At 67.4% G+C, this 55,313-nt stretch carries 53 protein-coding genes and 2 tRNA genes (2 of these 55 only partly in view); 39 read left to right on the forward strand and 16 right to left on the reverse strand.

The genetic code is table 11. The annotated features are described in order from the left end of the window. From tatB to ACN6O8_RS12890, 3 genes are all read left to right on the forward strand, one after another. On the forward strand, window positions 1-306 hold the 3' portion of the coding sequence (tatB, locus tag ACN6O8_RS12880) for a Sec-independent protein translocase protein TatB (RefSeq protein WP_427991424.1). It extends 243 nt beyond the left edge of the window; the window shows 306 of its 549 coding nt (coding positions 244-549); its start codon lies beyond the left edge, outside the window; the stop codon is at window positions 304-306. Continuing rightward, complete coding sequence (gene tatC / locus ACN6O8_RS12885; protein ID WP_427991425.1) at window positions 303-1,094, forward strand: twin-arginine translocase subunit TatC; 792 nt, start codon at window positions 303-305, stop codon at window positions 1,092-1,094. The genes tatB and tatC overlap by 4 nt, the downstream gene beginning before the upstream one ends. A 106-nt stretch (window positions 1,095-1,200) precedes the next feature. Then, window positions 1,201-1,599 (forward strand): helix-turn-helix domain-containing protein, encoded by a 399-nt coding sequence (locus ACN6O8_RS12890; RefSeq protein ID WP_427991426.1) that lies wholly within the window; start codon window positions 1,201-1,203, stop codon window positions 1,597-1,599. Between the two features lie 67 nt (window positions 1,600-1,666). On the opposite strand, the gene ACN6O8_RS12895 is transcribed toward ACN6O8_RS12890, so the two are convergent. Then, entirely contained in the window at window positions 1,667-2,824 is a 1,158-nt protein-coding gene (locus tag ACN6O8_RS12895; RefSeq protein WP_427991427.1) for a trypsin-like peptidase domain-containing protein, read from the reverse strand. Window positions 2,825-2,843: 19 nt separating this feature from the next. On the opposite strand from ACN6O8_RS12895, the gene ACN6O8_RS12900 reads away from it, so the two are divergent. Then, window positions 2,844-3,620: a Nif3-like dinuclear metal center hexameric protein gene (locus tag ACN6O8_RS12900; protein WP_427991428.1), complete on the forward strand. Its 777-nt coding sequence runs from the start codon at window positions 2,844-2,846 to the stop codon at window positions 3,618-3,620. A 123-nt stretch (window positions 3,621-3,743) separates the two neighbouring features. Here ACN6O8_RS12900 and mscL read toward each other — a convergent pair whose 3' ends face one another. Continuing rightward, window positions 3,744-4,199, reverse strand: a complete 456-nt coding sequence (mscL, locus tag ACN6O8_RS12905; protein WP_427991429.1) for a large conductance mechanosensitive channel protein MscL — start codon at window positions 4,197-4,199, stop codon at window positions 3,744-3,746. 140 nt (window positions 4,200-4,339) lie between these two features. On the opposite strand from mscL, the gene petA reads away from it, so the two are divergent. From petA to ACN6O8_RS12940, 7 genes are all read left to right on the forward strand, one after another. Beyond that, entirely contained in the window at window positions 4,340-4,981 is a 642-nt protein-coding gene (gene petA / locus ACN6O8_RS12910; RefSeq protein WP_427991430.1) for a ubiquinol-cytochrome c reductase iron-sulfur subunit, read from the forward strand. A gap of 73 nt (window positions 4,982-5,054) precedes the next feature. Further along, a complete protein-coding gene (locus ACN6O8_RS12915) occupies window positions 5,055-6,443 on the forward strand; it encodes a cytochrome b (protein ID WP_427991431.1) in 1,389 nt (462 codons plus the stop codon). 24 nt (window positions 6,444-6,467) lie between these two features. Continuing rightward, window positions 6,468-7,319 carry a cytochrome c1 gene (locus ACN6O8_RS12920; RefSeq protein WP_427991432.1) on the forward strand — a complete coding sequence of 284 codons (852 nt, stop codon included), beginning with the start codon at window positions 6,468-6,470 and terminating at the stop codon, window positions 7,317-7,319. Window positions 7,320-7,472: 153 nt separating this feature from the next. Next, window positions 7,473-8,084 (forward strand): glutathione S-transferase N-terminal domain-containing protein, encoded by a 612-nt coding sequence (locus tag ACN6O8_RS12925; RefSeq protein ID WP_006388039.1) that lies wholly within the window; start codon window positions 7,473-7,475, stop codon window positions 8,082-8,084. 13 nt (window positions 8,085-8,097) lie between these two features. Continuing rightward, window positions 8,098-8,541, forward strand: coding sequence for a ClpXP protease specificity-enhancing factor (locus tag ACN6O8_RS12930; protein WP_427991433.1), 444 nt, complete (start codon window positions 8,098-8,100; stop codon window positions 8,539-8,541). A gap of 282 nt (window positions 8,542-8,823) precedes the next feature. Continuing rightward, window positions 8,824-9,468, forward strand: a complete 645-nt coding sequence (locus ACN6O8_RS12935; protein WP_427991434.1) for an imm11 family protein — start codon at window positions 8,824-8,826, stop codon at window positions 9,466-9,468. A gap of 97 nt (window positions 9,469-9,565) precedes the next feature. After that, window positions 9,566-9,641: transfer RNA gene (locus tag ACN6O8_RS12940), tRNA-Thr, on the forward strand. A 75-nt stretch (window positions 9,642-9,716) separates the two neighbouring features. Here the strand turns inward: ACN6O8_RS12940 and ACN6O8_RS12945 are convergent. After that, window positions 9,717-11,105: a GntP family permease gene (locus tag ACN6O8_RS12945; RefSeq protein WP_427991435.1), complete on the reverse strand. Its 1,389-nt coding sequence runs from the start codon at window positions 11,103-11,105 to the stop codon at window positions 9,717-9,719. A gap of 154 nt (window positions 11,106-11,259) precedes the next feature. On the opposite strand from ACN6O8_RS12945, the gene ACN6O8_RS12950 reads away from it, so the two are divergent. From ACN6O8_RS12950 to ACN6O8_RS12970, 5 genes are all read left to right on the forward strand, one after another. Next, a tRNA-Asn gene (locus ACN6O8_RS12950) sits at window positions 11,260-11,335 on the forward strand. A 187-nt stretch (window positions 11,336-11,522) separates the two neighbouring features. Then, on the forward strand, window positions 11,523-11,915 hold the full coding sequence (locus ACN6O8_RS12955) for a hypothetical protein (RefSeq protein ID WP_427991436.1): 393 nt from the start codon (window positions 11,523-11,525) through the stop codon (window positions 11,913-11,915). A gap of 72 nt (window positions 11,916-11,987) precedes the next feature. After that, window positions 11,988-12,887, forward strand: a complete 900-nt coding sequence (gcvA, locus tag ACN6O8_RS12960; RefSeq protein WP_427991437.1) for a transcriptional regulator GcvA — start codon at window positions 11,988-11,990, stop codon at window positions 12,885-12,887. Window positions 12,888-12,995: 108 nt separating this feature from the next. Next, the gene (locus tag ACN6O8_RS12965) at window positions 12,996-13,469 is read left to right on the forward strand and encodes a RidA family protein (RefSeq protein WP_427991438.1); all 474 of its coding nucleotides are present in this window, start codon (window positions 12,996-12,998) and stop codon (window positions 13,467-13,469) included. Between the two features lie 48 nt (window positions 13,470-13,517). Next, entirely contained in the window at window positions 13,518-14,726 is a 1,209-nt protein-coding gene (locus tag ACN6O8_RS12970) for an aminotransferase class V-fold PLP-dependent enzyme (RefSeq protein WP_427991439.1), read from the forward strand. Window positions 14,727-14,729: 3 nt separating this feature from the next. Here ACN6O8_RS12970 and ACN6O8_RS12975 read toward each other — a convergent pair whose 3' ends face one another. Continuing rightward, entirely contained in the window at window positions 14,730-15,623 is an 894-nt protein-coding gene (locus ACN6O8_RS12975; protein ID WP_427991440.1) for a DMT family transporter, read from the reverse strand. A 169-nt stretch (window positions 15,624-15,792) separates the two neighbouring features. Here ACN6O8_RS12975 and ACN6O8_RS12980 point away from each other — a divergent pair, with 169 nt between their 5' ends. The 7 genes from ACN6O8_RS12980 (at window position 15,793) to ACN6O8_RS13010 (ending at window position 25,240) form a co-directional block, all read left to right on the forward strand. After that, a complete protein-coding gene (locus ACN6O8_RS12980; RefSeq protein WP_427991441.1) occupies window positions 15,793-16,680 on the forward strand; it encodes a helix-turn-helix domain-containing protein in 888 nt (295 codons plus the stop codon). 66 nt (window positions 16,681-16,746) lie between these two features. Beyond that, window positions 16,747-18,177 carry a DUF2868 domain-containing protein gene (locus ACN6O8_RS12985; RefSeq protein WP_427991442.1) on the forward strand — a complete coding sequence of 477 codons (1,431 nt, stop codon included), beginning with the start codon at window positions 16,747-16,749 and terminating at the stop codon, window positions 18,175-18,177. Beyond that, complete coding sequence (locus tag ACN6O8_RS12990; protein WP_427991443.1) at window positions 18,170-19,558, forward strand: GTPase/DUF3482 domain-containing protein; 1,389 nt, start codon at window positions 18,170-18,172, stop codon at window positions 19,556-19,558. The genes ACN6O8_RS12985 and ACN6O8_RS12990 overlap by 8 nt, the downstream gene beginning before the upstream one ends. A 272-nt stretch (window positions 19,559-19,830) precedes the next feature. Then, window positions 19,831-21,438: an ABC transporter substrate-binding protein gene (locus tag ACN6O8_RS12995; RefSeq protein WP_313658525.1), complete on the forward strand. Its 1,608-nt coding sequence runs from the start codon at window positions 19,831-19,833 to the stop codon at window positions 21,436-21,438. A 156-nt stretch (window positions 21,439-21,594) separates the two neighbouring features. Beyond that, a complete protein-coding gene (locus tag ACN6O8_RS13000) occupies window positions 21,595-22,566 on the forward strand; it encodes an ABC transporter permease (RefSeq protein WP_427991444.1) in 972 nt (323 codons plus the stop codon). 12 nt (window positions 22,567-22,578) lie between these two features. After that, window positions 22,579-23,505 (forward strand): ABC transporter permease, encoded by a 927-nt coding sequence (locus ACN6O8_RS13005; protein ID WP_427991445.1) that lies wholly within the window; start codon window positions 22,579-22,581, stop codon window positions 23,503-23,505. 7 nt (window positions 23,506-23,512) lie between these two features. Then, a complete protein-coding gene (locus ACN6O8_RS13010) occupies window positions 23,513-25,240 on the forward strand; it encodes a dipeptide ABC transporter ATP-binding protein (protein ID WP_427991446.1) in 1,728 nt (575 codons plus the stop codon). A gap of 229 nt (window positions 25,241-25,469) precedes the next feature. On the opposite strand, the gene ACN6O8_RS13015 is transcribed toward ACN6O8_RS13010, so the two are convergent. Continuing rightward, on the reverse strand, window positions 25,470-26,942 hold the full coding sequence (locus ACN6O8_RS13015; protein WP_427991447.1) for a YdgA family protein: 1,473 nt from the start codon (window positions 26,940-26,942) through the stop codon (window positions 25,470-25,472). A gap of 304 nt (window positions 26,943-27,246) precedes the next feature. Between ACN6O8_RS13015 and ACN6O8_RS13020 the strand changes: the two genes are divergently transcribed. From ACN6O8_RS13020 to ACN6O8_RS13035, 4 genes are all read left to right on the forward strand, one after another. Beyond that, window positions 27,247-28,761 (forward strand): DEAD/DEAH box helicase, encoded by a 1,515-nt coding sequence (locus ACN6O8_RS13020; RefSeq protein ID WP_427991448.1) that lies wholly within the window; start codon window positions 27,247-27,249, stop codon window positions 28,759-28,761. A gap of 45 nt (window positions 28,762-28,806) precedes the next feature. Then, window positions 28,807-29,436, forward strand: a complete 630-nt coding sequence (locus tag ACN6O8_RS13025) for a LysE family translocator (protein WP_049070507.1) — start codon at window positions 28,807-28,809, stop codon at window positions 29,434-29,436. A 111-nt stretch (window positions 29,437-29,547) separates the two neighbouring features. Beyond that, a complete protein-coding gene (locus tag ACN6O8_RS13030) occupies window positions 29,548-31,155 on the forward strand; it encodes a peptide chain release factor 3 (RefSeq protein WP_427991449.1) in 1,608 nt (535 codons plus the stop codon). A gap of 37 nt (window positions 31,156-31,192) precedes the next feature. Further along, window positions 31,193-31,879: a hypothetical protein gene (locus ACN6O8_RS13035; protein WP_427991450.1), complete on the forward strand. Its 687-nt coding sequence runs from the start codon at window positions 31,193-31,195 to the stop codon at window positions 31,877-31,879. Between the two features lie 85 nt (window positions 31,880-31,964). Here ACN6O8_RS13035 and bfr read toward each other — a convergent pair whose 3' ends face one another. Beyond that, on the reverse strand, window positions 31,965-32,441 hold the full coding sequence (bfr, locus tag ACN6O8_RS13040) for a bacterioferritin (protein ID WP_175134246.1): 477 nt from the start codon (window positions 32,439-32,441) through the stop codon (window positions 31,965-31,967). A gap of 360 nt (window positions 32,442-32,801) precedes the next feature. Then, window positions 32,802-33,716, reverse strand: coding sequence for a DMT family transporter (locus ACN6O8_RS13045; protein WP_427991451.1), 915 nt, complete (start codon window positions 33,714-33,716; stop codon window positions 32,802-32,804). Between the two features lie 110 nt (window positions 33,717-33,826). Between ACN6O8_RS13045 and ACN6O8_RS13050 the strand changes: the two genes are divergently transcribed. Then, on the forward strand, window positions 33,827-34,747 hold the full coding sequence (locus ACN6O8_RS13050) for a LysR substrate-binding domain-containing protein (RefSeq protein ID WP_427991452.1): 921 nt from the start codon (window positions 33,827-33,829) through the stop codon (window positions 34,745-34,747). Here the strand turns inward: ACN6O8_RS13050 and ACN6O8_RS13055 are convergent. Together ACN6O8_RS13055 and rpoN are read right to left on the reverse strand one after the other, a co-directional pair. Continuing rightward, the gene (locus tag ACN6O8_RS13055; RefSeq protein WP_427991453.1) at window positions 34,717-34,998 is read right to left on the reverse strand and encodes a (2Fe-2S)-binding protein; all 282 of its coding nucleotides are present in this window, start codon (window positions 34,996-34,998) and stop codon (window positions 34,717-34,719) included. The two genes, ACN6O8_RS13050 and ACN6O8_RS13055, sit on opposite strands and share 31 nt — an antisense overlap. Window positions 34,999-35,118: 120 nt before the next feature. Then, window positions 35,119-36,564 carry an RNA polymerase factor sigma-54 gene (rpoN, locus tag ACN6O8_RS13060; RefSeq protein ID WP_427991454.1) on the reverse strand — a complete coding sequence of 482 codons (1,446 nt, stop codon included), beginning with the start codon at window positions 36,562-36,564 and terminating at the stop codon, window positions 35,119-35,121. Here rpoN and ACN6O8_RS13065 point away from each other — a divergent pair. The 3 genes from ACN6O8_RS13065 (at window position 36,563) to leuA (ending at window position 40,460) form a co-directional block, all read left to right on the forward strand. Beyond that, window positions 36,563-37,186 carry a hypothetical protein gene (locus tag ACN6O8_RS13065; protein WP_427991455.1) on the forward strand — a complete coding sequence of 208 codons (624 nt, stop codon included), beginning with the start codon at window positions 36,563-36,565 and terminating at the stop codon, window positions 37,184-37,186. The two genes, rpoN and ACN6O8_RS13065, sit on opposite strands and share 2 nt — an antisense overlap. 193 nt (window positions 37,187-37,379) lie before the next feature. Beyond that, window positions 37,380-38,357, forward strand: a complete 978-nt coding sequence (locus ACN6O8_RS13070; protein ID WP_427991456.1) for a tripartite tricarboxylate transporter substrate binding protein — start codon at window positions 37,380-37,382, stop codon at window positions 38,355-38,357. 393 nt (window positions 38,358-38,750) lie between these two features. Then, complete coding sequence (gene leuA, locus ACN6O8_RS13075) at window positions 38,751-40,460, forward strand: 2-isopropylmalate synthase (protein ID WP_427991457.1); 1,710 nt, start codon at window positions 38,751-38,753, stop codon at window positions 40,458-40,460. A gap of 166 nt (window positions 40,461-40,626) precedes the next feature. Here the strand turns inward: leuA and ACN6O8_RS13080 are convergent, their stop codons facing one another. Then, the gene (locus tag ACN6O8_RS13080; protein WP_427991458.1) at window positions 40,627-41,955 is read right to left on the reverse strand and encodes an amidase; all 1,329 of its coding nucleotides are present in this window, start codon (window positions 41,953-41,955) and stop codon (window positions 40,627-40,629) included. 316 nt (window positions 41,956-42,271) lie between these two features. Here ACN6O8_RS13080 and ACN6O8_RS13085 point away from each other — a divergent pair, with 316 nt between their 5' ends. From ACN6O8_RS13085 to ACN6O8_RS13110, 6 genes are all read left to right on the forward strand, one after another. Next, the gene (locus tag ACN6O8_RS13085; protein WP_427991459.1) at window positions 42,272-43,285 is read left to right on the forward strand and encodes a LacI family DNA-binding transcriptional regulator; all 1,014 of its coding nucleotides are present in this window, start codon (window positions 42,272-42,274) and stop codon (window positions 43,283-43,285) included. Window positions 43,286-43,320: 35 nt separating this feature from the next. Beyond that, on the forward strand, window positions 43,321-44,118 hold the full coding sequence (locus ACN6O8_RS13090) for a phosphodiesterase (RefSeq protein WP_427991460.1): 798 nt from the start codon (window positions 43,321-43,323) through the stop codon (window positions 44,116-44,118). Window positions 44,119-44,241: 123 nt separating this feature from the next. Next, entirely contained in the window at window positions 44,242-45,297 is a 1,056-nt protein-coding gene (locus ACN6O8_RS13095) for an ABC transporter ATP-binding protein (protein WP_427991461.1), read from the forward strand. A gap of 33 nt (window positions 45,298-45,330) precedes the next feature. Next, complete coding sequence (locus ACN6O8_RS13100; protein WP_427991462.1) at window positions 45,331-46,626, forward strand: ABC transporter substrate-binding protein; 1,296 nt, start codon at window positions 45,331-45,333, stop codon at window positions 46,624-46,626. Window positions 46,627-46,639: 13 nt separating this feature from the next. Beyond that, window positions 46,640-47,515: a carbohydrate ABC transporter permease gene (locus tag ACN6O8_RS13105; RefSeq protein ID WP_006386978.1), complete on the forward strand. Its 876-nt coding sequence runs from the start codon at window positions 46,640-46,642 to the stop codon at window positions 47,513-47,515. Beyond that, window positions 47,512-48,312, forward strand: a complete 801-nt coding sequence (locus ACN6O8_RS13110; RefSeq protein WP_427991463.1) for a carbohydrate ABC transporter permease — start codon at window positions 47,512-47,514, stop codon at window positions 48,310-48,312. Before ACN6O8_RS13105 ends, ACN6O8_RS13110 begins: the two co-directional genes overlap by 4 nt. Before the next feature lie 12 nt (window positions 48,313-48,324). Here the strand turns inward: ACN6O8_RS13110 and ACN6O8_RS13115 are convergent, their stop codons facing one another. The 6 genes from ACN6O8_RS13115 to ACN6O8_RS13140 all read right to left on the reverse strand — a co-directional run bounded on the left by ACN6O8_RS13115 (window position 48,325) and on the right by ACN6O8_RS13140 (window position 53,045). After that, entirely contained in the window at window positions 48,325-50,724 is a 2,400-nt protein-coding gene (locus tag ACN6O8_RS13115) for a hypothetical protein (RefSeq protein WP_427991464.1), read from the reverse strand. A gap of 14 nt (window positions 50,725-50,738) precedes the next feature. Then, complete coding sequence (locus ACN6O8_RS13120; protein ID WP_427991465.1) at window positions 50,739-51,167, reverse strand: type III secretion system chaperone; 429 nt, start codon at window positions 51,165-51,167, stop codon at window positions 50,739-50,741. Window positions 51,168-51,193: 26 nt separating this feature from the next. Continuing rightward, entirely contained in the window at window positions 51,194-51,616 is a 423-nt protein-coding gene (locus tag ACN6O8_RS13125; RefSeq protein WP_427991466.1) for a type III secretion system chaperone, read from the reverse strand. Window positions 51,617-51,644: 28 nt separating this feature from the next. Beyond that, window positions 51,645-52,103 (reverse strand): type III secretion system chaperone, encoded by a 459-nt coding sequence (locus tag ACN6O8_RS13130; protein WP_427991467.1) that lies wholly within the window; start codon window positions 52,101-52,103, stop codon window positions 51,645-51,647. A gap of 198 nt (window positions 52,104-52,301) precedes the next feature. Further along, on the reverse strand, window positions 52,302-52,619 hold the full coding sequence (locus ACN6O8_RS13135) for a hypothetical protein (RefSeq protein WP_427991468.1): 318 nt from the start codon (window positions 52,617-52,619) through the stop codon (window positions 52,302-52,304). A gap of 81 nt (window positions 52,620-52,700) precedes the next feature. Further along, on the reverse strand, window positions 52,701-53,045 hold the full coding sequence (locus ACN6O8_RS13140) for a DUF1840 domain-containing protein (protein ID WP_427991469.1): 345 nt from the start codon (window positions 53,043-53,045) through the stop codon (window positions 52,701-52,703). A 319-nt stretch (window positions 53,046-53,364) separates the two neighbouring features. On the opposite strand from ACN6O8_RS13140, the gene argS reads away from it, so the two are divergent. After that, entirely contained in the window at window positions 53,365-55,065 is a 1,701-nt protein-coding gene (gene argS, locus ACN6O8_RS13145) for an arginine--tRNA ligase (RefSeq protein WP_427991470.1), read from the forward strand. A 9-nt stretch (window positions 55,066-55,074) separates the two neighbouring features. After that, window positions 55,075-55,313: the start of an SPOR domain-containing protein gene (locus ACN6O8_RS13150; RefSeq protein WP_427991471.1), read on the forward strand. It continues 478 nt past the right edge of the window; 239 of the gene's 717 nt are visible here — the first part of the coding sequence; its start codon is at window positions 55,075-55,077; its stop codon lies off the right edge, out of view.

The raw sequence follows: 55,313 nt of genomic DNA on the forward strand, positions 1-55,313 counted from the left end.
AACGCGCTGCAGGAACCAGTGCAGCAATTCCGCGCCGAACTCGATGAAGTGGCCCGCGAAGCCAGTGGCAAGCCCGCCGTGGCGGCCGAGCCGCTGATGACGCCGCAGACCGGCCAGCCGGCCGAAGCGCCGCGCAGCATCGCGCCGCCCAACCCGAACCTGAGCCTGGATCTGGATCCGCCCGCCGCCGCGCCGGCTGCCCAGCCTGCTCCCGCCCCGCAACCGGCGCCGGCGCCCGGCGCCCCGGCCGCCAGCGAGACCGCGCCGGCCAGCAAGCCCGCCACGCCCTCCGGAACGACAACGTGACCCAGGACGCCTCCCAAGAAGACGGCCAGCAGGAAAGCTTCATCTCCCACCTGGTCGAACTGCGCACCCGCCTGCTGCGCGCCGTCGGCGCGGTGGTGGCGGTGTTCGTCATCCTGTTCATCTATCCCGGCGCCTCCGCCATCTACGACGTGCTGGCCCAGCCCATGCTGGCCTCGCTGCCGCAAGGCACCCGCATGATCGCCACCGGCGTCATCACGCCCTTCATGGTGCCGGTCAAGGTCACCATGATGGCGGCCTTCATCGTGGCGCTGCCGGTGGTGCTGTACCAAGCCTGGGCGTTCGTCGCGCCCGGCCTGTACAAGCACGAGAAGCGGCTGGCGCTGCCGCTCATCATCTCCAGCACGCTGCTATTCATCGCGGGCATGGCGTTCTGCTATTTCGTGGTGTTCCGCACCGTTTTCCACTTCATCGCCACCTTCGCGCCGCAGTCGATCACGCCGGCGCCGGACATCGAGGCCTACCTGAGCTTCGTCATGACCATGTTCATGGCGTTCGGCATCACCTTCGAGGTGCCGGTGGCCGTGGTGCTGCTGGTGCGCATGGGCGTGGTGGAGCTGTCCAAGCTCAAGAGCGCGCGCGGCTACGTGGTGGTCGGCGCCTTCATCATCGCCGCGGTGGTGACGCCCCCCGACGTGGTCAGCCAGTTCATGCTGGCGGTGCCGCTGTGCCTGCTGTACGAACTGGGCCTGATCTGCGCGCGCTTGGTCACGCCCAAACCCGGCGCCAGCGAAGACGTCAACGACGGCTCGCTGACCGAGCGCCACTGAGTCCACGGCACGCGGACATGACGGGGCCCCGCTGCGGGCCCCGTTGTCATTCATAAACGGACGGTTTCCGCTTGTCGGGCACCGGCTGCAAACTTACATTGCAGTCATGTCGCTCGCCCTACGCCTGCGCACCCTGATGCGGTGGCGCGGCATCAAAAGCCAGAACCAGCTCGCCCGCATCTCCGGCGTGCCGCAGTCCTGCATCCACCGCATCCTGACCCGCGAGGAACGCTACGCCCCCACCCGTGCCACGCTGCAACGGCTGGCGCAGGCGCTGGACACCCAGGTGCCCTGGCTGGCCGACGGCATGGTGGCGCAGGCCGCCACGCCGCACCCTCGTGAAGAAGAACAATCCGACGCCTACTGCGCCGAAATCTGCGCGTTGCTGCGGCAACAGCCCGAGGCCACCCGCAAGCGCGTGCTGCAGGTCGTGCGCCTGGTGCTCGACACGCCGTGCCGGCCCCGCCGCCCGCCGGCGCCGCGGCGGTCCCTGCCACGGCCATAGCCCTGCGGCGCCGCTCCCCGGCCCCGAAGGCCCGCCGCCCGGCGTTGCTGGCGTTGCTGGCGTTGCACTAGCGCGGCAACCCCGGCCGCGTTCCCACCACCACCGTCACGTCGGCCACCTTGCCGCCGCGCAGCACCCCCAGCGTCGCGTGCTGGCCCGGCGTCAACTGCGCGATCGCAGCCAGCAGCCCGGAGGTGTCCGTCATCGGCTTGCCGTTCACCGTCTGCACGATATCGCCGACCCGCAGGCCGCCCTTGGCCGCCGGGCCATCGCGCAGCACCCCGGCGATGATCACGCCGCGGACATCGCGCTCCAGCTGGAAGGCGCGCGCCAGCTCGGGCGTCAGGTCCTGTGGCTCCACCCCCAGCCAGCCGCGCTTGACGCCGCCGGTCTTGACGATTTCGTCCATCACCTTGCGCGCGATGTCGATCGGCGTGGCGAAACCGATGCCCATCGATCCGCCCGACTCGGAATAGATGGCCGTATTGATGCCCACCAGGTTGCCCTGCGCGTCCACCAGCGCACCGCCCGAATTGCCTGGATTGATCGCGGCGTCGGTCTGGATGAAGTTCTCGTAGGTGTTCAAGCCCAGCCCGTTGCGGCCCAGTGCCGACACGATCCCTTGCGTGGTCGTCTGCCCCACGCCGAACGGATTGCCGATTGCCAGCACCACGTCACCGACCCGCAGGCCGCGGTCCGGCGCCAGCGTGGCGGCCGGCAGGTTGCGCAGGGTCTCCAGCTTCAGCACCGCCAAGTCGGTATCCGGATCCGCGCCCACCACCTTGGCCGAGTCCTTGCGCCCATCGGCCAGCGCCACCTCGATGGCGTCGGCCGCCTGCACCACGTGATAATTGGTCAGCACGTAGCCATCCCGGTTGACCACCACGCCCGACCCCAGACTGGTGCTGGCCTGGCGCCGGCTCATGCCGGGCACCTGCCCGAAAAGCTGTCGCAGGATGGGGTCGTCCGGCAACGGCACGAGCGGCACGTCCACGTGCTTGGTGGTGTAGACGTTGACCACCGACGGCGCGGCCCGCGCCACCCCGTCGGCGTACGACACCGGGCCCGTGGCCGCTCGCGCGCCTGTCACCGCCTGCGGCGTCGCCGCTGGCGCCGCCTCGGGCCCGACCAGCCGCAGCAGATCCGGCCGCAAGGTGGTGACGACGAATAGAATACCCAGGCAGACCGTGACGGCCTGAGCGAAGATCAGCCAATATCGGCGCATGTTTCTGATAGGACTAGCAATGAGTAAAGTGGACTCCCACGTCCTGGCCGCCTGGCTGGACGACACCCTGCAAGCCGCGCGTTTCAAGGACTACTGCCCCAACGGGCTGCAGGTGGAAGGCCGATCCGAAGTCGGACACATTATCACCGGTGTCACCGCCAGCGAAGCCCTGTTGCGCATCGCCGTCGAACGCGGCGCCGACGCGGTGCTGGTGCACCACGGCTGGATGTGGCGCAACGAGGATCGCCGCGTCATCGGCACGCGCCGCACCCGCATGGCGCTGGCCCTGAAGAACGACCTCAACCTGTACGCCTACCACCTGCCGCTGGACGCCCATCCCACCCTCGGCAACAACGCCCAACTGGCGCGCGTCCTCGGCCTCGAACCCGAACGCCGCGACGACGGCGCGCCGCGCACCTGTGGCCCCGACAACCTGGTCTGGCTCGGCGCCGCCCCCGACCTGACCACCCTCGGCCAGCTCGCCGCCCGCATCCAGCAACGCCTGGGCCGCCAGCCCCTGGTCGTCGGCAACCCCGACCAGCCCATCGCCCGCATCGCCTGGTGCACCGGCGGCGCCCAAGGCATGCTGGCCGACGCCATCGACGCCGGCGCCACCGCCTACATCACCGGCGAAGCCTCCGAATCCACCTTCCACCTGGCCCAGGAAACCGGCGTCGCCTTCCTCGGCGCCGGCCACCACGCCACCGAACGCTACGGCATCCAGGCCCTGGGCCAGGCCGTGGCGGAACGCTTCGGCATCACGGTCGAATTCGTGGACCTGGACAACCCGGTGTAACAGCAACGAAAGGGCACGGCCGCACCGGGCAGCCTACGAAGCACTACAGCCTCCGCAAGCCCCCCAAAACCAGCCAGCCAATAAAAAAAGCGCCCCGCAGGACGCTTCTTTTCTCTTCCGCTTTCAAGGCTTTTTCAACAAATCCCGAATCTCACGCAACAACGCCACATCCTCAGGCGTCGCAGCCGGAGCCGCTGGCGCCGGCGCTTCCTCGGCCTTGGTGCGCGCCTTGTAGATCGCCTTCACCATCCAGAAGATCACAAAGGCCAGCAACACGAAGTTGATGATGATCGTGACGAAATTCCCCCAGGCGAAAACATTGGCGCCCGCCTTGGTCAGATCCGCATACGTCATCGGCCCGGAGTAATTGGCCGGCATCGACAGCACCAGGAACTTGTTCGAGAAATCGACCGACCCGCCAAGCACGAAATTGACCAGCGGCATGACGATATCCTTGACCAGCGAGTCGACGATCCTGCCAAACGCCGCCCCGATGATCACACCAACCGCCAAATCGACCGCGTTGCCTTTTACAGCGAAATCTCGGAATTCTTTGACGAAACCTGTCGCTTTGCTCATAAAAGCACTCCCTTCGTGATACGCCCACCAGTAGGCTGGCGCTATAATACGCGGTTGCTATGTTGTTACATATTCCCGCGAAGCCGATGCCGCAGAAGTGATGCTACTCGTAGAGCGGGCGCATCAACAAGGATAGGAAGATGAGTCAGGATACGCTGGTGCATGATGATGACGGTGCGGTTGATCCAAATCTGCCGCCCGATCCTTCGCGACGTTTCTGGGTAACCACCGCCTGTGCCGTGGGTGGCGTAGCAGGTGTCGCAACGGCAATACCGCTTGTGAGCACGTTTTCCCCTTCTGAAAAAGCCCGCGCGGCTGGCGCCCCCGTCGAAGTCGAGATCGGTGATATTCCGGTCGGCACCATGAAAACCGTGGAATGGCGTGGCAAGCCGGTCTGGATCATCCACCGGTCTCCCGAACAAATCGCCGGCCTCAAGACCCAGGACGCGCTCCTGGCGGATCCCCAATCCAAGCGCCCCGGCTTCACTCCCAAATACGCAGAAAACGAAGGCCGCTCGCGCAAGCCCGAGATCTTCGTCTGTGTTGGCATCTGTACCCACTTGGGCTGCTCGCCCACCTCGCACTTCGAAACAGGCGGCGGTGGCGGCATGGGCGCCTCCTGGCAAGGCGGATTCCTCTGTCCGTGCCATGGCTCCACGTTCGACCTGGCTGGCCGGGTCTACAAGAACAAGCCCGCTCCCGATAATCTCGAAGTCCCGCCGTACCAGTATCTCACCGATACCCGCATCATCGTGGGCGTCGATGAAGACAACAAGGCCTGACGCTCGCGTCGCGCTTTTTTCCCGAATTACGTAAGTAAAACAATACGCCACGTATAAGAGAAGGAGCCGTTACATGGCTGGCGAGAAAACCGTCGAGACGACAGGCCTGTTGGGCTGGCTGGACCGGCGCTTTCCGGTGACCTCCACCTGGAAAGCCCATCTGTCCGAGTATTACGCACCCAAGAATTTCAACTTCTGGTATTTCTTTGGCTCGCTGGCGCTTCTGGTGCTGGTGCTGCAGATCGTGACCGGCATCTTCCTGGTCATGCACTACAAGCCGGACGCCGAGCGCGCGTTCCAATCCGTCGAATACATCATGCGCGAAGTCCCGTGGGGCTGGCTGGTGCGCTACATGCACTCGACCGGCGCCTCGATGTTCTTCGTCGTCGTGTACCTGCACATGCTGCGCGGCCTGCTCTACGGTTCCTACCGCAAGCCCCGCGAACTGGTGTGGATCTTCGGCGTCGCGATCTTCCTCTGTCTGATGGCCGAAGCGTTCTTCGGCTACCTGCTGCCCTGGGGCCAGATGTCGTACTGGGGCGCCCAGGTGATCGTGAACCTGTTCGCGGCCATCCCGTTCATCGGCCCTGAACTGTCGATCTGGATCCGCGGCGACTACGTCGTGTCCGACGCCACGCTGAACCGCTTCTTCGCCTTCCACGTCATCGCCATTCCGCTGGTGCTGGTGGGTCTGGTGGCCGCGCACCTGGTGGCGCTGCACGAAGTCGGCTCGAACAACCCGGACGGCATCGAGATCAAGCAGGGCCCGAAGGACAAATACGGTCGCCCCAAGGATGGCATTCCGTTCCATCCGTTCTACACGGTGCACGACCTGGTCGGCGTCGCGGGCTTCCTGCTGGTGTTCGCCTTCATCGTGTTCTTCGCGCCGGAAATGGGCGGCTACTTCCTGGAGTTCAACAACTTCATCCCGGCCGACTCGCTCAAGACGCCGCCGCACATCGCCCCGGTGTGGTACTTCACGCCGTTCTACTCGATGCTGCGCGCCACCACCGACGAGTTCACGTGGGTGCTGGCCGGCGCCTCGGTGCTGGGCGCCATCGCGCTGCTGGTCAAGAGCAACCTGAAAGGCTTCATGCGCATCGCCGTGCCTGGCATCCTGATCGTCGTGGCCGTGCTGCTGCGCGTGATCGACGCCAAGTTCTGGGGCGTGGTCGCCATGGGCGGCACCGTGGTCATCCTGTTCTTCCTGCCGTGGCTGGACCACTCCCCGGTCAAGTCGATCCGCTATCGCCCCACCTGGCACAAGTGGATCTACGGCATCTTCATGGTCAACTTCCTGGTGCTCGGCTACATCGGTACGCAGCCGCCCAGTCCGCCGTTGAACCTGACGTCGCAGATCGGCACGCTGCTGTACCTGGCCTTCTTCTTCCTGATGCCGGTATGGAGCCGCCTGGGCACCTTCAAGCAAGTGCCCGACCGCGTCACGTTCCACGCCCACTGAGCCAACGAGAATAACGGACTAACCATGATCAAGAAGCTGATTGGTGCCGTGGCCTTGATGCTCACGTGTACCGCTACCTTTGCCGCCGGAGGCGGCTATCCGCTGGACAAGGCGCCTTACCGCGTCAACGACATGGCGTCGCTGCAAAACGGCGCCAAGCTGTTCGTCAACTACTGTCTGAACTGTCACAGCGCATCGTCGATGCGCTACAACAAGCTCAAGGACATTGGCCTGACCGACCAGCAAATCAAGGAAAGCCTGCTGTTCACCGGCGAGAAGGTCGGCGACATGATGACTGTCGCCATGACGCCCAAGGACGCCAAGAAGTGGTTTGGCACCACGCCCCCGGACCTGTCCGTGATCGCCCGCGCCAAATCCGTCAACGCCGGGCCCTCCGGTTCCGACTATCTCTACACCTACCTGCGCACGTTCTACCGTGACACCTCGCGCGCCACGGGCTGGAACAACCTGGTGTTCCCGGCCGTGGGCATGCCGCACGCGCTGTGGGAACGCCAGGGGCCGCGCGAGCTGACCACGGTGGCGATGCACGAGGTCGAAGGCAAGGACGGCGCGCCCAAGACCTGGGAACGGGTCACGACGGTGTACGATGCGCAAGGTTTTTCCACGGTCAAGGCCGAACCGGTAGCCAACTACCAAGGCCATGCCACCTTCGAGGCCAAATTCAAGGCCGCCAACCCGGCCCAAACCGCAACATACGACAACGACGTCGCCGACCTGACCGCGTTCATGTCCTGGATGGCCGAACCCGTCCAGACTTTCCGCGTCCAGCTGGGCGTCGGTGTCATGTTGTTCCTGCTCTTGTTCTTCCTGGTGATGTGGCGCCTGAACGCCTCTTACTGGAAACACGTGCGCTAACCGCAACGCCCCGCCAGGCTTATCCGCCCCCATTTTCTCCAGGGTGGATAATGGCGGGTTAGGGCTGTATGCCTACCCCCCGCCTGGCAATCGGGGCCAGCGCCTGCTAGATTAGGGCGCTGGCCTTTCGTTTTTCATAAAGGATTTTTCGCCATGATGGTGCTCTATTCCGGAACCACGTGTCCGTTTTCGCAACGCTGCCGCTTCGTGTTGTTCGAAAAGGGCATGGATTTCGAGATCCGCGACATCGACCTGTACAACAAGCCCGAAGACATCTCGGTGATGAATCCGTACGGTCAAGTGCCCATTCTGGTCGAACGCGACCTGGTCCTGTACGAGTCGAACATCATCAACGAGTACATCGACGAGCGCTTCCCGCACCCGCAGCTCATGCCCGCCGACCCGGTCATGCGCGCCCGCACGCGTCTGTTCCTCTACAACTTCGAGAAGGAACTCTTCGTTCACGTCTCGACGCTGGAAGACCGCAGCGCCAAGCCCGACGAAAAGAAGCTCGCCAACGCTCGCCAGAACATCCGCGACCGCCTGGCCCAGCTGGCCCCGATGCTGCTCAAGAACAAGTACATGCTGGGCGAGGAATTCTCCATGCTCGACGTGGCCGTCGCACCGCTGCTCTGGCGCCTGGACCACTACGGCATCGAACTGCCCAAGAATGCGGCTCCGCTGCAAAAGTACGCCGAACGCATCTTCTCGCGCCCGGCCTACATCGAAGCGCTGACGCCTTCGGAAAAAGTGATGCGTCGCTAAGGCTGGTTGTGTAATGGGTGAAACTTCGACCAAACCGTATCTGATCCGCGCACTGCACGAATGGTGCACCGATAACGGCTACACGCCGTACATCACCGTGCAGGTCGACGAGCACACCATGGTGCCCGTCGCCCACGTGCGCGACGGCCAGATCACCCTGAACGTCGGCACGCTGGCCACCAACCGCCTGGTGCTGGGCAACGAATTCATCGAATTCCAGGCCCGCTTCAGCGGCGTGACCGAAAACGTCTATGTGCCGGTGGGCGCCGTCAGCGCCATCTACGCGCGCGAGACCGGCGCCGGCATGGGCTTCGAAGTGCAGCCCTACGAACCGCCGGCCCCCGGCACACCCGGCGCGCCCGAGTCCACCACCGCCGAAGCCGCCGCGGACACCGCCCCAGGCGATGATGGCGGCGACGACGAGCCCAAGCGTCCGCACCTGACGATCGTCAAGTGACGCGGCGCGCTGGCACCGGGTTCACTGGCATCAACGAACCGGCGCCTTGCACCGGCCGGCCGCGCCGGTAACGCCCGCTTGATCTGAAACGCCCCTGCCCAGGGGCGTTTCCTTGCCTGCCACCGCCCGCCGGCGCTGCCACTTTCCGAAACTCGGAACGATAGCGCGTATCATTTGCAAATCTCGCCGGAATCCCGTCTCATACGGCTGAACCGGGCCTGATGTCGTCCGCCACGCGTCGTGCAGCGCGCCGCCCGGCCCCCCAAGGAGCCGCCACAAACCATGCCGTATCTGATCGGAATGCCACCCGCTGGCGGCCCGTCGACGCAATTCGTACCGCAGATCGACCGCCAATTGCTGGCCAAGCTGTGCCTGTTCGATGGCCTGTCCGACGCAGATATCGCGCAGGTGCCGCGACAGATCCGCCTGACCCTGCGTGGCACCGGCCGCGTGCCGGCGATCCTGGGTTGGGAAGGCGGCCCGTTCGTGGTCAGCGCGCGGGTGCGCGACCTCATGGAAACGCTGGAGCCCGATACGCATCGCTTCCTGCCCATCGACGTCGAGACCATGACGCTGGGCCGCAGGCGCCGCCCCTTCCGCACCTACCACCTGTTGTTGTGCCCGCCGCGGGTCGATGCCGTAATCATCGAGAAGACCGAGTTCTCCAAAGGCATGGGCCGGGCCGGCTACGAAATCAGCAGTGGCTTCTCGTTCCTCAAGGGCACCGCGCTGGTACTGGACCAGGCCGCCATCGCGAACCGCTGCTTCTGGCGATTACCGCGCCAATTCGGTGTCAGACCGGCCTATCCGCACAGCGGCATCAGCGGCTATTTCTGCTCCGACGAATTGTGGCGCGCCCTGCGCGCCGAGCGGTTGCATGGCTGGGAAGCAAGGCGGCGCTGCGCCACGGCCATCCGGCCGGCATGAGGAACCCGCGCCCCGTCCTGCAACGGCGCCAGGCGCCGGAAAGAATCTCCTTTTTTCATTACAATGCAGTCCCTGCGCGTGCCCCCAGGCACGCCGCGCCGGTGTAGCTCAGTTGGTAGAGCAGCTCACTTGTAATGAGAAGGTCGAGGGTTCGATTCCTTTCACCGGCACCATCGATGTCCCGCGACATCCAACAAAAAGCCCAGCCGAATGGCCGGGCTTTTTGCATGGCGCGATGGTCCGCGCCTTCACCCCAGGGCCGGCAGCATGTTGAACAGCAGCACCATGACCAGGCCGACCACCGCCACGATGGATTGCACCACCGAGATCGTCTTGGTGGCCTCGCCCATGGTCATGCCGAACGATTCCTTCACCATCCAGAACCCGGCGTGATTGGCGTAGTTGAAGAACAGCGAGCCGCAGCCGATCGACAGCGCCAGCAGCGGCAGGTTGAGCGTGGGATCGGCGCCGGCCAGCGGCGCCAGCAGGCCGGCGGCGCCAACGATGCCGACCGTGGCCGAGCCGGTGGACACCGACAGCAGCATGGCGATCAGCCAGCCCAGCACCAGCGGCGGGAACGCGAACTGGTGGGTCAGGTGGACAATGGCGTCGCCGACCTTGGCGCTGGTCAGCACCTGTTGGAAGGCGCCGCCGCCAGCAATGATCAGCATGATGCCGGCGACGGGCTTGAGGCTCTTGCCGAGCGCCTCGCGCAGCTTATCGGCGTCGCCGCCTCGCGCCAGCACCAGCGTCACCGCCGCGAACAGCACGCCCAGCAGCATGGCCACCAGCGGGTTGCCCAGGAAGACCGCCACGTGCATCAAAGGCGAGGTCTTGGGCAGCAGCATCTCGGCCACCGCATGCAGCAGCATCAACAGCGCCGGTAACAGCGCCGCCAGCACGCCCAGGCCGACCCCCGGCGCGGCGCGGCCGGCCTGGTCCTGCCGAACCGCGGTGAATTGCTCGAGCAGCGCTTCGTCCGGGCGCGTCGTCATGCGCGGCGCGATGAAGGCGCCATACAGCGGGCCGCCCAGGATCAGGGCCGGCAGCGCCGCCAGGAAGCCGTAGATCATGGTCGGGCCGACCGTGGTCTTGAGGCTGGCGATCGCCGTCAGCGGGCCCGGATGCGGCGGCACCATGCCGTGCATGGCGGCCAGGGCCGAGATCACCGGCACGCCTACATACACGTAGGCCGAGCCCTTGAAGCGTTCCTGGCCCTCCAGCTTGCGCGCGACGCTGAAGATCAGCGGCAGCATCACCACCAGGCCCACCTCGAAGAACATCGGGATGCCGATGATGAAGGCCACCAGCGTCATGGTCCAGGGAATCATGCGCGGCGAGGTGCGGCTCAGGATGGCATTGGCCAGGCGCTCGGTGGTGCCCGAATCCGCCAGGATCTTGCCGAGCATGGCACCCAGCGCGATCACCACGCCCACCGCGCCAAGAGTCTTGCCGGCGCCATCGGTCAGGTTCTTGACGATGGCGGTCGGATCCATGCCGGTGACGAATCCGACGCCGATGGACACGATCAGCAGCGCCAGCAGCGGATGCATGCGGATGCGCGAGACAATGAGTGCGACCAGCAGCAGGACGCTCACCAGGGCGGTGAGCAACAATTGAATGTCGAACGAAGACATGGATGCAATCCAGAAAAAACGTGAGAGGCCGCGAACCTTCTGGTGGCGATGATACGGGATCGCCCCTGACGCCCAACCGTCATGCGGCGGCCCGTCCGCCACGCCGTTTTGCATTCCCCGCGAAATTTGTGCATAATTCGCCCCCTCTACCTGTTCCCCGATAGCTCAGTCGGTAGAGCGACGGACTGTTAATCCGCAGGTCGCTGGTTCGAGCCCAGCTCGGGGAGCCAAAGAATGCAGTACTGAAAGGCCCGCAACCTGGTTGCGGGCCTTTTGCATGGGAGCGGCGCCACCGGGGCCAGAACTCGGACGCGATCACCCCGCAAGCGCGACGCAAAGCCCCAGGTGCGCGACGGAAAGGTTTTACGATTGAGGTTGAATCAATGGTAAAGGTCTGACCCCGGCCTGGATACGTGCATGCCTCAACCCACGAAGAACGTCGATTCAACAACCGCCTTTGAACTCGTATTCGGCCTGTTGCAGGCAATCTCCTGGCTGGTGCGCGACGCCGCGAAGGCGCCCCCGGACATCGCGGTCATGAGGGCGTGCCAGGCCGAGGCGGTGAACGCGATTCTCTGGATCTGCGAAACCGGCGACCTGACTGGCTGGCCGACGCAGACCCCGCGCGACACGCAAGCCACGGCGTCCTACCTGCTGATGGATCTCACCTTCCAACTGCTCGATCCGGCGTCGCCGATGGCAGCCCGCGCCTGGGAAGTCCCCGCCGACCAGCCGCCCCATGTCCAGGCGCTGCAGATCGTGCGGCACGAAATCCTGCGCAGCAAACCCATCGCCGCCCGGCCGCGCTAAGCTGTTTCCACGCCCGCGCCTGATTTGCGAGAATGGGGTTCCGCCGGTTTCAGGCCCGCCCGCACCCGCCTCATGCGTTCCCATCGATCCCTGCCCGCCCTGGTCTCGCTGCGCGCCTTCGAGGCGGCCGCCCGGCGCCTGAGCTTCAGCCTGGCGGGCGAGGAACTGTTCGTCACCCAAAGCGCCATCAGCCACCACATCCAGCGGCTCGAAGCGGAGCTGGGCGTGCCGCTGTTCGAACGCCGTACCCGCGCGGTGGCGCTGACGCCTGCCGGGCAGGCCTATTACGAGCAGGTCCACGCCGCCTTCGAGCTGCTACGCCAGGGCACGGCGGCGATCCGGGCACCGGCCGGCGCCCGGCGCACGCTGCGGGTCGGCCTGCTGGCCTCGTTCGCCACCCGCTGGCTGGCGCCGCGGCTGCCCGACTTCGCCGCCACGCACCCGGATATCGACCTGCAACTGCTGCCGGCCATCGGGCTGGCCGACGTGGCGGCGGGCGAAGTGGACGTGGCCATACGCTATGGCCGCGGCACCTGGCCGGGCCTGCGGGCGCGACGCCTGATGCCGGAGCGGCTGTCGGTGGTGTGCGCCCCCGCGCTGATGGCGGGCCGGCGGCGGCCGCGCGTGCCGGCCGACCTGTTGCGCTACCCCTTGCTGGTGTCGCACTCGCAGTTGCCGTTCGAATGGGATGCCTGGGCCCGCCAGCAGGGCCTGGATCTGAGCCGCGCCCAGACCGTGCACCTGCATGACTACAACATCGTGGTCGAGGCGGCCTTGGCGGGCCAGGGTCTGGCCATGGGCCGCCATCACCTGATCGCCGCCCAACTGGCCAGCGGCGCCCTGGTCGAAGCCTTGCCGGGCACCGCGCTGGACGATCCGCGCATCGGCTGGTGGTTCGTCAGCCCGCGTGGCAAGGCCGACGCCACCGCGCAGGCTTTCCAGGCATGGCTGGCCCGCGCCGCGACGGCTTGACGCATTACTTTTGCTCATACGTAGTGCGCAACAATTGATTGGTCAGGCGCCGTGCGTGCCGATAGGATGGGGACTGCCTTTTTCCATGTCCATTACACAGGTGACCCCATGACCCGTACGATCTCCGGCCGCGTTGCCGAACTCGGCCTGGCGCTGGAACCCGCGGCCGCGCCCGCCGCCAATTACGTTCCCTTCGTCCAGGACGGCAACCTGCTCTACATCTCCGGCCAGATCTCGCGCTCGGGCGGCAAGGCGACGTTCCTGGGCCAGTTGGGCAACCAGATCTCGGAGGCCGACGGCATCGCCGCCGCACGCCTGTCGGCGCTTGGCATCCTGGCGCAGATCGCCGCCGCCACCGGCGACCGGCTCGACCGCGTGGCGCGGGTGGTGCGCCTGGGGGTGTTCGTCGCCAGCACCCCGGACTTCCATCGCCAGAGCGCGGTCGCCAACGGCGCCTCGGACCTGATGGTGGAAGTATTCGGCGATGCCGGCCGCCACGCGCGCAGCGCGGTCGGCGTGGCCTCGCTGCCGCAGGGCGTGGCTGTGGAAGTGGAAGCGGTCGTCGCCCTCACGCCCGCCTGATGTCGCGGCGCCGGGCCCGCGCCCGGCGCGTTTTTTTCTGGAATCCCCATGACCGCCGCCGTCCTGACTCCCGCCGTCCTCGACACGCTGCGCGCCGCCACGCCTGGCACGCGCACCACCGTCCACTTCAACCATGCCGGCGCGTCGCTGCCATCCACGGCCACGCTCGACGCCGTCCAGGCGCACCTGCGGCGCGAGGCCGAGCAGGGGCCGATGGAGGCGGGCGTCGCGGCACGCGCGCAGACCGACCAGGCGCGCGCGCTGGCCGCGCGCCTGCTCAATGCGCGGCCCGACGAAATCGCCCTGACCGGCGGTAACTCGCCCGGCTGGGGCGCGGCGTTCGCGGCGCTGGGCCCGTGGCGGGCCGGCGACCGCATCCTGGTCGGCCGCCACGAGTGGGGCGGCAACCTCGCCGCGATGCGGCTGGCGGCGCAACGCGCCGGCGCCACCATCGAGACGATTCCATCGGATGACAGCGGCTGCGTCGATCCGGCCGCGCTCCAGGCCATGCTGGACGAGCGGGTGCGGCTGGTCGCCTTGACCTGGCTGCCGGCCAATGGCGGCCTGATCAATCCGGCCGCCGCCATCGGCCGCGTCACCCGCGCCGCCGGCGTGCCGTACTTCATCGACGCGGCGCAGGCGGTGGGGCAACTGCCGGTGGACGTGGCCGAGGTCGGCTGCGACGTGCTCAGCGGTGCCGGCCGCAAGGCCCTGCGTGGCCCCCGCGGCACCGGCCTGCTGTTTGTGCGGCGCGATTTCCTGCCGCGCCTGACGCCCGCGTTCGTCGACACCTATTCGGCGCCGCTGGGCGCCGATGGCCAGCCGCAACTGCGGGGCGACGCGGCGCGCTTCGAATCGGCGGAGGCCTCGCTGGCGCTACGCGCCGGCCTGGCCAACGCGCTGCGCGAAGCGCTCGATATCGGGCTGGACGCCATCCGTGCCCGCATCGATGCGGTCGCCCGGGCGCTGCGCGCCGAACTGGCCGCGATTGACGGCGTCGCGGTGCTGGACCAGGGCCGCGCGCGCTCCGGCCTGGTGTCGTTCAATCTCGCCGGACACGAAGCCGCCGCGGTGCAGCGCGCCCTGGCCGCGCAAGGCATCGTCATCGGCAGCAACGGCGTGCCGTACACCCCGCTAGACATGAACGCGCGCGGCCTGACGCAGATCGCGCGCGCTTCGGTCAGCTACCTGACCCGCGACGACGAGATCGACCGCCTGCTCGATGCGCTGCGCACCCTGGCGCGGCAGGGACGTTGACCCCTACGTCGCCAGCCGCCGCGAGAACGGCGACCACCGGGTGAAGACCAGCAGGTTGCCGAACATCACCAGCGCCAGGCCCAGCAGCGCGGTGGGCGTCCACTGGTAGCCCTCGGCAAAGGTGGACACGCTCAGCGCAACCACCGGGAACAGCACCGTGCAATAGGCCGCGCGCGCCGGCCCCATGCGTCCGACCAGCGTCAGATAGGCGGTGAAGCCGATCACCGAACCCGGGATCGCCAGATAGAGCAGGGCGCCGACGTAGGCCGGGGAGGGGTCGAAACGGAACGGCACGCCCGCGACCACACAACCGGCCAGCAACATCGTGGCGCCGTACAGCATGCTGTAGGCGTTGCCCGTCAGCGGCCGCAGGCCGGCGCGCTGCTGCAGCGACGACAGCATGTTGCCGGTGGAGAAACAGAACGTGCCCAGCAGCGCGAAACCCAGTCCGAGCAGCGTCTCATGGCTGGCCTCCTGGCCCGCCAGCTCGGGCCAGAACAGCAGCACCAGGCCGGTAAAGCCGATCACTCCCGCCACCATCACGCGCGGCGCGATTCGCGTGCCGAACCACAATCGCGCGTTCAACGCGTTCCACAGCGTCGCGGCCGAGAACACCACCGACACCAGGCCGCTCGGAATCCATTGCGTCGCCGTGTAGAAGCACAGGAAGTTCAGGCAGAACAGGCACAGCCCCTGGCCCAGGCACAACGCATGTCCGCGACGGTCAAGTCGTTGCAGTTTGCGGGTCAGCAGCAGCGCGGCGAACAGCACCAGCCCGGCCAGCGCGAAGCGATAGAAGATCGACACGGGAATCGCCACCGCCCCCAGCTGCAGCTTGATGGCGATCCAGGTGGTACCCCAGATGACGACTGTCAGGAAATACAGGAAGAGATTCACTTTGGGACACTCGGCCGGGCCAAAAAGGACAGGAAATTCAGCACCGCGAAAATGGCGGGCTGCGACGCCCAGTGTGCTCGCGCCAAGGCCGGAAAAATTGCCGTTTCTTGCGGTTTTTCCGGGCCCGCGCGTGCCGCGCGCACCAGGATCGCAGTAGCATTTCGGTTCCATGGGCACCACCGCTTCGGCTCCGTCCGACTTCTCCGTTTTCCGCACCCTGTCCGCGTCCAGCGCGACACTGGCACGCGCCGCCTCGCTGGGCGAGGGCATCGCCATTTCGCAGTGGGGCCGCAGCGCCCACGAGACGCTGGGCTACGACTCGCCGGGGCATCACACGCTGTCGCTCTATCTGCATGGCGGCGAGAAATCGTTCCGGGTCGGCCACGCCTTGCACGGCGGCGCCGGCAAGTTCTGCGTGCTGCCCGCCGAGCACCATTCACGCTGGTGCATGAATGACACGGTGCATTTCCTGCATCTGTACATCGCCCCCGAACGCCTGGCGCGCGAAGCCGTGCTGCGGCTCGATTGCGAACCGCGCGCGCTGGAACTGCGCGACCGCACCTACATCCACGACGCGTCGCTGACCGACGTGTGCCGCGCCCTGCTGGACACGGACTGGAACGCGCCCGCCGAGCGCCTGGCCGCCAGCAGCGCGGCCGAGACCGTACTGCATCATCTGCTGAACCAGGGTGTGGCGCGCAAGGCTGCGCCGCCGGCACGCGGCGGCCTTGCGCCAGCGGTGCGGCGGCGGATCATGGACTATATCGACGCGCATCTCGCCGACGCCCTGACGCTGGATCAACTGGCCGGGGTGGCCGCGCTGTCCACCTACCATTTCGCCCGCATGTTCCACGCCTCGTTCGGCGAGCCGCCGCACGCCTGGGTACGCGCCCGCCGCCTGGCTCACGCGCGCGCTCTGCTGGCGGCGGGCAAGGGCGACCTCGCCGGCATCGCGCAGGCGGCCGGCTTCGGCAATGCCAGCCACCTGTCGCGCGTGTTCCGCGACAACGTCGGGGTCACGCCGGGCCAGTACCGCGCCGCCCACCGCAGGCACTGAAAGCGCGGGCCGCGCGGTCTACAATGGCGCACCGCCCTTCGCGGCCTGATCGCCTGCCCGCCCGCGATGCCATCGCCGACTTCCCGCGACGTTTCCGCCTTTCCCGATGCCGCCCGCCCCGCGCCGCTGCGCGCCCATTGGCTGGCCGAGCTGATCCGCTTGCGTGAAGCGCACTGGGGCCCCCTGGAAGACAGCAGCGTGGTGCGCCAGGTGCGGCAACTGGACATTCCCCTGCCGCAGCGCATCCTGGCGCGCGCTCAACTGCTGGCGCAGCGCGAACACCTGGCGCCGCTGGTCGATGGCTGGCGCCGCAGCGCCATGGCCGTGCTGGTGGCGCTGGTGCTGCTGGCCCTGCTGTCAGGCGCGGGCGTGGCCGCCGGCGCCCTGGGCGATGGCGGCCGTCCGGTCAACGTGCTGTGGGCGCTGGGCGCGCTGCTCGGCCTGCACGCCATCACCTTCCTGCTATGGCTGGCCAGCTTCCTGCTGCGGCCGGCGGCGATGACGTCCTTGGGACGGCTCTGGCTGTGGGCCACGCGCAAGCTGGCGCGCGGCCCCGACGGCGCCCTGGTGCCACAAGCCTTTCTCAACCTGCTGGCCCGGGCCGGCGCGCTGCGCTGGCTGTTAGGATCGGTCAGCCACGGGCTCTGGCTCGCCGGGCTGGGCGCCGCGCTGGCCACCTTGCTGGCGTTGCTGACCACGGCCAGCTACCGCTTCGTCTGGGCCACCACGCTGTTGGCGCCAGACACATTCGTCGGGTTGACACATGTCCTGGGCTGGCTGCCGGCGCAGTTGGGCTTCCCGCTGCCCGACGCCGCCATGGTGCGGGCCAGCGACGGCACGCAGGCTCTGTCCGCCGATGCCCAGGTGCAATGGTCGCTGTGGCTGATCGGCGTGCTGGTGGCCTACGGCATCCTGCCACGGCTGGTGGCCTGGCTCGCCTGCATGGCCGCCGCCCGGCGCGCGCTGCGGGGCATTGCCCTCGACCCCACCTTGGCCGGCCATGCCGCCTTGCGCGACCGGCTCGATCCGCCGGCGCAATCCACCGGCATCGATCGTCCGGTCGATCCGCTGCACCAGCCGCGCATGACATCGTCCGTGCCCCAAGGCCTGGCGGGCCAGCCCGTGCTGCTGGGCCTGGAATTGCCGCCCGACCTGCCCTGGCCGCCGCCCGACCTGCCCGCCGCCATCCGCATGGCGGGCAACCTGGATACGCGCGAGCAACGCAACCAGTTGCTCGATGCATTGTCGCGCGCGGCCGCCTCGCGCCTGGTGATCGCCTGCGATGCGCGCCAGACGCCCGATCGCGGCACGCTGGCGCTGATCGCCGAGCTGGCCGCGCATGCGGCGCAGACCCGCGTCTGGTTGCTGGCGCCGGCCGATGCGGACAGCCGCGAGCCGCTGTGGCGCGAACGGCTGGCGGCCCTGGGACTGAATGCCCACGCCGTCGCCGGCACGCGCGGCGCCGCGCTGGCGTGGCTGGAGCAGGGCCATGACTGAGCGCATCATCGGCATCGCCGTGGTGGGCCACACCAACACCGGCAAGACCTCGTTGCTGCGCACGCTGACCCGCGATACCGGCTTCGGCGAGGTGGCGGACCAGCCCGGCACCACCCGCCACGTCGAAGGCGCGCGCCTGCGGCTCGAAGGACGCGCGGTGCTGGAATGGTTCGACACGCCCGGCATGGAAGACAGCATCGCGCTGCTCGAATACCTGGAGCGGCTGGAGGCGCCCGGCGAACGGCTGGACGGCCCGGCGCGGATCCGGCGCTTCCTCGACACGCCAGAGGCGCATGGCCGCTACGAACAGGAAGCGCGCGTCCTGAAAAAAATGCTGAACTGCGACGCCGCGTTGTATGTGATCGACGCGCGCGATCCGGTGCTGGGCAAGCATCGCGACGAACTCGCCATCCTGGCGGCCTGCGGCCGGCCGCTGCTGCCGGTGCTGAACTTCGTCAATGCGCCGGCGCACCGCGCCGCCGAGTGGCGCGAGGCGCTGGCGCGGCTGGGCCTGCACGCCGCCGTCGAATTCGACACGGTGGCGCCGCCCCTCGATGGCGAACAAAAGCTGTATGCCAAGCTCGGCGTGCTGCTGGACCGCCACGCCGACACCTTGGCGCGCCTGGCCGACCACCTGGCGCGCCAGCGCCGCGAGCGCCACGCCGCGGCTTGCGAATTGCTGGCCGACCTGCTGGTGGACGTGGCCGCGCTGCACATCGCCAGCGCCAGCGACGAAGCCGCGCTGGCAGCGGCGGCGCGGCAACTGCGGGGACAGGTGCGCCAGCGCGAACAGGCCTGCGTCACCGCCCTGCTGGCGCTCTACAACTTCCGCCAGTCCGATTACGACGACGACGCGCTGCCGCTGCAGGGCGAACGCTGGGGCATGGACCTGTTCCACCCGCAGGCGCTCAAGGACATGGGCGTGCAGGTCGGCATGGGCGCGGCCGCTGGCGCCATGGCGGGCGCCGCGGTGGACCTGCTCAGCGCCGGCCTCAGCCTGGGCACCGGCATGCTGATCGGCGCCGCCGCCGGCGGCCTGTGGCAGGGCGTGGAAAAGCTCGGCAAGCGCGTCGCCGGCAAGCTGCGCGGCTGGCGCGAGATCAGCGTCGACGATGCCGTGCTGCGCCTGCTGGCGCTGCGCCAGCGGCAACTGATCGACGCGCTGGAACGGCGCGGCCACGCCGCCCGCGCGCCGCTGCGGCTGAATCGCCCCGATGTCGAGGCGCTGCGCCGCGGCCCCTTGCCCGAGGCCCTGAAGGAAGCGCGCAGCCGGCCCGAATGGTCGGCGCTGGCCAAAGGCCACGAAGACAGCGAACGACGCAAGCAGATCGTGCGCGAATTGGCGCAAACCCTGGCCGCCGAACCCGCGTCCGAAGCCTGACGCCGGCTGCCCGATGGCGCGCCAAACCCACCATTCGCAACGCGAAGCAAGCAAGGACTAACCCCAATCCAAACCGATTGACGCTTAAACGAATCGATCTATAAGATTCGTTCTGCATCGGTGCGGTCCATCCCGCCATGACAATCACAAGGGGTTGGATCTACCGTGAACCGCCTTTCGTCGTAAGCAGCAACGCCATGCCCCGGCTCCCCGTGGGGCCAGGGCCCTATCACGTCTGTCGCGCGATCCGCGCATTACGGAGCATGAGGGCTATGCGTACTTTTCCCCACCTCAAACAAGCGGCGCTGGCGGCTGCACTGACTGCCTCATTGGCATTCAGCGCCGGCGCGGCCGCCAAGACCTTTCATTGGTCATACCAGGGCGACGCCACATCGATGGATCCGATGGCGCTGAACGAGACCTTCACGCTGGGTTTCCAGGGCAACATCTACGAAACGCTGGCCGGTTATGACGGCAACCTGAAACTGACGCCACTGCTGGCCGAGAGCTGGGAAAACCCGGAGCCCACCAAATGGGTCTTCAAGCTGCGCAAGGGCGTGAAGTTCCACGACGGCTCGCCCTTCACCGCCGATGACGTGATCTTCTCCTGGAAGCGCAGCCTGACGCCAGGCTCGGACATGAAGGGCTACGGCGCCAAGGCCTCCGACATCAAGAAGATCGACGACTACACCATCGAGGTCACCACCCCCACGCCCAACCCGATCCTGCCGCGCGAATGGGTGTTCCTCTACATCATGAGCAAGTCGTGGTCGGAGAAGAACAAGACCACCGAAGCCACCAACGTCAAGGGCGACAACCAGGGCAACTACGCCAACCTCAACGCCAATGGCACCGGCCCGTTCATGCTGGTGTCGCGCCAGCCCGACGTGAAGACCGTGCTCAAGCGCTATGACGGCTACTGGAACAAGAACATCAAGACCAACGTCGACGAAGTCATCTTCCAGCCGATCACGCAGGAAGCCACGCGCGTGGCCGCGCTGATCTCGGGCGAGATGGATCTGGTGCAGCCGGTGCCGGTGCAGGACTGGAAGCGGCTGGAAGACGCCAAGGGCGTCAAGCCGCTGACCGCGCCCGAGGCCCGCGCCATCTTCATCGGCATGGATCAGGACCGCGACGAGCTGCTGTTCTCCGACGTGAAGGGCAAGAACCCCTTCAAGGATCCCAAGGTGCGCGAAGCGGTGGTGCTGGCCGTGGACACCAAGGCCATCAACGAGAAGATCATGCGCAACGCGGCCAAGCCGCTGGGCTCCTTGATCGCCACCGCCATCAACGGCTACGACGAATCGTTCGGCGCGCCCTACAAGCCGGACCCGGAACGCGCCAAGAAGCTGCTGGCCGAGGCCGGCTATCCGAAGGGCTTCACCGTCACCATGGACTGCCCCAACGACCGCTACGTCAATGACGAAAAGGTCTGCCAGGCGGTGGCCGGCATGCTGGCGCGCGTCGGCATCAAGATCAACCTGCTGGCGCAGACCAAGTCCAAGTACTTCGGCAAGATCCTGCTGCAGGCCGGCAACCAGACCAGCATGTACATGCTGGGGTGGACGCCCAGCTCGACCGATGCCCACAACACGCTGCTGAACCTAGCCGCGTGCCGTGACGCCAAGACGGCGGCGGGGCAGTTCAACCTGGGCGGCTACTGCAACAAGAAGGTCGACGAACTCACCGCCAAGATCGGCGTCGAGACCGACCAGGCCAAGCGCAACGCGATGATCAAGGAAGCCTTCGGCATCGTGCGCAGCGATTTCGGCTACCTGCCGCTGCACCAGCAGCCGATGTCGTGGGGCGTGAAGGACAACATCAAGGTCATCCAGCGCGCCGACGACGTGCTCGACCTGCGCGACGTGGTTCTGCCGTAGTCCCCGGGCGCCGCGCCACGCCGCAGGGCGTGCGCGGCGCCGTGTTGATGCGATTGCCGCGACGGCGCCAGCCGCGCGGGCGCGCCCGGCCCAGCCCCGCTTGCCACGACCGGCAACGCGCGGCCCGGCGTTATCCGACCAAGAGGGCATCCAACCATGCTTTCCTTTATTGCGCAGCGGCTGATCCAGTCGGTGCTGGTGATGTTGACGGTGGCGCTGATCGCGTTCTCCATGTTCCGCTATGTCGGCGACCCGATGGCCAGCATGGTCGGGCAGGACACCACGCCCGAGCAGCGCGAACAGCTGCGCGAACAGTTGGGCCTGAACGACCCGTTCGTGGTGCAGTACGCGCATTTCGTCGCCAACGCGGTGCGCGGCGACTTCGGCATTTCCTACCGCCACCGGCGTCCGGTCAGCGAGCTGCTCGAAGAGCGCCTGCCGGCCACGCTGGAACTGTCGTTCGTGTCGGCCGTGATGGCGCTGGCGCTCGGCATTCCCATGGGCATCTACACCGCGCTCAAGCGTCACGGCGTGCTGTCCAAGACCTTCATGGCGATCTCGCTGGCCGGGATCTCGCTGCCCACCTTCCTCATCGGCATCCTGCTGATCCTGTTCTTCGGGGTGCAGTTGCGATGGCTGCCCAGCTTCGGGCGCGGCGACGTGGTCGCGCTGGGCTGGTGGACCACCGGCTTTCTGACCAAGTCCGGCTGGTTGGCGCTGATCATGCCGGCCATCACCCTGGCGCTGTTCCAGATGACCCTGATCATGCGCCTGGTGCGCGCCGAGATGCTGGAGGTGCTGCGCGCCGACTTCATCAAATTTGCCCGCGCCCGCGGCCTGCCGGAGCGACTGATCAACTTCCGCCACGCGCTCAAGAACACCATGGTGCCGGTCATCACCATCACCGGCCTGCAACTCGGTTCCATCATCGCCTTCGCCATCATCACCGAGACCGTGTTCCAGTGGCCCGGCATGGGCCTGCTGTTCATCCAGGCCATCAGCATGGTGGACATCCCGGTGATGGCGGCCTACCTGGTGCTGATCGCCTTCATGTTCGTCGTCATCAACCTCGTGGTCGACCTGCTGTACTTCGCCGTCGACCCGCGCCTGCGCGTGCAGAGCAAATAAGGGAACCGCCTCATGAACGCCCGCATCGCTCCCTTCTTCGCGCGCGCCGCCGACAGCGACCTCTGGCACAGCTTCAAGCGCTCGCCCGGCGCCATCATCGCCGCCGCGGTCACGCTGGTCATCCTGCTGGGTGCGCTGTTCGCGCCGCTGGTGGCGCCGCACAACCCGTTCGACCTGGCCTCCCTGAACATCATGGACGCCAACACCCCGCCGGCCTGGCAGGAAGGCGGCAGCCCCGACTTCCTGCTCGGCACCGACGACCAGGGCCGCGACATTCTTTCGGCGATTCTCTACGGCTCGCGCGTGTCGCTGCTGGTGGGCTTCGCCTCGGTGCTGTTCTCGATGGTGCTGGGCGTCACGCTGGGCCTCATCAGCGGCTACGCCGGCGGCCGCGTCGACAGCTTCATCATGCGCATCGCCGACGTGCAATTGTCGTTCCCGGCCATCCTGGTGGCGCTGCTGATCGACGGCGTGGCGCGCGGCCTGTTGCCGCGCGACATGCACGACGAGCTGGCCCTGTACGTGCTGATCTTCGCCATCGGCATCTCGGGCTGGGTGCAGTACGCGCGCACCGTGCGCGGCTCGACGCTGGTGGAACGCAACAAGGAATACGTGCAGGCGGCGCGCCTCATCGGCATCGGCCCGGTCACCATCCTGCGGCGCCACATCCTGCCCAACGTCATGGGGCCGGTGCTGGTGATCGCCACCATCCACCTGGCCATCGCCATCATCACCGAGGCCACGCTGTCGTTCCTGGGCGTGGGCGTGCCGCCGACCGCGCCGTCGCTGGGCACGCTGATCCGCATCGGCAACAGCTACCTGTTCTCGGGCATGTGGTGGATCTCGATCTTCCCCGGCATCGCGCTGGTCGCGCTGGTGCTGTCGGTCAACCTGCTGGGCGACTGGCTGCGCGACGCGCTCAACCCCAAGCTGCGCTGAGGATGCCATGGCCCTGCTGAACATCGAAGACATCCGCATTGAATTCCCCAGCCGCCGCGGCACCCTGGTGGCGGTGGACGGCGTGTCGCTATCGCTGGAGAAAGGCGAGATCCTGGGCGTGGTCGGAGAGTCCGGCGCCGGCAAGTCGACCATCGGCAATGCCGTGATCGGCCTGCTCGAAGCCCCCGGGCGGCTTGCAGGCGGCGCGGTTTTGCTCGACGGCGAACGCATCGACACGCTCACCCCGGCGCAAAAGCGCAAGGTGCGCGGGCGCCGCATCGGCATGATCTTCCAGGATCCGCTGACCTCGCTCGACCCGTTGCAGACCGTGGAGAGCCAGCTTGTCGAGACCATGCTGGTGCACCTGGACCTGACGCACCAGCAGGCCAAGCAGCGCGCGGTGCAGTTGCTGGCGCAGGTCGGCATCGACCAGCCCGAGCTGCGCGTGCAGCAGTATCCGCACCAGTTCTCGGGCGGCATGCGCCAGCGCGTGGTGATCGCGCTGGCGCTGTGCTGCGAGCCCGAAGTCATCATCGCCGACGAGCCCACCACCGCGCTCGACGTGTCGATCCAGGCGCAGATCCTGGAACTGCTGAAAAAGCTCTGCCGCCAGGAACAGGTCGGCATGATCATCATCACCCACGACATGGGCGTGATCGCCGACGTCACCGACCGCGTCGCCGTGCTGTACCACGGCAAGCTGGTCGAGCAGGGGCCCACCGCCAAGATCCTGGGCGACCCCGACCATCCCTACACCCGCAGCCTGATCTCGGCGGTGCCGCGCCCCGACATCAAGCTCAAGCGCTTTCCGCTGGTCACGTACATCGAGGACGTCAAGACCCCCGCCAGGCCGCTCGACCTGGCCACGCACTGGCTCGGACAGCGCCGCGACTTCGGCGCGCGCGGCGAGGGCCCGTTGGTGCGGGTCCAGGACCTGAGCATGCGCTTCGTGCTCAAGAGCGCGTTCCTCAAGCGCAACCAGCGCACGCTGGACGCGGTCAAGCGCGTCAACTTCTCGATCGGCGAAGGCGAGGTGTTCGGCCTGGTGGGCGAATCCGGCTCAGGCAAGTCCACCGTGGCGCGGCTGATATCGGGCCTGTACACACCCAGCGGCGGCACGGTCACGTTCGGCGGCACCGACCTGACCGCGCTCAAGGGCGAAAAGCAGCTCAACCCGTTCCGCCGCCAGATCCAGATGATCTTCCAGGATCCGTTCTCGTCCCTCAACCCGCGCATGCGGGTGCTGGATATCGTGGCCGAGCCTATCCGCTTCCACAAGCTGGCGGCCAGCGAAGCGCAGACGCGGCAGATCGTCGCCGATCTGCTCGACGTGGTCGGGCTGGGCGAGCGCGCCGCCGAGCGCTTCCCGCACGAGTTCTCGGGCGGCCAGCGTCAGCGCATCTGCATCGCGCGGGCACTGGCGACGCGCCCGCGCTTTCTGATCTGCGACGAGCCGACCTCGGCGCTGGACGTATCGATCCAGGCGCAGATCCTCAACCTGCTCAAGGACCTGCAGGAACAACTGGGCCTGACCATGCTGTTCATCAGCCACGACCTGCCCGTGATCCGCCAGATGTGCGACCGCGTCGGCGTGATGCGCTACGGCGAACTGCTGGAAGTGGCGGACACCGAAGCGCTGTTCCAACATCCGCAGCATCCCTACAGCCAGCACCTGCTGGGCCTGATGCCGCGTCTGCAATCCATGTCCCGCGCGGGACTGGAAGTGGCGGACTGACCCCGATCCGTCCGCCAAGGAGCGAGACACGAGTGCGTTGCCCCAGACCCTGTTCATCGGCGGCAAAGTGTTCGATGGGCGTGGACGGCCACGGCGTGGTGGCGCAGGGCTGCGTGGCCGACCTTCTGCTGCTGGTGCGCGGCGCATGAAAAACGGGCTGCCGCGCCAGTGGCGCCGCAGCCCGCGTGGGGCGCCGGCATCGCGCCGGCGCCAGGGTCGTGTCCGCGCGTTAGCGCATGCCGCCCATCGCGCCGCTCATGACCATCATCATGAACTGCTGCAGCGGCATTTTCTTGCCATTGAAGTCGACCTGGCCATCAGCGTAGTTCAGGTAGGAAACGATATTGTCGTTTTCCGCCTTGGCCACCCCCATCGCGACCGCCATCGTGCCCACCATTTCGGCCTGGCCCTTGGCGGTCTGGGCCGCGCGGTCGGCCGGCACGCCACGCATCTGCGGCTCGATCGCCATCAGGTCGGCCAGATTGGCCTTGGACAGCACCAGCTTGGCGTTGAGCTTGCGGATGGCTTCCATGGCCAGGTCGCTGGCCGGCTTGTCGGTCGAGGCCGGCTTGGTCAGGTCCACGTCCAGGTTGAAGGTCGAGGTGCCGTTGGCGGTGCGCACCTGCAACGGCGACACCGACAGGCTGGGGTTGCCGGCCAGCAGCAATTCGACGTTGGTCTTCAGGATCTGCTGCTCTTCCGGCGTGAACTCGGGCACGGCCTCATCGCCGCCGCTTTGCATCATGCGGCGCGACGAAGCTTCATAGACGTCGTTGAGCGCCTTGAGCGCCTTGGGGTCCATGTTCTTCATGCCGATGGCCAGTTGCAGGCCCGCCATGTCCTTTTGCTGGACATTGATCATGCCGAAATCCAGCACCATCTTGGCATTCACGCCGGTATCGGCCTCGGCCAGGTCCACGGCGATGCCGGTGTCCTTGAGCAGCACCGGCGGCTTGGTCTTGGACGTGATGGTCCATTCCTTGAAGACCAGCTTCTGGCTGCCCATGGCCATGTCGCTCTTGCCCGGCATCAGGTCGCTGTTGAGCGTGATGCCCTTGACCGCCATGCCGACGATATCGCTCTCGCCGGCCGGGCCGGCCAGCGTCAGGCTGTCGCTCTTGAGCGCCAGGATGCCGTGCTTGGTGGTGGTGTCGAAGTCGACATCGCCGGTCATGCCGGAGAAGGTCAGGGTGGTCTGGTTGCTGGTGGCCTCGGCCGGAGCCAGGTTGAAGTTGCCGGTGACTTTCTTGCCATAGCTGACGCTATACGCGCCCGACAACGGCGTGGCGCCCTTGGTGGCGGTGAACCAGCCCTTGACCGCCGGGGTTTCCTCGATCTGGAAACGGCTCGCGACCATGGCCGGGGCCAGCTTGCCCGAGGCCAGGTTCGAGAACGGGAACGGGCCGTGCGACAGGTGCTCGACAAACTGGATCTCGCGCTCCTCGGCCGCCTTGCCATCCTTGGCCGGCAGGGTGACCTTGATGCGGTAGCGCTCGGTCGACGAGAACACGCCGCGCTCGAACGACATCAGTTCGATCACGGGCGTCACGCCCCACTGTTCGCCGACCTTGCGCAGTTCGACGTTGCCGTCTTCGATCGACTGTTTGACGAACGCCTCGGCCTTCTGGCCGGTGTACCAGGCCGTGCCGGTCCAGATTGCGCCCAGTGCAACGACCAGACCCGCTATTGCCGCCTTTTTCATAGCAACCCTTGATTCTTTTGGTGGAGGTAAGCCGACGGATTATAGGGAGACGGGCCTAGGGATTACACTAATTTCGTGCTTTTTTTATGCAAAATGTTACGCAGCAATACTCCCAGCGCATGCGCACGCATGGCGCGGCGCCGCATCAGCTACAATCGCCAAGCGTGCTTTGCCAATCCGCACGCGTCCGCTAGGCACTTCGCCGCCAAGCTTCGCCCCCCCAAGGGCGCTTCCCTTTTCTCCTTATTCGTCCGCCTGGATTGGAGTCTCTCAACTTGAGCGACGGGCTGCCGCTGGAGTTGTTTTGACTACCTCTTCCTCTTTCGCCGACCTCGGGCTGGCCGAGTCCCTGTTGCGCGCCATTGCCGATACCGGCTACACCGCGCCCACCCCCATCCAGGCCCAGGCGATTCCGCAGGTGCTGAAAGGTGGCGACCTGCTGGCCGCCGCCCAGACCGGCACCGGCAAGACCGCCGGCTTCACCCTGCCCATTCTGCACCTGCTGATGCAGCGCAAGCCGGAAGCCCGCAAGCCCGGCCGCCCGCGCTGCCTGATCCTGACCCCCACGCGCGAACTGACCGCGCAAGTGGCCGAATCGGTGCAAACCTACGGCAAGCACACCGGGCTGACATCCATGGTGATGTTCGGCGGCGTCAACATCAACCCGCAGATCTCGGCCCTGCGCAAGCCGCTGGACATCCTGGTGGCCACCCCCGGCCGCCTGCTGGACCACTGCGGCCAGAAGACGGTCGACCTGTCCGGCGTCGAGATTCTGGTGCTGGACGAAGCCGACCGCATGCTGGACATGGGCTTCATCCGCGACATCCGCAAGATCCTGGCCCTGCTGCCCAAGCAACGCCAAAACCTGCTGTTCTCGGCCACCTTCTCGGACGAGATCCGCGCGCTGGCGCGCGGCGTGCTGAACGACCCGGGCGAAGTCTCGGTCACCCCGCGCAACACCGCCACCGAACTGGTCACCCAGACCGTGCACATGGTCGAACAGCACCACAAGCGCGACCTGATCAGCCACATCATCCGTGAAAGCGGCTGGCACCAGGTGCTGGTGTTCACGCGCACCAAGCACGGCGCCAACCGCCTGGCCGAAAAACTGGTCAAGGACGGCCTGACCGCCGCCGCCATCCACGGCAACAAGAGCCAGTCGGCCCGCACGCGCGCGCTGGCCGGCTTCAAGGACGGCACCGTGACCGTCCTGGTGGCCACCGACATCGCCGCCCGCGGCCTGGACATCGACCAATTGCCCCAGGTGGTGAACTTCGAACTGCCCAACGTGCCCGAAGACTACGTGCACCGCATCGGCCGCACCGGCCGGGCCGGCGCCACCGGCGCCGCCGTCTCGCTGGTCGACAGTAGCGAAATCAAGCTGCTCAAGGACATCGAGCGCCTGATCAAGAAGACCATCGAACGCAAGCCGGTGCTCGACTGGACCCCGCCGGCCACCAGCGCCGCGGCTTTCGAGCGCCAGGAGCGCGACGAAGACGCGCGCCAGCCGCGTGGCGGTGGCGGCCGTAACGGCGGCCGTGGCGGCAACGCCGGCGCGCCGCGTTCGCGTCCGGCCAACGCCGCGCCGCGTAGCGCCGGAGGCGGCCGCGCCCCGACGCCGGCCCGTGCCGGCGACAACAACCGTGGCGGCCAGGGCGCGCGCGACGGCAAGCCGGCCGAGCGCCCGGCCCACGCCGGCCGCGGCGACGCGCGCCCGGCGCAGAACCACCGCCGTCCCGACGGCAACGCGCGTCCGGCCGGCAACGGCGGCAACGGGCGCCCGGCCGGCGCCCCGCGCGCGGCGCTGTTGTCCAAGTAATATCAGCGGCAGACCCGTTACTGCGACTCAAGGACCCGCGCCATCATGCCCCTTTCCACCTGGTTGACGTTCTTCCTGGCCTCCTGGGCCATTTCGTTCTCGCCCGGCGCGGGGGCCATCTCGGCGATGTCCTCCGGACTGAAATACGGGTTCGCGCGCGGCTACTGGAACACGGCCGGCCTGATCCTGGGCATTCTGTTCCAGTTCGTGGTGGTCGCGGTGGGCCTGGGCGCGGTGCTGGCCACCTCCGAAATGGCCTTCAACGTGGTCAAGTACCTGGGCGTGGCCTACCTGATCTACCTGGGCGTGCGCCAGATCCGCACCGACGCCGCGCCGGTCGCGGTCGATGCCGGCGATCCCAAGCAGGCCTCGATTCGCGAACTGGTGATGCGCGGCTTCCTGATCAACACCATGAACCCCAAAGGCACGGTGTTCCTGCTGGCCGTGGTGCCGCAGTTCGTCGACACCGCCTTGCCGCTGACGCCGCAGTACGCGGCGCTGGCCGGCACGCTGGCCTTCACCGACCTGGTGGCGATGGGCGTGTACACGCTGCTGGCGGCGCGCGTGCTGCGCCTGCTGCGCGACGCCAAGCACATCCGCTGGATGAACCGCACCTTCGGTTCGCTGTTCATCCTGGCCGGCGTGTTCCTGGCTTCGTTCCGCCGCCATTCCTGAATTTCCACGCGCGGGGCACGCGCCGGCAACGGCGCGTGCCCCGCTTGTTTCGATGCACGATACCGGACCGCGCCGGGCGCAAGCCGCGGCGTCAGGTTGAACCCTCCGATCATGAACATCCCACAAGAAGTAGCGCGGCGCCGTACCTTCGCCATCATTTCCCACCCCGACGCGGGCAAGACCACGCTGACCGAAAAGCTGCTGCTGTTCGCAGGCGCGATTCAGATCGCCGGCAGCGTCAAGGCGCGCAAGGCCTCGCGCCACGCCTCGTCCGACTGGATGGAAATCGAAAAGCAGCGCGGCATTTCGGTGGCCTCGTCGGTGATGCAGATGGAATACCGCGACTGCGTCATCAACCTGCTCGACACTCCGGGCCACCAGGACTTCTCGGAAGACACCTACCGCGTGCTGACGGCGGTGGACGCCGCGCTAATGGTGATCGACGCCGCCAACGGCGTCGAACCGCAAACCATTCGCCTGCTGCAGGTCTGCCGCGCGCGCAACACGCCCATCATCACGTTCATCAACAAGATGGACCGCGAAGTGCGCGAGCCGCTCGAACTGCTCTCGGAAATCGAAGGCCACCTGGGCATGGACGCCGTGCCGTTCTCGTGGCCGGTGGGCATGGGCAAGGCCTTCGGCGGCGTGTTCGACATCCGCCGCGACCGCATGCGCGTGTTCCGTCCCGGCCAGGAGCGCCGATCCGACAACGACGACTTCATCGAAGGCCTGAGCAACCCCGAAATCGCGCGCCGCTTCGGCTCGGCCTTCGAGCAGGCCAGCGGCGAGATCGAACTGATCAACGAAGCCGCGCCGGCGTTCGACCGCGACCAGTTCCTGGCCGGCAAGCAGACCCCCGTGTTCTTCGGCTCGGCCATCAACAACTTCGGCGTGCAGGAAGTGCTGGACGCGCTGGTCGAACAGGCCCCCCCGCCCGGACCGCGCATGGCGCTGCAACGCGAGGTGCAGCCCGAGGAACCCAAGTTCACGGGCGTGGTGTTCAAGGTGCAGGCCAACATGGATCCGGCCCACCGCGACCGCGTCGCCTTCGTGCGCGTCAGCTCCGGCCGCTTCGAGCGCGGCATGCGCCTGAAGGTCGCGCGCACCAACAAGGAAATGCGCCCCAACAACGTGGTGTCGTTCCTGTCGCAACGCCGCGAACTGCTGGACGAGGCCTATGCCGGCGACGTCATCGGCATTCCCAACCACGGCGTGCTGCAACTGGGCGACGTGCTGACCGAAGGCGAGACGCTGCAATTCACCGGGCTGCCGTTCTTCGCGCCGGAACTGTTCCAGGCGGTCGAAGTGAAGGACCCGCTGCGCACCAAGCAGTTGCGCACCGGCCTGACGCAGCTGGGCGAAGAGGGCGCGATCCAGGTGTTCCGCCCCGAGGCCGCCGGCGGCTCGCTGCTGCTCGGCGCGGTCGGACAATTGCAGTTCGAAGTGGTGGCCCACCGCCTCAAGACCGAGTACGGCGTGGATGCCCGAATGATGCCGTCGCGCTACACAATGGCACGTTGGATTACTTCTGATAACCCCAAGGCGCTGCGCAAGTTCATGGATGCCAATGCCGCCCATATCGCCTATGATGTGGTCGATGCGGCGGCGTTTTTGATCGGTTCGCCCGCGCAGTTGCGCGTGGCCGAGGAACTGTATCCGGATGTGAAATTCCACGCCATGCGCGAGCACGGCGGCAAGGTTTTCGGAGACAAGGCGTAGACCCGCTCGGGTACCGCACGGCAGATTGAGGGTAGCAATGTCTTGGCGTTTATTATTCGCAACGCTCCTGCTGGCGCTTGGCGCGTCGGCGTGGGGCGGTATTCAATTGGGTGACTGGCTGGTGGCGCACGCGCCGCAGGCCGCGCCCGCGCCCGGCCAGGATGCGGCCGCGTCGCAACAGCCCGTGCTCGACGCCAATGGGCGTCCCTACGTGGCGCAGCCGCCGCAACCGCGCATCGATGGCACGCTCGGCGTGCCCGACAAGCCCGCCGACCGCGAATGGGCCATCAACACCGTCTCGCTGTTCGACACCGTCAGCGATCCGGCCGTGAAGCTCTCGCGCGAACGCATCAGCCAGGAACAGGCGCGCGAAATCGCCGCCGCCTCGCAAGTGCCGCTGCCGCAGGGCGGCTCCGACGTCAGCACGCTGGATCTGCAGGCGCCAGGCACTGGCGCCGCCGTCAATGGCGGCCAGGGCCAGCCCGCCACCCAGACGCAGGCTGCCGGCTATGGCAACACGCCGATGGTGCAGGCGCCGCCGCCCAACTCCTCGCCCGCTCCCGGCGCGCCCGGCTGGCAGGACGCGCTCAAGCGCGAACTGGCGCAGTGCGCGACGCAAGGCTTCTTCGAGCGGCCCTCGTGCTCGTGGGCGGCCCGCAACAAATACTGTGCTCCGAACCGCGCCTGGGGCACGATGGCCGAGTGCCCGGCCCGCCCGCAGTAAGCCCGATCCCGCGGAGCGCGCCACGCGCGAGCCCTGCAAAAAGAATGGCGCCCCGAGGGCGCCATTTTCATGCCGGGGCAACCGGTCAGTCGGGCACGGACATCTGGCTTTGCAGGTAGTTCTGCAGGCCCACCTTGTCGATCAGGTCGATCTGGGTTTCCAGGTAGTCGATGTGCTCTTCGGTGTCGTCCAGGATGTCCTGGAACAGATCGCGCGAGACGTAGTCGCGCACCGATTCGCAGTAAGCCATGGCTTCCTTCACGGTGGCCTGGGCGCCTTGCTCCAGCTTCAGGTCACAGGCCAGCAGTTCCGGCACGTCTTCGCCGATCAGCAGCTTGTGCAGGTCTTGCAGGTTGGGCAGGCCGTCGAGCATGAAGATGCGCGCGATCAGACGATCCGCATGCTTCATTTCGCCGATGGATTCTTCGTACTCGTGCTTGCCGAGCTTGTCGAAACCCCAATGATTCAACATGCGCGCATGCAGGAAGTATTGGTTGATCGCCGTCAACTCGTTGGTCAGCTGCTTGTTCAAGAATTGGATGACGGTTTTATCGCCTTTCATAACGGACTCCTTGCAGTCAGGCGCGACGCGCACTGCATCGCGACAAGAAGCGCACGATGCCGCGAGTACGCAACCCCGGCAGACTAACATCGGCTGCGGGGCCGCGCCTAGCCTTGGCGCGCATTTGGTAAACCGCTTTACGAGCGCAATCAGAAAGCGATAAATAAATGAGAATGAGTCTGCCTGCGCGATGATTTGCACGAACCGCGCAGGCGTTTTGCGCCTCGCGCCGGCACGATGGGCTCGTTTGCGCCAGCGTTTCACGCCCGCCGCCGCCGGCAGGGCGCGCATTGGCGCGCCAGATTTTTCAGACAGTTCTGAGGCCCGCCGCGTTGTGCCGGCACAACCGGCGCGCATGCCCTATGGCGCGCGCCGCGTCGCCAGCCAGATGCCGAACGCGATCGGCACGATGCCCAGCAGATCCAGCCACGACACGGATTCGCGCAACACCACCCAGCCGAACAGCAGGCCCAGCGGCGGCATCAGGAAATGCAGCGCGCTGGCCGCGGTGGCGCTGGCACGGCCCAGGATCATGAACCACAGGTAATAGCCGCCGATCGATACCGCGACGATCATGTAGGCCATGCTCCAGAACAGGCTTGCCGTCATGCGCGCATCGCCGAGGCTATCGTGCATCAGCGCCACCGGCAGCAGCGTCGCCGCCCCGGCTAGCGACTGGATGCCGGTCGCCATCCACAGCCCGGTGGCGGGCTTGAGCCGCTTGTACATCAGCGTGCCCGCCACCAGCGCCACCAGGCCGCCCGTCACCAGCAGGGTGCCATGCAGGTCTTCCTGCATGCCCGACAGGCGCGACCGCAGTACCAGCGCCACACCCGCCAGCCCCAGACACAGCCCGAACAGCTTGCGCCAGCCCAGCCGCTCGCCCAGCACCGGCCCGGCCAGCACCCCGATCAACAACGGATTGGTGCTGATCAGCACCGCCGTGAATGCGGACGACACGGTCGTCATGCCGCTCCAACTCAGGCCGAGATAAGCCCCATTGTTCAACACGCCCAGCACGACCAGCGCCGCCAGGTCGCGGCCGCTGGGGCGCGACCAGCGGCCACTGGCGGCGGCCACGCCGAGCATCAGGGCGCCGGCGATCAGGAAGCGGATGGTCAGCAGAGTCAAGGGCGGACAGTCGCGCACCGCGATCTTGGCCGCCGCGAACGCCGAACTCCACAGGAAACAGAATGCCGCGATGGGCATCCAGGCCACGCCCATCGGCGCGTCGGCGGGCAGGGCGGTGGCGGATAAGGTCGATGACGCCTTCATGGCAGATCCGGGCAAAGGAAGAGGAGCCCATTCTGGGCGCGGCCCTATCCATTGACAAACGCTTTATTTGGATCAAGAGTATTTGAAAAACCGATGCATAGGTGGGCTTCATGCTCGATCTCGATCTGTTGCACAGCTTCGTCTCCGTGGTCGACGCCGGGGGTTTCACCCGCGCCGGCGAACGGGTGCACCGCAGCCAGTCCACCGTCAGCCAGCAGATCCGCAAGCTGGAGGACACCCTCGAATGCACGCTGTTCGTGCGCGAAGGCCGCCAGGTTCACTTGACCGAGGACGGCGAGCGCCTGCTGGGCTACGCCCGCCGCATGCTGGCGCTGTCGACCGAGGTGCGCGAGGCGGTCAGCGGCCGCAAACGGGTCGAGGTGATCCGGCTGGGCGTGCCGGACGACTTCGCGGCCGACACGTTGACCGCGATCGTGGCGCAGTTCGCCCGCGCCCGGCCGGCCGTCAGGCTATCGGTGCGCTGCGACCTGACCGTGGCGCTGACACGCGGACTGGAACGGGGAGACCTGGATCTGGCACTGATCAAGCGTGAACCGAGTGCCGCTCCGGCGCTGGCGGCCTGGGCCGAACGCCTGCATTGGATCGCTGGCCATCACGCGCTGCCCCCTAGCACCGAACCCGTGCCGTTGGTCGCGTTTCCGCAGGGCTGCATCTACCGCAATCGCGCGATCCACGCGCTGGAACGGGCCGGGCGCCGCTGGCGCATCGCCTACGAAAGCCCGAACCTGCTTGGGCTGCAGGCCGCGTTGGCCGGGGGGTTGGGGGTGGCGCTGCTGGAACGCCGCTGTATCGCAGCCGGCCATCGCCTGGTGGATGCCCTGCTGCCGGCAGTGCCGCCGACCGAACTGGCGCTATGCCTGTCGGATACGGCGCGCGAGCCGGTGCGCCAACTGGCGGCGATGATCAGGGCGTTTTGTGAAACGGAAACGGAACGGCTTGCAGCGCAGGGCCTGCAAGCCGTGGCAGGTGGCGTCGCCGCTCAGGCGACGGCGACCTGGATGACCGGATAGCCGCTGTTCGCCGCGGCCGAGCCCGGCTCGGCCATGGTGGCCGGCGGGGTGACCGGAACGGCGATCGAGCGCACGTCGCACACGCTGGAGCAGCGGCCGCCCGGCAGGTATTCGGCGGCAGTGGCCGCGCAGCAGCCGCAGCATGTGGCCACGCCCAGCTCGAACTGCAGGTCGGCAAGCGACGTCGCGCCCGCGTCCACGCTGGCGCGGACTTGGCGTTCGGTGATGGCATTACATACGCAAATGTACATGAGAATAATTATCGGGATTTGTTCATGCAATGGCAAGTACCCAGCGTAAATAATTTGCAACTACGTCGTCATCTAACCCATTGAAATAAGGGACGTTTTTCCAAAGATTCGTCCCTTATTTCATCGCGCCGCGGACTGCGCCTTGCGCAAGGCGGCGGGCGCGATCCGCAGCGCTTCGCGGTACTTCGCGACGGTACGGCGCGCGATAACGATGCCCTGGTCCGCCAGCTTTTCCATGATCTGGCTGTCCGACAGCGGCTTGGCGCGGTTCTCCTCGGCCACCATCTGGCGGATGAAGGTCTGCACCGCCGTGGCCGAGGTGGCGTCGCCGCCGTCAGTCGAGACGCCCGTTCCGAAAAAGCGCTTGAGCTCAAGCGTACCGAACGGAGTAAGCATGTACTTCTGCGTAGTGGCGCGCGAAATGGTGGACTCGTGCAGACCCAGCTCGCCGGCGATGTCTTTCAGGATGAGCGGCCGCATCGCCGCCGGCCCCTGGCTGAAAAAGGCGGTCTGGCGATCGACGATGGCCTGGGCCACCCGCAGGATGGTGTCAAAGCGCTGCTCGACATTGCGGATCATCCATTTGGCCTGCTGCAACTGCGATTGCAGGCCGGCGTGGGCCGATTCCTTCTGATTGGCCAGCATCTGCGCATACAGCCCGTTGATCTGCAGGCGCGGCACCGCGGCGCTGTTGAGCGTCACCTGCCAGCCGCGGCGCGTCTTGCGCACGATGACGTCGGGCACCGCGTAGTCCGCCGCCGGCACCGTCCAGGCCCGGCCCGGCCGCGGCTCCAGGCGCCGGATCAGGGCGTGGGCGGCGCGCAGCGTGGCTTCGTCGCAGCCGGTCGCCGCGCACAGCTTGGCGTGATTGCCGGTGGCCAGCAGCGCCAGGTGCTGGGCGCAGATCTGGCGGGCGCAAGCCAGCGCCTTCGGGTCGGCGGCTTCCGGCAGGCGGGCCAGATCGGGGTGGCGCAACTGCAACAGCAAACACTCCGACATGTCGCGCGCGCCGATGCCGGGAGGATCGAAGGATTGCAGCAGCGCCAGCGCGGCGCGCAATTCGTCCAGATCCGGTTCCATCTCGGCTGGCAGCCAACCCAGGATTTCCTCCAGGGGCGAGCCCAGGTAGCCGTTTTCGTCCAGTTCGTCGATCAGCAGCGCCGCCAGCGCGGCATCGCGCGGCGCCGCGCGCGTCAGCACCAGTTGGCCCAGCAGGTGTTCGCGCAGGGTATCGGGCCGGGCCGCTTCGGGCAGGCTGGAGTCATCGTCGGGATAGACCCCGCCCGAGCCCGGCATTTCCTCCACCGGCGCGTCGCGCTCCGGCGCGGGCTCGTCATCCTGCACCGATGATTCGCGCTCGGATTCCGCCTGGGTCTCGACCGATGCGGGTTCATCGTCGCGTTCCAGCAACGGGTTGTCCGCGAGCATTTGCGAGATTTCCGCCTCGAGCTCGAGCGTGGACAGCTGCAGCAATCGGATCGATTGCTGCAGTTGAGGGGTCAGCGTCAGATGCTGGCCGGGCCGCAGTTCTAAAATAGGACGGGTCATAGGTACAATATTTTGCATGATGAATCAGACTTCGCCCGCACGCGTTCGCCAGGATTGCCGACTTATCGGCCAGACCCTGCTCAAACTGGCGCTTCCCCGACTTCTGGTGCGCGCGATCGTGATCGCCGTGGCCGCGATCGTCTGGTATCTCGCCGCCTCCTGGATCCTGGATTTCGGCAAGCGCGTCAATTACGAATTCCTGCATTCGCTGGGCCAACCCACCATGGACATGGTGCAGAAGGTCAACCCCTACGTCTGGTGGGCCGCGACCGGCATCTGGACCCTGATCGTCTTCTTCATCGTGCGTGCCTGGCTCTCGGCCAGCCTGGCGGCGGGCCGCGCCACGCCGGTTCGCACCGAGGTGCTGGCCGACCTGGCGCCGCAATTGTCGGAGGAATCCGTCGGCGTCCTACGCTGGACCTGGGGCAGCCGCGAAGAACCCTTCACCGTCGGCGACCTGCGGCGCTCGCTGTCGGAAATCCGCCACAACCGCATCGGCAAGATCGCCATGGTGGCCGACCAGGCCGCCATCCTGGACGGCACCGCCGCCCGGCCGACGGGTGGCGGGCGCGATGATGACCGCCGCGATTCGCGCGAACAACGCTACATCGAGCCGCGCATCGGCGGTCCGGCGCGCTGAAGCGGCCGTACCGCCGCCAGTCCGATAGTCCGGGCCGCCACGAGGCGGCCCTTTTTGTTTCAGTGCCCAGCCAGCCGGGCTCCCCTATACTGATCCTCCAGGCTCGCGCAACCGCGGCCGCGCACGCCATTACAACCATAACCGGCAATCGAGACCCGCCGGATGCGCGGCCAGCTCCTGGAGTTTGCTTTACATGTTCCGCACCCCCGTCCGGTATGCCGCCGGCCTTCTGCTGGCCTGCTCGGCCGCCTTCGTCGCCGCCCCGGCATCCGCCGCCTGGCCCGACAAACCCATCACGTTCGTCGCGCCCTTCAGCGCCGGCGGCGCCAACGACCTGGTCGCGCGCATCCTCGCCAAGGCCGTGGGCACGACGCTGCACCAGCCCGTCATCGTCGAAAACCGCCCCGGCGCCGGCGGCGTGGTCGGCGCCGCCCACGTCGCGCGCAGCGCCGCCGATGGCTACACCTACCTGGTAGGCAGCAACGGCACCGTCACCAACAGCCTGATCCGCTCGGACCAGCCCTACAAGGACGAAGAACTGACGCCGGTCGCGCTGCTGTCGATCACGCCGTCGGTGATCGTGGCCAATCCGTCGAACCCGGCCAAGGACCTGAAGGACTTCGTCGAACGCGCCAAGCAGGCCAAGACCGACCGAATCACGTTCTCGACCGCCGGCAACGGCAGCACGCCGCACTTCGTGGCCGAGATGGTCAAGGAAGCCACCGGGCTGCCGGTCGAGCCGATCGCCTACAAGAGCGGCTCGGAAGGCGTGACCGCGGTGATCGGCAAGCAGGTCGACGCCACCTCGGAAGCCAGCATCGTCACGCTGCCGCTGGTGCAGAGCGGCAAGCTCAAGGCCCTGGCCACCACCTGGGACAAGCGCATGGCCAGCGCGCCGGACATTCCCACCACCGCCGAGCAAGGCTTCCCGGCCATCCGCATCGGCCACTGGGCCGGCCTGTTCGCGCCCGCCGGCACCCCGGCCGACGTGCTCGACAAAATGAACGCCGCCATCGAGCAAGCGCTGCAGACCAAGGAAGTGCAAGACGCGCTGCGCCAAAGCAGCATCGAGCCCGGCGGCGGTTCGCGCGCCAGCTTCGTCGAGTTCGCCAAGAGCGAGCGCGAACGCCTGGGCCAGGTCGTCAAGAACGGCCACATGCAGACGCAATAAAGCTTGTGACGCCAGGCCGGGGACCGATCCGTCCCCGGCTTTTTTGTTGCCTTACCGATTGCGCTGTTCGCAAAAGTATGTTTGACTAGCAACCTATGGCCGCTTACCGCACCTCCCTCGCGATTGCCACCGGACGCTCCGCCGCTCCGGTCGCCGGCCTGCGCGCTCGTACCGCCTTCATCGCGCTATCGCTATACCTACCGATCGGTTGCCGGGCCTAGTGTCCCCGTGGTAGCTCGGCAGCCACGCTTGCCACACGCGAATTCCTTTTTTCCAAACTGAATCTTGTGCCGCCAGACGCGGCCAACCCTGGCATATCGGGCCGCCATCCGGCCGCATGCCGGCCGAGGAAACCGATCCCGGGATTCACAAGAAACCGATCGAGGTGTAGTGATGATGCTTGCCAACCCCGCCACCAAATACGTCCCCTTCACGCCGTTCGCCCGCGACTTTTCCGAACGCACCTGGCCCAGCCGCCGCATCACGCAGCCGCCGATCTGGATGAGCACCGACCTGCGCGACGGCAACCAGGCCCTGATCGAGCCGATGAGCGTCGAGCGCAAGCTCCGCTTCTTCGAACAACTGGTCAAGATCGGCTTCAAGGAAATCGAAGTGGGGTTCCCGTCGGCCTCGCAGACCGACTTCGATTTCGTGCGCAAGCTCATCGACGAAAAGCGCATCCCCGACGACGTCACCATCATCGTGCTGACGCAGTCGCGTGAAGACCTGATCAGCCGCACGGTGGAATCGGCCGCCGGCGCCAAGCAGGCCATCGTCCACTTGTACAACGCCTGCGCGCCGGCGTTCCGCAAGGTCGTGTTCAACATGACCAAGGACGAAATCAAGAACATCGCCACGACCGGCACGCGCCTGGTCAAGCAGTACATGGCCAAGCACCCGGAAACCAAGTGGCGCTACCAGTACTCGCCCGAAGTCTTCAGCACGACCGAACCCGAATTCGCGCTGGAAGTCTCGAACGCCGTGGCCGACGTATGGGAACCCACGCCGGACTGCAAGATGGTGCTGAACCTGCCCGCCACCATCGAGGCCACCACGCCGAACATGTACGCCGACCAGATCGAGTGGATGCACAAGAACCTGGCGCGCCGCGACAGCATCGTGCTGAGCGTGCACCCGCACAATGACCGCGGCACCGCCGTGGCCGCCGCCGAATTCGCCGTGATGGCCGGCGCCGACCGCATCGAAGGCTGCCTGTTCGGCAGCGGCGAGCGCACCGGCAACGTCGACCTGGTCACGCTGGCCCTGAACCTCTACACCCAGGGCGTGCACCCGGGCCTGGACTTCTCGGACATCGACGAAGTGCGCCGCTGCGCCGAGTACTGCAACCAGTTGCCCGTGCACCCGCGCCATCCGTACGCCGGCGACCTGGTCTTCACGGCCTTCTCCGGCTCGCACCAGGACGCCATCAAGAAGGGCTTCGCGCAGCAGCAGCCCGACGCCGTCTGGGAAGTGCCGTACCTGCCGATCGACCCGGCCGACCTCGGCCGCAGCTACGACGCCGTGATCCGCGTCAACAGCCAGTCGGGCAAGGGCGGCGTGTCGTACCTGCTCGAACAGGAACACGGCCTGGTGTTGCCGCGCCGCCTGCAGATCGAATTCAGCCGCGCCATCCAGCGCGTCACCGACGAGACCGGCCGCGAAGTCACCGCCGACGACGTGCACACCATCTTCAGCCGCGAGTACCTCGAACAGAAGGCCCCGTGGAAGCTGGTGCGCCATCGCATCGACGGCAATCCGGCCGCCGGCGAAGGCCAGCACTTCAGCATCGAGGCCGAACTCGAATACAACGGCGAACGCCGCATCGTGACGGGCAAGGGCGACGGCGCCATCTCGGCCTTCGTGGCCGCGCTGGACGTGCCCGTGCGCATCATGGACTACCACGAGCACGCCATCGGCACCGGCACCGACACCCGCGCCGCCTCCTATGTGGAACTGCGCGTCGGTGATTCGAGCACGGGCTTCGGCGTGGGCATCGACCGCGACATCGTGACGGCCTCGTTCCAGGCCGTGCTGAGCGCGGTGAACCGCCACATCAACGCCGGCGCTGTCGCCACCGAACAGGAAGCCGCCGAGGCCGCGTGATCCGCAGCCAGGCCGCGGGCGTGGCGGTTACCGCCGCCGCGTCCCCCGCGCGCTTCTTACGGTGAAGCCGCGCCGCACAAAAAACAGCCCGCCATGATCCGGCGGGCTTTCTTTTTGCGCGTCTGATTCGACGGCGCGGCCAACCGCGCGTTGCGCGCCGGTTCGTTCAGCCGCGCGGCCACATGTCGGAGGCGCCGATGTCGGGCTCGCGCGCGGCCAGCAAGCGCTCATGCACCCAGGCCGCGATCGCCAGGGTGCGGTGATCGTCATGACGCTTGCCGATCAATTGCAGGCCGACCGGCAGGCCCTGCGGACCGGTGGCAAACGGCAGGTTCAGGCACGGCAGGCCGAACAGCGTCCAGGCGCGCGAGAACTGCGGGTCACCGGTGCCGAGGTCGGCGAACGGCGCTTCGCCGCTGGCGGCGGGCGCCAGCAGCACGTCGTACTTGTCGAACCAGCCATCCACCCGCGCGCGCGACTCGGCGGCGCGTGCCAGGTTCTTGATGTGTACCTCGGCGCTGATCTGCGCGCCGGCTTCGAGGATCGCCTGGAGCTTGGGGCTGAGTTGCGCGGCATGTTCCAGCCGCTCGTAAGCCAGCGCCTGGGATGCCTCGAACGCCATGATGTCGGCGTGCAACTGCACCAGCATGCAATGCTCGGCCGGCAGCGGCAGCTCTTCGACCTGGGCCCCGGTGCGCGCGAGGATGGCGGCCGCCTGGGCGAAGGCCTCCTTGGTCTCGGGCTGGGCGTGGCGCCATTGCAGGCTGCGGTACATGCCGATGCGCGGCTTGGCGTCGTAGTTCAGGTTCAACAGGCGCGGATCGCGCATGAGCACCGAGGCGAACAGGGCCACGTCCGGCACCGAACGAGCGAAGCCGCCGACCGTGTCGAGCGATTCGGCCAGGCTCTTGACGCCGGCGCGCGCAATCGCGCCGAAGGTGGGCTTGTAGCCGACGATGCCGCAGTACGAGGCGGGGCGGATGATGGAGCCGGCGGTCTGCGAACCCAGCGCGAACGGCACCATGTCGTCGGCCACGGCGGCGGCCGAGCCGCTGGAGGAACCGCCCGGCGTATAAGCCTCGTTGCGCGGATTGCGCGTCGGGCCGGCCTGGTAGGTGGCGAATTCGGTGGTGACGGTCTTGCCGATCACGATGGCGCCGGCATGGCGGCACAGCGCCACGGCGGCGGCGTCCAGGCCGGGGCGGTGGCGCTCGTAGATGGGCGAGCCATAGCGGGTGGGCAGGTCGACCGTATCGAACAGGTCTTTCACGCCGATAGGCAGGCCGTGCAGCGGGCCGCGCAGGGGACCGCGGTCGAGGGCTTCGGCGTGCTCCAGGGCGGCCTGCTTTTGCAGCGCCGTCCAGGCATGGATGGTGTTTTCGCGTTGTTCGATGCGCGCAAAGCAGGCTCGCACCAATTGCACCGCGGTCAATTCGCGCCGTTGCAGCTTGTGCGCCGCTTCAAGCGCGCCCAGTCTGTTTAAGGCAGTAGACATGATCCTTTCCTCTATCCCGGTGCCGCGCAATATGCGCGGTACTGACTTCCGCACCCGGTCCCCTTGACCTGGGGTTTATCCTGATACGGCGTCCCGCATGATGCATGCCGTTCATGACAGACCCAGCCATTGTGCGCGTTGCGTCAATTGGGAAAACCACTGAAAAAAACACGTTTTCACAGGGATTTCGAGCCGCGCCGCGCCTTGGCCTTATGTTGTTGCGTTGTTATCAGCATAGCTCAAACCGATGCAACACAAAGGTCATAATTGTCTTGTAAAATGAAAACGTTTTCAGCAAATTCCCGGCAATATCATCATGGCGTCGCGCGCATCGCCCCGCTTTTCGATTATCGAAGTGGCCCGCAAGGCGGGGGTCTCCCCCGCCACCGTGTCGCGCGCGTTCAACCAGCCTGAAATCGTCCATCCGGATACGCTGGCGCACATTCGTGCCATCGCCAAGCGCGCGGGCTTTCGCCCCAATCGCGTCGGCCGCAGTCTGCGCTCCGGCAGCACTCGCACCATCGGATTGATCCTGCCGACGCTGTCCAATCCGGTGTTCGCGGAATGCTTCGAAGGCGCGGAGCGGCGCGCCCGCGAATCCGGCTACAGCGTGATGCTGACCGCCACCGGCTATGACCCGGCGGTGGAATCGGCGGCGGTCCAGGGCCTGATCGATCACCAGGTCGACGGCCTGATCCTGACGGTGGCGGACGCGGCCCGCAGCGCCACGCTGGACGACCTGGACAGCGCCGGCATGCCCTACGTGCTGGTCTACAACGAATCCGCCGACCACCCCTATGCCTCGGTCGACAACCGCGCCGCCGCCATCGACATGGTCTCGCACCTGGCCGCGCTGGGACACCGCCGCATCGCCATCGTGACCGGCCCGCTGACCGCCTCGGATCGCGCGCGCCGCCGCCTGTCGGGCGCGCGCGCCTGCGCCAAGAAACTGGGCCTGGAGCCGATCCAGCACATCGCCATGGGTTCGCACACCGGCAGCGATGCCGAGGCCCTCAAGTCCGCCTTGCGCGGCAAGCAGGCGCCCACGGCGCTGTTCTGTTCCAACGACCTGCTGGCCACCGCGGTGATTGCCGACCTGGTGGCGCTGGGTCTGTCGGTGCCGTCCGATATTTCCGTGTGCGGCTTCGACGGCATGCGGTTCGGCGCCTTGTTGACGCCGCCGCTGACCACTGTCGCGCAACCCAGCGACGGCATCGGCCAGGCCGCCTGCTCCAACCTGCTGGCGCAGATCCACGGCCAGCCGCCCCAATCCAATCGCCTGCCGCACTGCATCGTGGTGGGCGGCACCGCGGCGCCGGTGCGCCGCTGAACCATTCAGAATAAATAACGATCGAGACACGCTTCATGCTCATCGCACAGATCACCGACCTGCACATGCGCACCCCGGGCGACAAGGCCTACGGCATCATCGACCCGGCCGCCTTCCTCGGCCCGGCGGTGCGCGCGCTCAACGCCCTGACGCCGCGCCCGGATTGCGTGCTGATCACCGGCGACCTGACCGACCTGGGCCGTCCGCATGAATACCAGGCGCTGCGCGACCACTTGCAGGCGCTTGAAATCCCTTATTTCCTGCTGCCCGGCAACCACGATGACCGCGCGCAATTGCGCGCAGCCTTCCCGGAACATGGCTACCTGCAAGGCCAGGGGCCGTTCATCCAGTACGCGGTGGAAACGTATCCGCTGCGCCTGCTGGCGCTGGACACCGTGGTGCCGATGAAAAGCCACGGCGAGCTGTGCGACGCGCGGCTGGGCTGGCTGGCCGCGCGGCTGGCCGAACAGCCCGACCGTCCGACGCTGGTGCTGATGCACCATCCGCCGTTCCAGACCGGCATCGAGCACATGGATGACATCGGCCTGCTGGCCGGCGGCCCGGAACTGGAACGCATCGTGGCGCGCTATCCGCGCGTCGAACGGGTGCTGTGCGGCCATCTGCACCGCACCATCTTCCGCCGCTTCGGCGGGACGATCGCCTCGACCTGTCCCGGCACCGCGCACCAACTGGCGCTGGAGCTGGGGCCGCGCCCGGCCTTGCAGTACATCATGGAGCCGCCGGGCTATCAGTTGCACTGGTGGCACGACGGCGCGCTGGTCACCCACCATGCCGTGATTGGGGAATACCCCGGGCCGTATCCCTTCGCTTGAGGCCCCGATCTCGATTACAAACACTATGCCTTGCCATATCTCCGTCATGTTTGCGCTGCACAATGAAAAGGTTTTCATCGCACGCGCCGCAGACGGATCAGAAAACTAGATCCAAGAGACAGCATGTCATCCATCGTTCTGGATAACCTCACCAAGCAATACGGCGGCGCGGCCGCGATCCACGGCGTCAGCTTCACCGTGCCGGCCGGCAGCTTCACCGTGCTGCTGGGCCCGTCGGGCTGCGGCAAGTCGACCACCCTGCGCATGATCGCCGGGCTGGACACGCCCACGTCCGGCACCATCCGCATCGGCGACCGCGATGTCACCCAGTTGCCGCCCGCCAAGCGCCGCATTTCCATGGTGTTCCAGTCGTACGCGCTGTTCCCGCACCTGTCGGTGCGCGAGAACATCCTGTTCGGCCTGAAGGTGCGCAAGGAACCGGCGCGTGACTACGACCGGCGCCTGCAACGCGTGGCCTCGCTGCTGGGCCTGGGCCATCTGCTGGACCGCAAGCCGTCGCAACTGTCGGGCGGCCAGCAACAACGCGTGGCGCTGGGCCGCGCGGTGATTTCCGAAGCGCCGGTGTGCCTGATGGACGAGCCGCTGTCCAACCTGGACGCGCAGTTGCGCCACGAGATGCGCCGCGAGATCCGCGCCTTGCAGCAGGATCTGGGCATCACCATGGTGTACGTCACGCACGACCAGACCGAGGCCATGAGCATGGCCGACCAGGTGGTGCTGCTGCGCGGCGGCCAGATCGAACAGCACGATACGCCGGACGGCCTGTACGCCCGCCCGGCCAGCGAATTCGCGGCCCGTTTCATCGGCACGCCGCCCATGAACCTGATCAATCTGATGCCGCTTCAGGGCGCCACCGTGATCGCCGGCACCCACGGCCCGGCCATCGCCGGCGCGCCGGAAGGCGCCGCCAAGCTGGGCGTGCGCCCCGAGCACATCCGCATCGGCGGCGACGGCATCGCCGCCACGGTGGAAAGTGTGGAGTACTTCGGCGCCGATTCCATCGTGGTCTGCCGCATCGGCGACAGCGGCGGCGTGGCGGTGCGCGTGGGCGGCCATCTGCGCGCCCGTGCCGGCGAGGCGCTGCGCCTGTCGTGGCCGGCCGAGCAACAGCATTTCTTTGCCGCCGACTCGGCGGTCATCAACACCGTCGGGCGCTGAAGACGCCCAAGCCACAGGAAAGGAAACGCAATCATGCGACGCATCGTACTCAAGACCCTGGCCGCCAGCCTTGCCGCCGCCTGCCTGTCGCTGCCCGTTCAGGCGCAGCAAAAGCCGGTCGAAGTGGAGTTCTACTACCCAGTCGCCGTGGGCGGCCCGATCACCAAGATCGTCGACGACATGGTGACGGACTTCGAAAAGGAAAACCCCGGCATCAAGATCAAGCCGATCTACGCCGGCTCGTACCAGGATTCGATCGCCAAGGCGCTGACCGCGCTCAAGGGCGGCACGCCGCCGCAGTTGGCCGTGCTGCTGTCGACCGACATGTTCACGCTGATCGACGAAGACGCCATCGTGCCGATCGACTCGCTGGCCAAGAGCGACGCCGACAAGAAGTGGCTGGGCGGATTCTACGACGCCTTCATGCAGAACAGCCGCACCGGCGGCCACACCTGGGGCGTGCCGTTCCAGCGTTCGACCATCGTGATGTACTACAACAAGGATCTGTTCAAGGCCGCCGGCCTGGATCCCGAGCGCGCGCCCGCCACCTGGGCCGAGCTGGTGGAATACGGCAAGAAGCTGACCCGCCAGGACGCCAGCGGCAACACCACCCAGTGGGGCATCGAGATCCCGTCGGGCGGCGCCTTCGCCTACTGGCTGTTCCAGGCCCTGACCACGCCCAACGGCGCGATCCTGATGAACGAGGCCGGCAACGAGGTCTACCTGGACAAGCCCGCCGTGGTCGAGGCCGCGCAATTCTGGCGCGACCTGTCGGCCAAGCACAAGGTCATGCCCACCGGCACGATTGACTGGGGCACCACGCCCAAGGACTTCCTGGAAAAGAAGGCCGCCATCATCTGGACCACCACGGGCAACCTGACCAACATCCGCAAGAACGCCGACTTCCCGTTCGGCGTGGCGATGATGCCGCAGCAAAAGCGCGGCGGCAGCCCGACCGGCGGCGGCAACTTCTACATCTTCAAGAGCGGCACGCCCGAGCAGCAGCAGGCCGCGCTGAAGTTCGCGCAGTGGGCCACCACGCCCGAGCGCGCCGCCGACTGGAGCATCGCCACCGGCTACGTGGCCGTGACGCCGGCCGCCTGGCAGACCGAGAAGATGAAGAAGTACGCGCAGGAAGTGCCGGCCGCCGCCGTGGCGCGCGACCAGTTGCAGGTGAGCGTGGCGGAGTTCTCGACCCACGAGAACCAGCGCGTCACCAAGGCCCTGAACGACGCCCTGCAGGCGGCGCTGACCGGCTCGAAGACGCCGCAGCAGGCGCTGACGGACGCCCAGCGCGAAGCCGAACGCATCCTGCGTTCCTACAAGTAAATCCGCAAGCACGATGAGCCGCTCTTTGAATGCGCTTTATGGCTGGCTGCTGTTGCTGCCAGCCATCGTGCTGCTCGCCGCGTTCACGCACTACCCGGCGCTGGCGACGCTCTGGCACAGCTTCTTTTCCACCCCCAAGGGCGCGCGCCCGGCCCGCTTCGTCGGGCTGGACAACTACGCCGTCATGCGCGACGACCCGGTGTTCTGGCAATCGCTCTGGAACAACCTGTGGTTCGCCCTGGGCACCATCCCGACCTCGATCGGCATCGCGCTGGTCATGGCGCTGTGGGTCAACCGCAACCTGCGCGGGCGCGGTTTCCTGCGCATGGCGTACTTCACGCCGACGGTGCTGCCGATGGTGGCGGTGGCCAATATCTGGCTGTTCTTCTACACCCCGCAGTACGGCCTGATCGCGCAGGTGATGCAACTGTTCGGCTCGCCCGGCCCCAACTGGCTCGGCAACCGCGAGACGGCGCTGCCGGCGCTGATGCTGGTGACGGTGTGGAAGGAATCGGGTTTCTTCATGATCTTCTACCTGGCCGCGTTGCAGACGGTGTCGCCATCGCTGCGCGAGGCGGCGATGCTGGAAGGGGCCTCGCGCTGGCAGTACTTCCGGCGCGTGCTATGGCCACTGTTGATGCCGACCACGCTGTTCGTGCTGATCAACGCGCTGATCAACGCCTTCCGGCTGGTGGACCACGTAGTGGTCATGACCCGCGGCGGGCCCGACAACGCCAGCACGCTGCTGCTGTATTACATCTACCAGGTGGGCTTCAGTTTCTGGGACACCGCCTACGCCGCGACGCTGACCGTCGTGCTGCTGGTGGTGCTGGCGCTGACGGCGCTGGTCAAGTTCCGCTGGCTGGACCGCAGGACGCACTACCAATGAAAGACAAGCTCGATACCCTGGGCGCGTGGGCGCTGGGCCTGTTGTGGATTCTGCCGCTGGCGTATGCCGTGTGGGCGGCGTTCCATCCGCCGGCCTACGCCACCCGCTTCGATCTGTTCGCCCCGCTCACGCTCGACAACTTCGCGCGCGCCTGGCACGCGGCGCCGTTCCCGCGCTACTTCGCCAATACCTTCCTGCTGGTGACGATGGTGCTGGCGGCGCAACTGGTGCTGTCGACGCTGGCCGGCTACGCGTTCGCGCGCTTCGAGTTCCGCGGCCGCGACTTCGTCTTCATGCTGGTGCTGTTGCAGCTGATGATCATGCCGGACGTGCTGCTGGTGGAGAACTACCGCTCGATGAGCCAACTGGGCATCCGCGACACGGTGTTCGCCATCGGCCTGCCGTACTTCGCCTCGGCCTTTGGCATCTTCCTCTTGCGCCAGACCTTCAAGACGGTGCCGCGCGAGCTGGAGGAGGCCGCGCGCATGGAAGGCGCCAACGCGCTGCAGGTGCTGTGGAAGGTGTACGTGCCGCTGGCCAAGCCGATCTACGTGGCCTACGGACTGGTGTCGGTCAGCCACCACTGGAACAACTTCCTGTGGCCGCTGATCATCACCAACTCGGTCGAATCGCGACCGCTGACGGTGGGCCTGCAGGTGTTCTCGTCCACCGACCAGGGCATCGACTGGTCGGTGATCACCGCCGCCACGCTGATGTCGGCGGCGCCGCTGCTGATCGCCTTCCTGCTGTTCCAACGCCAGTTCGTGCAGTCGTTCATGCGCGCCGGCATCCGCTGAGCCGCGCCGGGCCTAGGCCCGGCCGGCCAGGAAAGCCGGATTCTGCCAGCCTTGCAGGTCGCGCACCTGCTGCTGATCGCCGGCGATCAGGCTGGTTTCGCGCTGCACGGCGGCCATCAGCGAGGACTGGTGCGCCTCGAGCTGCTCGCGCGACCAGCCAGAGAAATCCGCCTGCCGCTCGCCGGTCTGCGCCGGGGTGTGCAGCGCCTGGTACATGGACAGCAGCACGTCGCGCTCATTGGCCAAGGGATTGAACACCGGCCGCGCCTGCCCGGCAACGAAGCGGATGCGCAGTTCGGCGCCGCCCTGGGCATCCAGCGCGGTTTCGAACTGCATGCCGCGCGCGCCCTCGGGAAAGCCGCGCCGGTGGTCATCCAGCGTCAACCGGCCCGGCGCGCCCGCGGCGTCGCCGACCATGGCGCCGGTGTAGGCCGACGGCGCATGCATCAGGAAGCTGTACAGCTTGCGGTCGGGGTCGGCCACCGACAAGCTGCCGTCGGCGTTGCGGGTAACGGCGGGATCCTGGCCGCCGCCGGCCTCGGCCGCGGCGGCGAAATACCACGCCATGGCGCGCGCGGTGGTCAGGTTGGCCGTGATCGCGACCTGCTCGATGCCTTCGCCCACCGCGATGGCGCCGAAGGCGGCCTGGTCATTGGCGCGCAGGGCACGGGTCAGGTTCTCGCCGATGTGCATCTGGCGGCGCACGTCGGCCAGCTCGTGCGCGGCGCCGGCGTTGGTGGCGCGCTGCATCACCCGCACGTCGACGCCGTCACGCACGATGCCGCCCGCGCCCGGCGACGCCAGCAGGCTGAGCGCGGCGCGGCCGGCGCCCTGGGTGTAGGCCAGTTCGCTCTTGCCCGCCGCGCGGCGTTCCAGCAGCCGTCCCGGCACATTGGGCAGGTCCGCCAGGAAACGGCCGACACTGGACAGACCGCGCGCGATCGAACCGAAGAAGGACTGGAACGCCGACTTGGCGCGCGCCGCCAGGCCCAATGTCTGGGCGCGTGCCTGGCCATCGCCCAGGGCGACCGGATGGCGCGGGGCGGCGCCTTGCGCAGCGCCGGACGGCGCGGTCTTGAGCGCCTCGCCGACCTGCGCCAGTTCGCGTTGCAGCGCGTCCAGGCGCGGCGCGCGTTCCAGCGATACCAGCATGGTGCGCTCGGCCGCGGTCTGGCGCGACTGTTCCTGTGCGATCAGGTTGTCGAGTTCCTTGAACTGCGGCTGCAACGCTTGCAGGGTGCTTTCGACCAGGCTGAGCGCCGCGCGGTTGCTCGCCAGTGCCGGGAAATCGCGCAGCGCGGTCAGGCCCAGGTAGGCGCCCCCGAGCACGGCGGTGGCATTGATGCCGATGCCGGTCGGCGTCCAGCCCATGGGGGACGTGATGACGCTGGTGGCGGTCGGGATCGCCACCGCCGCGGTGGTCCAGCCCAGCGTGGTCAGGCCGGCCGACATGGCGCCGCGCACCTGGTGGTTCCAGCGCGAGAGGGTGTCCCAGGTGGACAGCGTTGGGGCATTCAGACGCTCACCGTCAGGCACGCGCAGCGCGTCGCCGCCCATGCGGCGCAGTTGCTCGTTGAGATTGGCCATCTCTGCGTCGATCTTGCCGGCGACCTGGCCGGCACGCGCCAGGTTGCGTTCGGAGACGGTCTGGCCGGACGCCGCGCCGGCGCCTTCGGCTGCCGGCGAACCGCCGCCCGGCAGGTAGCTTCGGACCGTGCTCGCCACGCTCGCGGCGGTACCGGCCACGGTCGAGGTCACCGCGCTCAGCGCATTGCCGCCGTAGGCCATCAGGCGGCCGAGGATGCCGTCCTGCTGCTGTTGCGTCTGCTGCGCCACGGTCTCGCGGGCGGGCGTGGGCCCGCTGTCGGCCTGGAGCGGCAGGGCATCGACCTCGCCCAGCAGGGACGACAGCGGCAGGATTTCCACCTCGTCCAGGGAGGCCGGACGCGTCGCGCCGCCCGGCCCATCCGCCAATGCCTGCCGTTCCAACTGGCGGGCGTTGTAGGCGGCGACGCCGTCTTCGTCGCAATCGAAGAACTCGTCATCGTCGTCGTCATCGATCTCGGTCAGCGTATCGTCGTCGTCCGTGTCGGTGCGCAGGGTGTCATCGATGTCGGCGTCGGCCCGCACCTCGGCATCATCGTCCAGCGGGTCGCCGTGCATGGCGAAGGTGAACGCCTCGGCGGCTTGCCAGAAGGCCGAGAGCGCGCCGCTGAACCACCCCCGAGTCTGCGCCGCGTCGTCGCGCAATGCCTCGGTGCCGCCCTCGCCGACGGATACCATCGTGCCTTGCAGCCCGCCCTGGCCGGGCTGGGGGGACGTCGCCGTCAGGGAAGCGGCGCCCGTCGTGACAGGCTGCGGCGAAAGCGGCTCGCCACCGGCCACGCGGCCGGCATTGGGATTGATGAACATGGCGGGGCTCCCGGTCAGGCGGCCAGTTGCGGCCATTCAGGGGTGACGCGGCCCTGCACGACATCGCGCCACAACAGCGCGACGTCGGCAAAAGCATCCAGCGCGGCGGCCAGCGCCGGCGCGTCGCACAGGGCCAGCGGCGCGCGCGCGCAGAGCACGACGGCACCGGTGCCCGCCTGCAGGCCCAGGGTGCAGCCGCCGGTGCCGACCCACAGCGCATTGGCTTCGAGCATCAGCTGCAGCAGCTTGTCGCGGGCGACCTGCGGCGCCGGCCGCCCCAGCGTGGCGAAAAAGGCGATGTCGCCGCGATCGGCGTCGCCTTCGGCCGACAGGCCGACCACGATGTCGGCGATGACCAGTTCCTGGTTGGCCAGGAAATCCTCGATCGGCGCCAGGCCGGCAAGGCGCGCGTAGTCTTCGAGCAGCGTTTCATAGCGGGACATGGGAAAGCTCCTGTCGCAAAGCGGATTCAGCGGGGGCCGGCGGGATGGCCCAGCCCTTGGTCAAGGGCGGTCGCCCAGGCGGCCGACACTTCGGCCAGGTCACGCCAGGCCTGCGCCAGGCGCGCGGACGGCTGATCCAGCGGCTGGCGGCTGGCGAGCACCAGATGGCCCGATTGCTGCAGGCCGAGGGTGGCCCCGCGCGTGGCGGGACCGAGGGTGTTGGCCTGCAACAGCAACGGCAGCAGGCCCGCGGGCGGGTCGGCCGGCAGCGGCTGCGTGCCGATCCGGCAGGCGCCTTGCATGGCGCCCCCCAGCCCGTCATCCACGTAGGCCAGGGCGATGGCGATGCCATCGATGACGAGTTCCTGGCGGGCGGCCAGCGCCGTCGCCGGCACCCCGATATGGGTGGCAAGGTCGGCCAGGGCGGTGTGATAGCGTTCTTCGGACACGGCAAGGGCTCCAGCGGGAAACGGGGAATCAGGCGCGCAGGTGCAGCATGCCGGCCTCGGCCCCGGCCGCCGCCGGGGTCGCCCGCCGCGTGAGCTGCGCCGTCCAGGTCTGGGCATCGACCAGCAACCCGGCCAACAGGGCGTCCAGCGAGGCCGGTGTCAGCGAGCCGATGCGGCGCGCCGCGCTGAGCATCACGGTGTCGTGGCCGCGCAGGCCGAGCGTGGCGCCATGGGTGCCGGCCCACAGATTGTTGGCCTGCAGCAGCAGCCGGCAGACCGCGCCGGGCAGTCCTTGCGCAAAGCGTGCCACATCGGTGCGGCACACCAGCAGGCCGTCGCCGGGATCGGCGTCGGCGGCGGCGGGCACGCACCACAGGCCGACGGCGCGCCCGTCGATGACGACTTGCTGGGTGCGCGCCACCTCGGCATGGGCCGGCCGATGGCGCGCATAGGCGTTCAACAGGGCGAGATAGCGATCCTGGCTCATGTCACGGCTTCCGCGAAAGGGGTGATCGGCGGATGGCGCCGGGCCACCCTCGCCCATGAGTAACGGCCGGGCCGGATTGGTTCCGTGGCGGCGGAAGGGGCGGCGCGCCGGGGCGCCGCAGGAAACTGCCCGCCCAAAGAAAAAGCCGGATTCGGCATCGAATCCGGCTGCGGGGACGGGCGGCGGGCGCCCGGCGGGTCAGTAACCGACCGTCAGGCCGGGCAGGTCCACGGTGATGCGCGGGCGCTCCAGCGCCAGCGCGAGATTTTCGGCGAATTCGCGCGCTTCCTTTTCATCGGTGGAGAGCGTCTCGAAGCCAAGCGCGTCGGCCACGCCCAGCACCTTGTCCAGCAGCAGCACCTTGCCGCTGGGGCGCAGCGGCTCACAACCCAGGGTTTCCCAGGCGCCGTCGAACCAGTCGCGGGCCTGGTTCTGGCGCTGCGGGCTGGGCTCGACGTTGGCCGAGAGATCCAGCGAGCGCCGGGGATCGAAAACGATGGTGATGTCGCTGCGCATGGGGCGAATTCCTTGAAATGGCATCAGCCGCAAAGGGTAGGCAAAAAACGCCGGGCAGATTGTCCGTCCGGCGACATTGGCTTACCAGCCGCGCGACACCTCCCAGGTGACTTCGGCGCCGGCCGCCTGTGACTGGCGCATCATATCCAGCAGCGGGAAGGCGCGTTCCTTCAGGCCGACCGCGCGCGCCATGGGCGCCACCGGCGGCTTGTCCTCGTCTTCCTCTTCCTCGACGGGGGAGTCCTGGGACGCTTCGATGGCCCGCTCGATACCCTGGATGGCCGCGGCGAGCTGGTCGGCGGTGAACACGCCGCGCTCGGGGATCTTGTCGCCGAAGGATTTACCGGCGGCCTGCAGCAGGACGCCGGCGTGGTCGGTCAGCATCAGGACCTCGGCCGCGACCTTGGAGTGAAACGTAATCAGCATATTCCGGTCTCCCTACGGATTGAATACCTTCCATACACTACCGCAACGCCCTGGGGATGCCAACTGGCCCCGGCGCAGCGCGGGCGGGCGCCCCGGCCAACAGCGGCCACGCCCGGGTGACGCCCGCCAAATCAAGCTATGATTCAGGAGATTCCCGTGACGGCAGGATCCCGCGGCGGCCGAGAATCCGGCGCCCGCGCGATCGTGTCCCCGAGGCGCGCCGGCCGGCCGATCCCGCCCCCTGGCGCCGCCGGCGGGCCCGCCCGCGAGGCCACGGCCCGGCGCTCTCGTCACCCACCCAGAACTTCTCCAGACGCCCATGCTCCCCGAGCAACAAAAACAGCTTATCTCCCTGATCCAGGCCGCCGTCGCGCAGAGCCTGCCCGACGCCCAGGCCAATACGGCCCACGCCAACGTGCTGCTGGAGCGCCCCAAGGTCGCCGCCCATGGCGACGTCGCCACCAACGTGGCCATGCAACTGGCCAAGCCGGCCAAGCGCAACCCGCGTGAACTGGCCCAGGCCATCGTCGACGCGCTGCTGGCCCTGCCCGGCGCCCGCGACCTGGTGGAAAGCGCCGAGATCGCCGGTCCCGGCTTCATCAACCTGCGCGTCACCGCCGCCGCCCGCCAGGCGGTCATCAAAGCCGTGGCCGAGCAGGGCGAGGCCTTCGGCCGCTCGCCCCGCAGCGGCGAGAAGATCCTGGTGGAATTCGTGTCCGCCAACCCCACCGGCCCGCTGCACGTCGGCCATGCCCGCCAGGCCGCTTTGGGCGACGCCCTGTGCCGCCTGTACGACGCCATCGGCTGGGACGTCACCCGCGAGTTCTATTACAACGACGCCGGCAACCAGATCGAGAACCTGGCCATCAGCGTGCAGGCGCGCGCCCGCGGCCTGACGACTGACTCGCCCGAGTGGCCCGCCGACGGCTACAAGGGCGACTACATCCTGGACATCGCCCGCGACTTCCAGGCCGGCAAGACCCTGCAGGCCTCGGACGGCGAACCCGTCACCGCCACCGGCAACATCGACAGCCTGGAAGACATCCGCGCCTTCGCCGTGGCCTACCTGCGCCGCGAGCAGGATCTGGACCTGCAGGCGTTCGGGCTGAAGTTCGACAACTACTACCTGGAAAGCTCGTTGTACACCTCGGGCCGGGTCGAGGCCACCGTCAAGGCGCTGATCGCCGGCGGCCATACCTATGAAGAGGGCGGCGCGCTGTGGCTGCGCACCACCGAACTGGGCACGGGCGACGACAAAGACCGCGTCATGCGCAAGAGCGAGGGCGGCTACACCTATTTCGTGCCGGACGTGGCCTACCACAAGGCCAAGTGGGAACGCGGTTTCCACCGCGCCGTGAACATACAGGGCAGCGACCACCACGGCACCGTGGCGCGCGTGCGCGCCGGCCTGCAGGCGCTGGAAGAGGGCATTCCCAAGGACTACCCGGCGTACGTGCTGCACAAGATGGTCAAGGTGATGCGCGGCGGCCAGGAGGTCAAGATCTCCAAGCGCGCCGGCAGCTACGTGACCATGCGCGACCTGATCGACTGGGTCGGCCGCGACGCCGTGCGCTATTTCCTGATCCAGCGCCGCGCCGACACCGAATTCGTGTTCGACGTCGACCTGGCCCTGTCCAAGAGCGACGAGAACCCCGTCTATTACATCCAGTACGCGCACGCCCGCATCTGCTCGGTCATCAACAACGCTGGCATGCCGGCGGCGGACGTGGCCGCGGCCGATGCCTCCCTGCTGACCGCCCCGAGCGAATTCGCGCTGATGCAGCGCCTGGCCGAATTCCCTCACGTGGTGGCGCTGGCCGCCCAGGAACTGGCTCCGCACCACATCGCCTTCTGGCTGCGCGACTGCGCCGCGGACTTCCACGGCTGGTACAACGCCGAGCGCGTGCTGGTCGACGACACCGCCCTCAAGCTGGCGCGCCTGCGCCTGGCCGCGACCACGCGCCAGGTGCTGGCCAACGGCCTGGCGCTGTTGGGCGTGTCCGCCCCCGAGCGGATGTAACATCGGTACATGGCCACCAAGCGCAAACCCACCCGCCGGTCAGGCGAAAGCGGCAGCACCCTGTATGGGGCGCTGGCCGGCCTGCTCCTCGGCTTGATCGTCGCCGCCGTCGTGGCGTTCTACGTCACCAAGGCCCCCGTGCCCTTCGTCGACCGCGCCACCCGCCAGGGCGATGCCGGCAAACTGCCGGATCCGCGCAACGCGCCGGATCCCAACGCGGGCCTGTATGGCCGCGACGGCGCGGCGGG

The organism is Achromobacter sp. (assembly GCF_050285565.1).
Classification (GTDB): domain Bacteria; phylum Pseudomonadota; class Gammaproteobacteria; order Burkholderiales; family Burkholderiaceae_B; genus Achromobacter.

Excerpts from the sequence above, each read along its gene's own strand:
- ACN6O8_RS12890 (WP_427991426.1), top strand. The coding sequence starts at position 1,201 with ATGTCGCTCGCCCTACGCCTGCGCACCCTGATGCGGTGGCGCGGCATC.
- ACN6O8_RS12895 (WP_427991427.1), bottom strand. The coding sequence starts at position 2,824 with ATGCGCCGATATTGGCTGATCTTCGCTCAGGCCGTCACGGTCTGCCTG.
- ACN6O8_RS12900 (WP_427991428.1), top strand. The coding sequence starts at position 2,844 with ATGAGTAAAGTGGACTCCCACGTCCTGGCCGCCTGGCTGGACGACACC.
- mscL (WP_427991429.1), bottom strand. The coding sequence starts at position 4,199 with ATGAGCAAAGCGACAGGTTTCGTCAAAGAATTCCGAGATTTCGCTGTA.
- petA (WP_427991430.1), top strand. The coding sequence starts at position 4,340 with ATGAGTCAGGATACGCTGGTGCATGATGATGACGGTGCGGTTGATCCA.
- ACN6O8_RS12915 (WP_427991431.1), top strand. The coding sequence starts at position 5,055 with ATGGCTGGCGAGAAAACCGTCGAGACGACAGGCCTGTTGGGCTGGCTG.
- ACN6O8_RS12920 (WP_427991432.1), top strand. The coding sequence starts at position 6,468 with ATGATCAAGAAGCTGATTGGTGCCGTGGCCTTGATGCTCACGTGTACC.
- ACN6O8_RS12925 (WP_006388039.1), top strand. The coding sequence starts at position 7,473 with ATGATGGTGCTCTATTCCGGAACCACGTGTCCGTTTTCGCAACGCTGC.
- ACN6O8_RS12930 (WP_427991433.1), top strand. The coding sequence starts at position 8,098 with ATGGGTGAAACTTCGACCAAACCGTATCTGATCCGCGCACTGCACGAA.
- ACN6O8_RS12935 (WP_427991434.1), top strand. The coding sequence starts at position 8,824 with ATGCCGTATCTGATCGGAATGCCACCCGCTGGCGGCCCGTCGACGCAA.
- ACN6O8_RS12945 (WP_427991435.1), bottom strand. The coding sequence starts at position 11,105 with ATGTCTTCGTTCGACATTCAATTGTTGCTCACCGCCCTGGTGAGCGTC.
- ACN6O8_RS12955 (WP_427991436.1), top strand. The coding sequence starts at position 11,523 with ATGCCTCAACCCACGAAGAACGTCGATTCAACAACCGCCTTTGAACTC.
- gcvA (WP_427991437.1), top strand. The coding sequence starts at position 11,988 with ATGCGTTCCCATCGATCCCTGCCCGCCCTGGTCTCGCTGCGCGCCTTC.
- ACN6O8_RS12965 (WP_427991438.1), top strand. The coding sequence starts at position 12,996 with ATGACCCGTACGATCTCCGGCCGCGTTGCCGAACTCGGCCTGGCGCTG.
- ACN6O8_RS12970 (WP_427991439.1), top strand. The coding sequence starts at position 13,518 with ATGACCGCCGCCGTCCTGACTCCCGCCGTCCTCGACACGCTGCGCGCC.
- ACN6O8_RS12980 (WP_427991441.1), top strand. The coding sequence starts at position 15,793 with ATGGGCACCACCGCTTCGGCTCCGTCCGACTTCTCCGTTTTCCGCACC.
- ACN6O8_RS12985 (WP_427991442.1), top strand. The coding sequence starts at position 16,747 with ATGCCATCGCCGACTTCCCGCGACGTTTCCGCCTTTCCCGATGCCGCC.
- ACN6O8_RS12990 (WP_427991443.1), top strand. The coding sequence starts at position 18,170 with ATGACTGAGCGCATCATCGGCATCGCCGTGGTGGGCCACACCAACACC.
- ACN6O8_RS12995 (WP_313658525.1), top strand. The coding sequence starts at position 19,831 with ATGCGTACTTTTCCCCACCTCAAACAAGCGGCGCTGGCGGCTGCACTG.
- ACN6O8_RS13000 (WP_427991444.1), top strand. The coding sequence starts at position 21,595 with ATGCTTTCCTTTATTGCGCAGCGGCTGATCCAGTCGGTGCTGGTGATG.
- ACN6O8_RS13005 (WP_427991445.1), top strand. The coding sequence starts at position 22,579 with ATGAACGCCCGCATCGCTCCCTTCTTCGCGCGCGCCGCCGACAGCGAC.
- ACN6O8_RS13010 (WP_427991446.1), top strand. The coding sequence starts at position 23,513 with ATGGCCCTGCTGAACATCGAAGACATCCGCATTGAATTCCCCAGCCGC.
- ACN6O8_RS13015 (WP_427991447.1), bottom strand. The coding sequence starts at position 26,942 with ATGAAAAAGGCGGCAATAGCGGGTCTGGTCGTTGCACTGGGCGCAATC.
- ACN6O8_RS13025 (WP_049070507.1), top strand. The coding sequence starts at position 28,807 with ATGCCCCTTTCCACCTGGTTGACGTTCTTCCTGGCCTCCTGGGCCATT.
- ACN6O8_RS13030 (WP_427991449.1), top strand. The coding sequence starts at position 29,548 with ATGAACATCCCACAAGAAGTAGCGCGGCGCCGTACCTTCGCCATCATT.
- ACN6O8_RS13035 (WP_427991450.1), top strand. The coding sequence starts at position 31,193 with ATGTCTTGGCGTTTATTATTCGCAACGCTCCTGCTGGCGCTTGGCGCG.
- bfr (WP_175134246.1), bottom strand. The coding sequence starts at position 32,441 with ATGAAAGGCGATAAAACCGTCATCCAATTCTTGAACAAGCAGCTGACC.
- ACN6O8_RS13045 (WP_427991451.1), bottom strand. The coding sequence starts at position 33,716 with ATGAAGGCGTCATCGACCTTATCCGCCACCGCCCTGCCCGCCGACGCG.
- ACN6O8_RS13050 (WP_427991452.1), top strand. The coding sequence starts at position 33,827 with ATGCTCGATCTCGATCTGTTGCACAGCTTCGTCTCCGTGGTCGACGCC.
- ACN6O8_RS13055 (WP_427991453.1), bottom strand. The coding sequence starts at position 34,998 with ATGTACATTTGCGTATGTAATGCCATCACCGAACGCCAAGTCCGCGCC.
- ACN6O8_RS13065 (WP_427991455.1), top strand. The coding sequence starts at position 36,563 with ATGATGAATCAGACTTCGCCCGCACGCGTTCGCCAGGATTGCCGACTT.
- rpoN (WP_427991454.1), bottom strand. The coding sequence starts at position 36,564 with ATGCAAAATATTGTACCTATGACCCGTCCTATTTTAGAACTGCGGCCC.
- ACN6O8_RS13070 (WP_427991456.1), top strand. The coding sequence starts at position 37,380 with ATGTTCCGCACCCCCGTCCGGTATGCCGCCGGCCTTCTGCTGGCCTGC.
- leuA (WP_427991457.1), top strand. The coding sequence starts at position 38,751 with ATGATGCTTGCCAACCCCGCCACCAAATACGTCCCCTTCACGCCGTTC.
- ACN6O8_RS13080 (WP_427991458.1), bottom strand. The coding sequence starts at position 41,955 with ATGTCTACTGCCTTAAACAGACTGGGCGCGCTTGAAGCGGCGCACAAG.
- ACN6O8_RS13085 (WP_427991459.1), top strand. The coding sequence starts at position 42,272 with ATGGCGTCGCGCGCATCGCCCCGCTTTTCGATTATCGAAGTGGCCCGC.
- ACN6O8_RS13090 (WP_427991460.1), top strand. The coding sequence starts at position 43,321 with ATGCTCATCGCACAGATCACCGACCTGCACATGCGCACCCCGGGCGAC.
- ACN6O8_RS13095 (WP_427991461.1), top strand. The coding sequence starts at position 44,242 with ATGTCATCCATCGTTCTGGATAACCTCACCAAGCAATACGGCGGCGCG.
- ACN6O8_RS13100 (WP_427991462.1), top strand. The coding sequence starts at position 45,331 with ATGCGACGCATCGTACTCAAGACCCTGGCCGCCAGCCTTGCCGCCGCC.
- ACN6O8_RS13105 (WP_006386978.1), top strand. The coding sequence starts at position 46,640 with ATGAGCCGCTCTTTGAATGCGCTTTATGGCTGGCTGCTGTTGCTGCCA.
- ACN6O8_RS13110 (WP_427991463.1), top strand. The coding sequence starts at position 47,512 with ATGAAAGACAAGCTCGATACCCTGGGCGCGTGGGCGCTGGGCCTGTTG.
- ACN6O8_RS13115 (WP_427991464.1), bottom strand. The coding sequence starts at position 50,724 with ATGTTCATCAATCCCAATGCCGGCCGCGTGGCCGGTGGCGAGCCGCTT.
- ACN6O8_RS13120 (WP_427991465.1), bottom strand. The coding sequence starts at position 51,167 with ATGTCCCGCTATGAAACGCTGCTCGAAGACTACGCGCGCCTTGCCGGC.
- ACN6O8_RS13130 (WP_427991467.1), bottom strand. The coding sequence starts at position 52,103 with ATGAGCCAGGATCGCTATCTCGCCCTGTTGAACGCCTATGCGCGCCAT.
- ACN6O8_RS13135 (WP_427991468.1), bottom strand. The coding sequence starts at position 52,619 with ATGCGCAGCGACATCACCATCGTTTTCGATCCCCGGCGCTCGCTGGAT.
- ACN6O8_RS13140 (WP_427991469.1), bottom strand. The coding sequence starts at position 53,045 with ATGCTGATTACGTTTCACTCCAAGGTCGCGGCCGAGGTCCTGATGCTG.
- argS (WP_427991470.1), top strand. The coding sequence starts at position 53,365 with ATGCTCCCCGAGCAACAAAAACAGCTTATCTCCCTGATCCAGGCCGCC.